Annotated in this window: 56 protein-coding genes and 3 tRNA genes (2 of these 59 running past the window's edge); 43 read left to right on the top strand and 16 right to left on the bottom strand. The window is 56.2% G+C overall.

Features of this window, described 5'->3' with window-relative positions; genetic code table 11:
- A protein-coding gene (gene rlmKL, locus EA797_RS05260; RefSeq protein ID WP_122164089.1) for a bifunctional 23S rRNA (guanine(2069)-N(7))-methyltransferase RlmK/23S rRNA (guanine(2445)-N(2))-methyltransferase RlmL crosses the window boundary here: on the top strand, window positions 1-1,960 show its 3' portion. The gene continues 233 nt to the left of window position 1, outside the view; 1,960 of the gene's 2,193 nt are visible here — the last part of the coding sequence; its start codon lies beyond the left edge, outside the window; its stop codon occupies window positions 1,958-1,960.
- A 92-nt stretch (window positions 1,961-2,052) separates the two neighbouring features.
- On the opposite strand, the gene dacB is transcribed toward rlmKL, so the two are convergent.
- Window positions 2,053-3,480 (bottom strand): D-alanyl-D-alanine carboxypeptidase/D-alanyl-D-alanine endopeptidase, encoded by a 1,428-nt coding sequence (gene dacB, locus EA797_RS05255; RefSeq protein ID WP_305127012.1) that lies wholly within the window; start codon window positions 3,478-3,480, stop codon window positions 2,053-2,055.
- A 309-nt stretch (window positions 3,481-3,789) separates the two neighbouring features.
- Between dacB and EA797_RS05250 the strand changes: the two genes are divergently transcribed.
- Window positions 3,790-4,134: a YggL family protein gene (locus EA797_RS05250; protein ID WP_122164088.1), complete on the top strand. Its 345-nt coding sequence runs from the start codon at window positions 3,790-3,792 to the stop codon at window positions 4,132-4,134.
- Here the strand turns inward: EA797_RS05250 and EA797_RS05245 are convergent.
- The 6 genes from EA797_RS05245 to EA797_RS05220 all read right to left on the bottom strand — a co-directional run bounded on the left by EA797_RS05245 (window position 4,124) and on the right by EA797_RS05220 (window position 9,364).
- On the bottom strand, window positions 4,124-5,218 hold the full coding sequence (locus EA797_RS05245) for an FUSC family protein (protein WP_122164087.1): 1,095 nt from the start codon (window positions 5,216-5,218) through the stop codon (window positions 4,124-4,126). The genes EA797_RS05250 and EA797_RS05245 overlap by 11 nt on opposite strands.
- Before the next feature lie 4 nt (window positions 5,219-5,222).
- Window positions 5,223-6,554, bottom strand: coding sequence for a deoxyguanosinetriphosphate triphosphohydrolase (locus tag EA797_RS05240; RefSeq protein ID WP_122164086.1), 1,332 nt, complete (start codon window positions 6,552-6,554; stop codon window positions 5,223-5,225).
- Window positions 6,555-6,750: 196 nt separating this feature from the next.
- On the bottom strand, window positions 6,751-7,053 hold the full coding sequence (locus EA797_RS21955; RefSeq protein ID WP_122164085.1) for a hypothetical protein: 303 nt from the start codon (window positions 7,051-7,053) through the stop codon (window positions 6,751-6,753).
- On the bottom strand, window positions 7,050-7,430 hold the full coding sequence (locus EA797_RS05230) for a phage holin family protein (RefSeq protein WP_122164698.1): 381 nt from the start codon (window positions 7,428-7,430) through the stop codon (window positions 7,050-7,052). Before EA797_RS05230 ends, EA797_RS21955 begins: the two co-directional genes overlap by 4 nt.
- 17 nt (window positions 7,431-7,447) lie before the next feature.
- Window positions 7,448-7,852 (bottom strand): ElaB/YgaM/YqjD family protein, encoded by a 405-nt coding sequence (locus EA797_RS05225; protein WP_122164084.1) that lies wholly within the window; start codon window positions 7,850-7,852, stop codon window positions 7,448-7,450.
- Between the two features lie 198 nt (window positions 7,853-8,050).
- Window positions 8,051-9,364 carry an OprD family porin gene (locus EA797_RS05220; RefSeq protein WP_122164083.1) on the bottom strand — a complete coding sequence of 438 codons (1,314 nt, stop codon included), beginning with the start codon at window positions 9,362-9,364 and terminating at the stop codon, window positions 8,051-8,053.
- A 402-nt stretch (window positions 9,365-9,766) separates the two neighbouring features.
- Between EA797_RS05220 and EA797_RS05215 the strand changes: the two genes are divergently transcribed.
- Window positions 9,767-10,009, top strand: a complete 243-nt coding sequence (locus EA797_RS05215; protein WP_122164082.1) for a glutaredoxin family protein — start codon at window positions 9,767-9,769, stop codon at window positions 10,007-10,009.
- A gap of 167 nt (window positions 10,010-10,176) precedes the next feature.
- Here EA797_RS05215 and EA797_RS05210 read toward each other — a convergent pair.
- The 3 genes from EA797_RS05210 to mobA all read right to left on the bottom strand — a co-directional run bounded on the left by EA797_RS05210 (window position 10,177) and on the right by mobA (window position 11,229).
- A tRNA-Pro gene (locus EA797_RS05210) sits at window positions 10,177-10,253 on the bottom strand.
- A 105-nt stretch (window positions 10,254-10,358) separates the two neighbouring features.
- Entirely contained in the window at window positions 10,359-10,580 is a 222-nt protein-coding gene (locus tag EA797_RS05205; protein ID WP_122164081.1) for a YgdI/YgdR family lipoprotein, read from the bottom strand.
- Window positions 10,581-10,626: 46 nt separating this feature from the next.
- Entirely contained in the window at window positions 10,627-11,229 is a 603-nt protein-coding gene (gene mobA / locus EA797_RS05200) for a molybdenum cofactor guanylyltransferase MobA (RefSeq protein ID WP_122164080.1), read from the bottom strand.
- Window positions 11,230-11,294: 65 nt separating this feature from the next.
- Between mobA and moaB the strand changes: the two genes are divergently transcribed.
- The 3 genes from moaB (at window position 11,295) to EA797_RS05185 (ending at window position 14,228) form a co-directional block, all read left to right on the top strand.
- Window positions 11,295-11,834, top strand: a complete 540-nt coding sequence (gene moaB, locus EA797_RS05195) for a molybdenum cofactor biosynthesis protein B (protein WP_122164079.1) — start codon at window positions 11,295-11,297, stop codon at window positions 11,832-11,834.
- Window positions 11,831-13,045, top strand: coding sequence for a molybdopterin molybdotransferase MoeA (locus tag EA797_RS05190; RefSeq protein WP_122164078.1), 1,215 nt, complete (start codon window positions 11,831-11,833; stop codon window positions 13,043-13,045). Before moaB ends, EA797_RS05190 begins: the two co-directional genes overlap by 4 nt.
- A gap of 151 nt (window positions 13,046-13,196) precedes the next feature.
- Complete coding sequence (locus EA797_RS05185) at window positions 13,197-14,228, top strand: acyltransferase family protein (RefSeq protein WP_122164077.1); 1,032 nt, start codon at window positions 13,197-13,199, stop codon at window positions 14,226-14,228.
- Window positions 14,229-14,277: 49 nt separating this feature from the next.
- Here EA797_RS05185 and EA797_RS05180 read toward each other — a convergent pair whose 3' ends face one another.
- On the bottom strand, window positions 14,278-14,754 hold the full coding sequence (locus tag EA797_RS05180; protein ID WP_167468767.1) for a VanZ family protein: 477 nt from the start codon (window positions 14,752-14,754) through the stop codon (window positions 14,278-14,280).
- Between the two features lie 105 nt (window positions 14,755-14,859).
- Complete coding sequence (locus EA797_RS05175; RefSeq protein WP_122164075.1) at window positions 14,860-15,168, bottom strand: I78 family peptidase inhibitor; 309 nt, start codon at window positions 15,166-15,168, stop codon at window positions 14,860-14,862.
- Between the two features lie 170 nt (window positions 15,169-15,338).
- On the opposite strand from EA797_RS05175, the gene EA797_RS05170 reads away from it, so the two are divergent.
- Window positions 15,339-15,740 carry a PA2779 family protein gene (locus EA797_RS05170; RefSeq protein ID WP_122164074.1) on the top strand — a complete coding sequence of 134 codons (402 nt, stop codon included), beginning with the start codon at window positions 15,339-15,341 and terminating at the stop codon, window positions 15,738-15,740.
- The gene (locus tag EA797_RS05165; protein WP_122164073.1) at window positions 15,737-16,687 is read left to right on the top strand and encodes a PA2778 family cysteine peptidase; all 951 of its coding nucleotides are present in this window, start codon (window positions 15,737-15,739) and stop codon (window positions 16,685-16,687) included. The genes EA797_RS05170 and EA797_RS05165 overlap by 4 nt, the downstream gene beginning before the upstream one ends.
- Window positions 16,688-16,691: 4 nt before the next feature.
- Here EA797_RS05165 and EA797_RS05160 read toward each other — a convergent pair whose 3' ends face one another.
- Window positions 16,692-17,975, bottom strand: a complete 1,284-nt coding sequence (locus tag EA797_RS05160; RefSeq protein ID WP_122164072.1) for an NAD(P)/FAD-dependent oxidoreductase — start codon at window positions 17,973-17,975, stop codon at window positions 16,692-16,694.
- Between the two features lie 167 nt (window positions 17,976-18,142).
- Between EA797_RS05160 and EA797_RS05155 the strand changes: the two genes are divergently transcribed.
- The 10 genes from EA797_RS05155 (at window position 18,143) to EA797_RS05110 (ending at window position 25,936) form a co-directional block, all read left to right on the top strand.
- Window positions 18,143-18,219: transfer RNA gene (locus EA797_RS05155), tRNA-Val, on the top strand.
- Between the two features lie 224 nt (window positions 18,220-18,443).
- Complete coding sequence (gene thrS, locus EA797_RS05150) at window positions 18,444-20,366, top strand: threonine--tRNA ligase (RefSeq protein ID WP_122164071.1); 1,923 nt, start codon at window positions 18,444-18,446, stop codon at window positions 20,364-20,366.
- Complete coding sequence (gene infC, locus EA797_RS05145) at window positions 20,366-20,917, top strand: translation initiation factor IF-3 (protein WP_181689948.1); 552 nt, start codon at window positions 20,366-20,368, stop codon at window positions 20,915-20,917. Before thrS ends, infC begins: the two co-directional genes overlap by 1 nt.
- 62 nt (window positions 20,918-20,979) lie before the next feature.
- Complete coding sequence (rpmI, locus tag EA797_RS05140) at window positions 20,980-21,174, top strand: 50S ribosomal protein L35 (RefSeq protein ID WP_046162144.1); 195 nt, start codon at window positions 20,980-20,982, stop codon at window positions 21,172-21,174.
- Window positions 21,175-21,201: 27 nt separating this feature from the next.
- Window positions 21,202-21,558, top strand: coding sequence for a 50S ribosomal protein L20 (gene rplT, locus EA797_RS05135; protein WP_019339387.1), 357 nt, complete (start codon window positions 21,202-21,204; stop codon window positions 21,556-21,558).
- A gap of 162 nt (window positions 21,559-21,720) precedes the next feature.
- Complete coding sequence (gene pheS / locus EA797_RS05130) at window positions 21,721-22,725, top strand: phenylalanine--tRNA ligase subunit alpha (protein WP_122164070.1); 1,005 nt, start codon at window positions 21,721-21,723, stop codon at window positions 22,723-22,725.
- A gap of 33 nt (window positions 22,726-22,758) precedes the next feature.
- On the top strand, window positions 22,759-25,137 hold the full coding sequence (pheT, locus tag EA797_RS05125; RefSeq protein WP_122164069.1) for a phenylalanine--tRNA ligase subunit beta: 2,379 nt from the start codon (window positions 22,759-22,761) through the stop codon (window positions 25,135-25,137).
- Window positions 25,138-25,140: 3 nt separating this feature from the next.
- Window positions 25,141-25,443 carry an integration host factor subunit alpha gene (gene ihfA / locus EA797_RS05120; protein ID WP_011913482.1) on the top strand — a complete coding sequence of 101 codons (303 nt, stop codon included), beginning with the start codon at window positions 25,141-25,143 and terminating at the stop codon, window positions 25,441-25,443.
- The gene (locus EA797_RS05115) at window positions 25,424-25,780 is read left to right on the top strand and encodes a MerR family transcriptional regulator (RefSeq protein WP_122164068.1); all 357 of its coding nucleotides are present in this window, start codon (window positions 25,424-25,426) and stop codon (window positions 25,778-25,780) included. Before ihfA ends, EA797_RS05115 begins: the two co-directional genes overlap by 20 nt.
- Before the next feature lie 79 nt (window positions 25,781-25,859).
- A tRNA-Pro gene (locus EA797_RS05110) sits at window positions 25,860-25,936 on the top strand.
- A 385-nt stretch (window positions 25,937-26,321) separates the two neighbouring features.
- Here EA797_RS05110 and gltA read toward each other — a convergent pair.
- The gene (gene gltA / locus EA797_RS05105; protein WP_122164067.1) at window positions 26,322-27,593 is read right to left on the bottom strand and encodes a citrate synthase; all 1,272 of its coding nucleotides are present in this window, start codon (window positions 27,591-27,593) and stop codon (window positions 26,322-26,324) included.
- A 363-nt stretch (window positions 27,594-27,956) separates the two neighbouring features.
- Between gltA and sdhC the strand changes: the two genes are divergently transcribed.
- From sdhC to sstT, 17 genes are all read left to right on the top strand, one after another.
- Window positions 27,957-28,331 (top strand): succinate dehydrogenase, cytochrome b556 subunit, encoded by a 375-nt coding sequence (sdhC, locus tag EA797_RS05100; RefSeq protein WP_122164066.1) that lies wholly within the window; start codon window positions 27,957-27,959, stop codon window positions 28,329-28,331.
- Window positions 28,325-28,693: a succinate dehydrogenase, hydrophobic membrane anchor protein gene (gene sdhD, locus EA797_RS05095; protein ID WP_122164065.1), complete on the top strand. Its 369-nt coding sequence runs from the start codon at window positions 28,325-28,327 to the stop codon at window positions 28,691-28,693. Before sdhC ends, sdhD begins: the two co-directional genes overlap by 7 nt.
- Window positions 28,694-28,696: 3 nt before the next feature.
- Window positions 28,697-30,469, top strand: a complete 1,773-nt coding sequence (gene sdhA, locus EA797_RS05090; RefSeq protein WP_122164064.1) for a succinate dehydrogenase flavoprotein subunit — start codon at window positions 28,697-28,699, stop codon at window positions 30,467-30,469.
- Window positions 30,470-30,479: 10 nt separating this feature from the next.
- Window positions 30,480-31,184, top strand: coding sequence for a succinate dehydrogenase iron-sulfur subunit (locus EA797_RS05085; protein ID WP_122164063.1), 705 nt, complete (start codon window positions 30,480-30,482; stop codon window positions 31,182-31,184).
- 284 nt (window positions 31,185-31,468) lie between these two features.
- Window positions 31,469-34,300: a 2-oxoglutarate dehydrogenase E1 component gene (locus EA797_RS05080; protein WP_122164062.1), complete on the top strand. Its 2,832-nt coding sequence runs from the start codon at window positions 31,469-31,471 to the stop codon at window positions 34,298-34,300.
- A 68-nt stretch (window positions 34,301-34,368) separates the two neighbouring features.
- Window positions 34,369-35,604 carry a 2-oxoglutarate dehydrogenase complex dihydrolipoyllysine-residue succinyltransferase gene (gene odhB, locus EA797_RS05075; RefSeq protein WP_122164061.1) on the top strand — a complete coding sequence of 412 codons (1,236 nt, stop codon included), beginning with the start codon at window positions 34,369-34,371 and terminating at the stop codon, window positions 35,602-35,604.
- Window positions 35,605-35,697: 93 nt separating this feature from the next.
- Entirely contained in the window at window positions 35,698-37,134 is a 1,437-nt protein-coding gene (gene lpdA, locus EA797_RS05070) for a dihydrolipoyl dehydrogenase (RefSeq protein WP_122164060.1), read from the top strand.
- Between the two features lie 175 nt (window positions 37,135-37,309).
- Window positions 37,310-38,476: an ADP-forming succinate--CoA ligase subunit beta gene (gene sucC / locus EA797_RS05065; RefSeq protein WP_122164059.1), complete on the top strand. Its 1,167-nt coding sequence runs from the start codon at window positions 37,310-37,312 to the stop codon at window positions 38,474-38,476.
- Window positions 38,476-39,363: a succinate--CoA ligase subunit alpha gene (sucD, locus tag EA797_RS05060; protein WP_122164058.1), complete on the top strand. Its 888-nt coding sequence runs from the start codon at window positions 38,476-38,478 to the stop codon at window positions 39,361-39,363. Before sucC ends, sucD begins: the two co-directional genes overlap by 1 nt.
- A gap of 251 nt (window positions 39,364-39,614) precedes the next feature.
- On the top strand, window positions 39,615-40,940 hold the full coding sequence (brnQ, locus tag EA797_RS05055; protein WP_122164057.1) for a branched-chain amino acid transport system II carrier protein: 1,326 nt from the start codon (window positions 39,615-39,617) through the stop codon (window positions 40,938-40,940).
- 59 nt (window positions 40,941-40,999) lie between these two features.
- Entirely contained in the window at window positions 41,000-41,725 is a 726-nt protein-coding gene (locus tag EA797_RS05050; RefSeq protein ID WP_122164056.1) for a DUF599 domain-containing protein, read from the top strand.
- Window positions 41,726-41,779: 54 nt separating this feature from the next.
- Complete coding sequence (locus tag EA797_RS05045) at window positions 41,780-42,235, top strand: PaaI family thioesterase (RefSeq protein ID WP_122164055.1); 456 nt, start codon at window positions 41,780-41,782, stop codon at window positions 42,233-42,235.
- On the top strand, window positions 42,232-42,678 hold the full coding sequence (locus EA797_RS05040; protein ID WP_122164054.1) for a PaaI family thioesterase: 447 nt from the start codon (window positions 42,232-42,234) through the stop codon (window positions 42,676-42,678). The genes EA797_RS05045 and EA797_RS05040 overlap by 4 nt, the downstream gene beginning before the upstream one ends.
- A 43-nt stretch (window positions 42,679-42,721) precedes the next feature.
- Window positions 42,722-43,972 carry an MFS transporter gene (locus EA797_RS05035; RefSeq protein WP_122164053.1) on the top strand — a complete coding sequence of 417 codons (1,251 nt, stop codon included), beginning with the start codon at window positions 42,722-42,724 and terminating at the stop codon, window positions 43,970-43,972.
- A gap of 135 nt (window positions 43,973-44,107) precedes the next feature.
- Window positions 44,108-46,015 (top strand): molecular chaperone HtpG, encoded by a 1,908-nt coding sequence (gene htpG / locus EA797_RS05030; protein WP_122164052.1) that lies wholly within the window; start codon window positions 44,108-44,110, stop codon window positions 46,013-46,015.
- Window positions 46,016-46,198: 183 nt separating this feature from the next.
- Window positions 46,199-47,197: an amidohydrolase family protein gene (locus tag EA797_RS05025; protein ID WP_244214062.1), complete on the top strand. Its 999-nt coding sequence runs from the start codon at window positions 46,199-46,201 to the stop codon at window positions 47,195-47,197.
- Window positions 47,198-47,687: 490 nt separating this feature from the next.
- Window positions 47,688-48,935 carry a serine/threonine transporter SstT gene (sstT, locus tag EA797_RS05015; protein WP_122164049.1) on the top strand — a complete coding sequence of 416 codons (1,248 nt, stop codon included), beginning with the start codon at window positions 47,688-47,690 and terminating at the stop codon, window positions 48,933-48,935.
- A 115-nt stretch (window positions 48,936-49,050) separates the two neighbouring features.
- Here the strand turns inward: sstT and fabB are convergent, their stop codons facing one another.
- Both fabB and fabA read right to left on the bottom strand, forming a co-directional pair.
- Window positions 49,051-50,268 (bottom strand): beta-ketoacyl-ACP synthase I, encoded by a 1,218-nt coding sequence (fabB, locus tag EA797_RS05010; RefSeq protein ID WP_122164048.1) that lies wholly within the window; start codon window positions 50,266-50,268, stop codon window positions 49,051-49,053.
- An 11-nt stretch (window positions 50,269-50,279) separates the two neighbouring features.
- Window positions 50,280-50,795, bottom strand: a complete 516-nt coding sequence (fabA, locus tag EA797_RS05005) for a 3-hydroxyacyl-[acyl-carrier-protein] dehydratase FabA (protein WP_045161538.1) — start codon at window positions 50,793-50,795, stop codon at window positions 50,280-50,282.
- 412 nt (window positions 50,796-51,207) lie between these two features.
- Here fabA and EA797_RS05000 point away from each other — a divergent pair, with 412 nt between their 5' ends.
- The 8 genes from EA797_RS05000 to EA797_RS04965 all read left to right on the top strand — a co-directional run.
- Complete coding sequence (locus tag EA797_RS05000) at window positions 51,208-52,230, top strand: NAD(P)H-dependent glycerol-3-phosphate dehydrogenase (RefSeq protein ID WP_122164047.1); 1,023 nt, start codon at window positions 51,208-51,210, stop codon at window positions 52,228-52,230.
- A gap of 17 nt (window positions 52,231-52,247) precedes the next feature.
- Entirely contained in the window at window positions 52,248-52,586 is a 339-nt protein-coding gene (locus EA797_RS04995; RefSeq protein ID WP_122164046.1) for a DUF4389 domain-containing protein, read from the top strand.
- Window positions 52,583-53,041 (top strand): phosphohistidine phosphatase SixA, encoded by a 459-nt coding sequence (sixA, locus tag EA797_RS04990; RefSeq protein WP_122164045.1) that lies wholly within the window; start codon window positions 52,583-52,585, stop codon window positions 53,039-53,041. The genes EA797_RS04995 and sixA overlap by 4 nt, the downstream gene beginning before the upstream one ends.
- A 71-nt stretch (window positions 53,042-53,112) precedes the next feature.
- Window positions 53,113-53,568: a hotdog fold thioesterase gene (locus tag EA797_RS04985; protein WP_122164044.1), complete on the top strand. Its 456-nt coding sequence runs from the start codon at window positions 53,113-53,115 to the stop codon at window positions 53,566-53,568.
- A gap of 104 nt (window positions 53,569-53,672) precedes the next feature.
- Window positions 53,673-54,479: an alpha/beta fold hydrolase gene (locus tag EA797_RS04980; protein WP_122164043.1), complete on the top strand. Its 807-nt coding sequence runs from the start codon at window positions 53,673-53,675 to the stop codon at window positions 54,477-54,479.
- Complete coding sequence (locus tag EA797_RS04975; RefSeq protein WP_122164042.1) at window positions 54,476-55,333, top strand: alpha/beta hydrolase; 858 nt, start codon at window positions 54,476-54,478, stop codon at window positions 55,331-55,333. Before EA797_RS04980 ends, EA797_RS04975 begins: the two co-directional genes overlap by 4 nt.
- 172 nt (window positions 55,334-55,505) lie before the next feature.
- Complete coding sequence (locus EA797_RS04970; protein WP_122164041.1) at window positions 55,506-56,309, top strand: DUF4892 domain-containing protein; 804 nt, start codon at window positions 55,506-55,508, stop codon at window positions 56,307-56,309.
- A gap of 79 nt (window positions 56,310-56,388) precedes the next feature.
- Window positions 56,389-56,661, top strand: the beginning of a protein-coding gene (locus EA797_RS04965) for an AI-2E family transporter (protein WP_122164040.1). 804 nt of this gene lie beyond the right edge of the window; only the first 273 of its 1,077 coding nucleotides appear in the window; the start codon lies at window positions 56,389-56,391; its stop codon lies beyond the right edge, outside the window.

The raw sequence follows: 56,661 nt of genomic DNA, 5'->3' as shown, positions 1-56,661 counted from the left end.
TGTGCATCAGGTGGACTGGTCTGAGCATCTTGAGGCGAACGGCAGCTTGGCAGTGGAATTCAGTGGTCACGGTTCCGGAATCGACAATACCCACTTCGGTGCGCTCAAGGTCAAGGATGCAATTGTCGATAGGCTCAGAACGGCCAGTGGTGAGCGGCCTAGTATCGACAAGCTCAACCCAGACTTGCGCGTGCATCTGCGTCTGGATCGTGGGCAGGCGATCCTCTCCCTGGATCTTTCAGGCCACAGCCTGCATCAGCGCGGATATAGACTGCAGCAGGGCGCTGCACCATTGAAGGAGAACCTCGCAGCCGCAGTGCTCATCCGGGCCGGCTGGCCCCGGATAGCTGCCGCTGGGGGCGCGCTGACCGACCCTATGTGCGGTGTCGGCACCTTTCTCGTCGAGGGTGCCATGATCGCAGCGGATATGGCACCCAATCTGCGCCGTGAGCGCTGGGGGTTCAGCGCCTGGCTTGGACATGTTCCTGCACTATGGAACCGGCTGCATGCCGAAGCACAGGCGCGCGCCGATGCCGGTTTAGCCAAACAACCGCTTTGGATACGCGGTTACGAGGCTGACCCACGGCTGATTCAGCCGGCCAAGAACAATATCGAGCGCGCTGGGCTTGCGAGCTGGATCCGGGTGTACCAGGGTGATGTCGCGACTTTCGAGCCGCGCCCGGACCAGAACCAGAAGGGCCTTGTGATCTGTAATCCTCCTTATGGGGAGCGCCTCGGGGACGAAGCGAGCCTGGTCTATCTCTATCAGAATCTCGGCGAACGGCTGCGGCAGGCCTGCCTCGGCTGGGAAGCGGCAGTCTTGACCTCCGCACCTGACCTAGGCAAGCGCATGGGTATCAGAAGCCATAAGCAGTACGCGTTCTGGAATGGCGCGCTACCGTGCAAGCTACTTCTGATCAAGGTCCAACTCGATCAATTCGTGACCGGCCAACGTTCGCCGTCAACCGAGGTGAAGTCAGATGTGAGCGCGGAAGACAAGCCGGTAGCGGAGTTGGCGCGCTTGAGTGAAGGTGGCCAGATGTTTGCCAACCGCCTGCAGAAGAATCTCAAAGTGCTGGGCAAATGGGCTCGCAAGCAGAACATCCAGTGCTATCGGCTATACGATGCGGACATGCCTGAATATGCGTTGGCAATTGATCTCTATGGCGACTGGGTTCACGTGCAGGAATACGCGCCGCCGCGCTCGATTGATCCGGACAAAGCCCAGGCGCGTTTGTACGACGCCTTGGGGGCTATTCCACAGGCGCTGGGTATCTCTCGAGACCGCGTTGTCGTCAAGCGCCGCGAACGCCAAAGCGGAACCCGCCAGTACGAGCGCCAAGCCAGCCAGGGCGAATTTCTTGAAGTCCGGGAGGGCGACGTCAAGCTGCTGGTGAACCTTACCGACTACCTTGATACCGGGCTTTTTCTCGATCATCGTCCGCTTCGGCTGCGCATTGCACGGGAAGCGTCCGGCAAGCGGTTCCTGAACCTGTATTGCTATACGGCCACTGCGACGGTACACGCGGCTAAGGGCGGCGCTCGCAGCACAACCAGCGTTGATCTGTCGAAGACTTACCTGGATTGGGCGAGACGTAATCTGGCGTTGAATGGGCTGTCAGACCGACAGCGCCTCGAGCAGGCCGATGTGATGAGCTGGCTGGAGGAGGACCGCGGTGAGTACGATCTGATCTTCATCGATCCTCCGACATTCTCCAACTCCAAACGAATGGAAGGCGTGTTCGACGTTCAGCGTGATCACGTCGCTTTGCTAGACCTCGCGATGGCGCGACTAGCCACGGGCGGGACGCTCTATTTTTCCAACAACTTTCGCAAGTTCGTCCTCGAAGCGGACATTGCACAGCGCTATGCCGTTGAGGAAATTTCTGGGGCTACCATGGATGAAGATTTCCGTCGCAACAGCAAAATCCATCGCGCCTGGAAACTCCAGGCACGTTGAAGCAGCGGAGTAGGGCGGTGGGGCGTCCACTTGAAAGCCCCACCACCATGCGCAGCTTCTAGCCTGCTACGAAGTCCGCCATTGGCATCCTGTTAGCGTTGCGCTGTATTTTCGGAGCTTGGGCGGTTGTATAGGCTGACGAGCACCTGGTCGAGTATCGACGAGGCGCCCCATGGTCTCGGGTGGTTGAGTATCGCGACTACCGCCCAAGTCTTGCCTTCACTGTCTCGGCTGAAGCCCGCAATGGCCCGCACGGTATTCAGGGTGCCGGTTTTGAGATGCGCTTTGCCGGCTACGCCCGTATTGCGTAGGCGTTTGCGCATGGTTCCGTCCACTGCTGCGAGCGGCATCGATGAAATGAACTCTGCTGCGTAAGGGCTTTGCCATGCAGCTTGCAGCAGGCTGGCCAACTCACGCGCACTTACGCGTTCCGCACGCGACAGGCCAGAACCGTTCTCGATGACCAGATGCGGTGAGATCAGGCCCTTTTTCGCCAGCCATTGCCGAATCACACGTTGCGCCGCCATGGAGTCGTCACGATCGGCATCGTTGCGAAACTCTGCGCCCAGACTTAAAAACAGCTGTCGCGCCATCGTGTTGTTACTGTATTTGTTTATGTCGCGAATAATCTCGACCAGATCGGGTGAATAGGCACGAGCAATCATGCGTGCATCTTTCGGAACTGCAGATACGCGATCGCCGCCCAGAATGTTGCCTCCAAGTTCCTTCCAGATTGCTCGGACCGCCCCGGCTGCGTAGCGTTGGTGATCCAGCAGCGAGAGATAGGTTTGGCCGCTGCACCCTGCCGGTAGCTTGCCGGTGACCACGACCGTCACACCGTCGGCGTCCTCGATGGGGTTGTAGCGAATGTCCGGCCAACCCGGGCATTTTTCTTTAGGCAGCGCCTGAATGCGATTGTCGATGCGGACCGTTTCGATGGGCGGCTCCACTATTACCTTCACATTGCCGTCGTCATTGCGGGCAATGAAGCGAAGTGCCTTGAGGTTGACCAAGAGGGAATCCGGCCCGACCAGAAAAGGTTTGTTCTTGTCGTTGCCATCATCGTCGAAGACGGGCAGGTTCGGTTGCACGAAATGGCTGCGGTCCAGCACCAGGTCACCCGTTACGGTCTCGACGCCATTTGCCCGCAGGTCGCGTAGCAATAGCCAGAGTTTTTCCATGTTGAGCTTTGGATCACCGCCACCCTTTAGGTAGAGGTTGCCATTGAGCGTGCCGTTTTCGATCGGCCCATCAGCATGGAATTCGGTTTTCCACTGGTGATTGGGCCCTAACAGCTCCAGCGCAGCGTACGTCGTAACCAGCTTCATCGTGGAAGCCGGGTTCACTGATACGTCAGCATTGATGAAGGTAGGCGCCCCCCCGCCGTTTAGCGGCAGCATCACGACCGAAAGCGCGCTGCTTTCAATCTTGTTGGCTTTGAGCGCCTGCGCCACGCGGGGTGGCAAGGTCTGATTGACCGTCTCAGCGAATGTCGGCCCCGCCAAGGGCAGCGTCAGCATAGCGATGGCAACACAGCTTTGAAGTTTGCTAATTGTTCTACCCCGAAGGGAAGACAGACTCGAAATCAACGACATGGAGGTTCCCTACAGCGTTCAGGGAAGAATGAAGGGCCATTATGCCCACGTCCGAGAAGAGACATGCTTCTCATCCGACAAGCGTAGCCGCATGCCAGCAGTGCCCGCAAAAAAGCTTCATAGGCGACATAAGATGAAATGAAGAGCCTTTAGAGTAACCGGCCCGCAATCGCGAAATTGTGGCGTTGCTGTTAGAGTGCGCGCCGTCATCTCGTTAGTAAAAGGACCGATTCAATGGCTACCAATCGCTCGCGTCGCTTGCGCAAGAAACTCTGTGTCGACGAATTCCAGGAGCTGGGTTTCGAGGTCAACCTGACCTATAGCGACGGTCTTGAGGCAAAAGCTGTGGATGATTTCCTCGAGGCCTTCCTCAACGAAGCAATCGAGGCTAATGGCTTAGGCTACATCGGCGGGGAAGATTACGGTTTTGTCTGCCTGGCAACCCGCGGTTCGGTCAACGAAGAACAGCGTGGGCAGGTTGAAGCTTGGCTCAAGGGCCGCAAAGAACTTTCAGACTTCACAGTCAGCCCGTTGATGGACGTGTGGTATCCAGAGAACGAGATCAACGCTAAGGCTTGATCGAGTCGTTGCTGTCTTGATCGGTTTCGGCTGGTCGCCTTGATCTGCGCAATGCAATCCGGGCGACCAATCGACGCAGCGCCACCATCAGTAACGTAGCGCTTAACGCCACGCCCACTCCTATTGCAGCATTGATCAGGCGTAATTGGGGGAGTTCCCAGTCCTGCGCCAATGTTTCAGCTAGCAATACGAAGCTCAGGGTCGTCTGCAGAACAAAAAGCCCATAGTGGTTGGACTGAAACGCGCGGCTCAGCATGACCAGCGGCAGCATGATCATTACCATCATCGGCGGGTCGGCCAGGCTATGGCCCATGTAAATCAACACCGCAGCTGCGCAAAAAATGCCGACTCCTGCTTGCACCGCGCGAACGAGACTGCGCTGCAGATCCAATTGTAGAGTCGTAAATACCGCTAGCGTCAGCCAATAACCCCTCGGTAGATTCGCCATCGTTACGATGAGCCCGCTCGTAGCTGCTGCAAGCATGTAAGTCAATGCGTGCAGGCGCCATTGACGAATGGGTGTGCGCCGGGCCCGTCGGCGCAAGACTTTGAGCATACTGAACAGCCGTGGCATGTAGGGCCACATACGCAATCCATGAATGCCGCGCAGACCAAAGGCGAGCAGCGTGACCCATAGCCCTCCCAGCGCGAACAGCGCGGCAATGGCCTGTGGATTGTTGAAGTCGCCGATACCATATTGGCCCTGTCCGAGGCACAGGCAGATTGCCAGGCCAATGCCCAATTTGCCGGCTTCACTTCCGTAGCGCTGCAGCCAGGCCAGCAGCAGCCCATAGAAGGCAAATAAGCCAAGACTGACCAATGGATGTGTCGCAGACCAGAATCCAAGGCCTGCGCTGCCTGCGCCCAATCCGATCAGAAGCAACATTCGCAACATGCCCAGCCGATGGAGCGGGTTCGCCTTCGCGGCCTGAAATGCGCCGACTGTTGCCCAGAGAAAGCCAGGGTGGCCGCTGAACAGACCGAGCAGCAGAGGTAGTGCGCATCCAAGGCCAGCAACCGCCGCTGCACCCCAGGCGGGTCGGCCGGGCTGCCAGCCAATGAACTTCCAGAAAGACTTCTTCATCTGGTCATGTCGGGCTCGAGCGACCGGTCATCTCACCAGCCATTTCTGTAGCGTAGCTGTCTGTCATTCCGGCGATGAAATCAATCATCCTCACGAAGGACTGGTACAGGGTCCAGTCTGGATTCGGCGCGCTGCTGCCAAGCAGATCAAGTATCCGGCGATTTTTGAAAGAGGGTGTCCGACCACCATGTTGCTCCAAGGCGGCACCGCAAAACGCGTTGAGAAGTATCTCGAGGGTGGTGTACGCGCCAATCTCATGGAGTGTCTTGCGCTTGTCCTGAAAAATCTTTTCGCGGGCCATAGCCTTGGCTTGCAGCACGCACTCCTTGGCAGGGCCGTGCATGTGCTCGACAAGATCTCCCGCCAGACTGCCAGAAAGCAGAGCACTTTGCTGCTCCACAAATGCGTCAGCCGCCGCGTTGGTAAGGTGCTCGATGGCCTTCCCGCGCAGTATTGCCAATTTGCGCCGGCGTGAATCGGCCGGGCCAAGCTGGCGGTAGGTCTCCGGAATATCATCACCAACCAGGTCCAGCAGCAGGCCTTCGACTTCTGGATAGTCCAGCAGATCCATTTCGAGGCCATCTTCCAGGTCAATGAGGCCGTAGCAGATGTCGTCTGCAGCTTCCATCAGGTACACCAATGGATGGCGTGCCCAGCGTTGCTCCTCAATCTGTGGCAGGCCGAGTTTTGCGGCAATCTGCTCAAGGAGGGGCAGCTCGCTCTGATAACAGCCGAATTTATGCTTTTTGTAGCCCAATGCCTCCGCGTGACGGGACGTCCATGGGTACTTGAGGTAAGTTCCCAGCGTTGCGTAGGTGAGGCGGGTGCCGCCGTCGAATTGGTGGTATTCGAGTTGAGTCAGGACTCGAAAGCCTTGAGCATTGCCTTCGAAATTTAGGAAGTCGGTTCGCTCCGCGTCACTCATATCATCGAGCCAGCCGCGACCGGCCGCCTGTTGAAACCAGTGCCGGATAGCATCTTCACCCGAATGGCCGAAAGGCGGGTTGCCGATGTCGTGAGCCAGGCAAGCGGACTGGATGACCATGCCCAGATCGGCTGGACTGCACCACGCCGGCATGTCATCGCGAAGTACTTCGCCCACACGCATGCCAAGCGACCGGCCAACGCAACTCACTTCGAGCGAATGGGTTAGCCTTGTATGGATATGGTCGTTGCTTGATACCGGATGCACCTGGGTTTTGCGCCCAAGTCGGCGGAATGCGCCCGAGAAAATAATTCTGTCATGATCTTTGTGAAAAGGGCTTCGCCCGAGTTCCTCGTCACTGTGAACAGCCTTACCGAGGCGTTCACGGTTCAACAGGGTCTGCCAGTCCAAGAGCAACCTCCTTGATGTCGCCTGTGAGGCAGGTTTGCTAGCGCGGTACTACGCCCGAAACCGGGTGCGAGGACAGATCCAGCTAAAAAGTATTCATGTACTCGGAGCAGACTACAGCACTTACTGACTGCTGGACCATAGCCTAGGCCGGGTCTGGCAGACAGTAGTGCTGCGATCATCTATGGTTCGTCACCGCTTAGGGGCGTAGCCTGCGAATAATGGGATACATAAGCATCCCAACCCGGGCTAGCTTGCCAAATTTACCCAGCCTACGGCCAAAGAGCGTCAAGCCCAATGTTGCAGCGATCATCAGAGGTCCCTTGCCTCCGTTGTGGTCACTACTGCCGCTGCGATGTGTCACCATCCCCTTAATCCGCTGAAATGGGTGTACAAGCGGTTGAGAATGGTAAAGCACCTGTTGGCGGTTCATCTCCATGCGCAATCGAACAAGGTCTTTTCGCATAGCCAAGTCAGTTGAACTGCTAAGTGGAATGCTCATGGCAATAAACGCTCCCGATTACGGGCGAGTTCTTCGACAGTCGCTTGGAAAGGCGAGGCGCTTGCCTTGGCGAGCCTAATCGCGCGGCTGATGCAGATTACCAAGACGATCGCATAGACCGCACAGAGAACGAGTATCGCCGCGATAGGATTGCTATCCCAAAAAGCGATGACAATCGCTGCCGAAAGCCCAACCAAGATCAACAACCCGAGTATCAAGCTGACACTCGCCAGAAGGAACAACTTGAATACCCTGACGCGCTCTTCTTGAAACTCAATTCCGATGAGTTCCAGATGCCCCTGCACAAGGCCAGCTATAGCGCTACCCATCTTTTTGATGGATGGCGCAGGGGCATCGTCAGCGTGTCTGGTTTCCATTGGATCCGTTCCCCACATTAGCGGCGGGTGATCAGGCCGAGCAGAAAACCAACTCCTGCCGCGATGCCGATCGATTGCCAAGGGTGAGTATGAACATACTCTTCGGTGCATTGGATAGCGGCCTGGCCTTGCTCGCGAAGGGTGCCTTCCTGTTCTTTGAGCATTTCACGGGCGCGGCTCAGGTTAGCGTTAATCTTGCCACGCAGTTCTTCGGTTTGGCTTCCGGCAGTATCTTGCGTGTGCTTGAGCAGACGCTCTGTATCACCGATAAGGGTATGGAATTCCTCGATCAATGCGTTCTGCGCAGCCTGAAGGTTGCGGCGATGTGCGGATTTGTCGATCAGAGACGAAGGGTTTGTGCTGGTTGTTCCATCGGGGATTGGCGTGTTGTCGGTGGTGCCGAAAGTCGATTCGGTAGACATCTGCATTTCCTCTTGAGTCTCGCAGGGACGACAGGTCCCGGTGCCTAGAGATTTCGAGCATGCAGTTGAAGCAAGGTTCCCGCTTCGTTTGAAATCGGCGCGCCGCGCTTGAGCAAGGTCAACTTTGGCACTTGAATCTATCGCGTATCAAAAAAGAAAACCCGCCGAAGCGGGTTTTCATTACAACTGCGAGCGCTATTAAAGCAGCGGCAGAGTGTAGCTGACGATCAGACGGTTCTGGTCGATATCGCGGGTGAAGTTGCTACGCATAGTAGCGTTTCTCCAACGTACGCCCAGGTTCTTCAGTGCGCCATCTTGGAACACATAAGCAACATCGGTGTTGCGTTCCCACTCTTTACCTTCCGAAACGCCGGCGCCACGCTCGATATTGTCACCGGTGACGTAACGAGTCATGAAGGTAAGGCCAGGAATACCGACCGATGCGAAGTTGAAGTCATAGCGAGCCTGCCAAGACTTCTCGTCGCGGTTGCCATAGTGACCAACCTGAACGTAGTTAACCAGGAACGGATCGGTACCGCCAACGTAAGCGAAGCCGGTGTCGCCGCTCATTTCCTGGTAGCCCAGCCCGAAGCTGTGGCCGCTCAGAGAATAGGTGGCCATTGCGCCGAACGCTTTGTTGTCGACGTTCGTGCTGCCATCGTCCTTCGAGCGGGCATAACGTACATCAGTCTTCAGGGACTGCTTGTCAGCCAACGGCAGGACATGAACAAGGTTGAAAGAGTGCTGCTTATACATCTCTTCCAGCTTGCTGTAGTAGTACGACGCGGTCAGGTTGTCGATTACCTTGTAGCTGCCGCCCAGATAACGGAAGTCGTCGGTCAGGTTGGAGCGACCGCTATCCATACGGATGCCGCTGACGTTTGATCCGCTAACGTTGCTCAGAATGATGTCTTGGTTGTTAGTGGAGTCGCGGTTGTTGACCCGATTCAGATAACCAGCATCCAGCGTCAGGTTGTCGACTTCCAAAGAAGTGATCTGGCCGCCCTGGAATGTCTGCGGAAGCAGGCGGCTGTCGCTAGAAGCGATCGCCATGTTTTTCAGCTGCAGGTCACCAACTTTAAGCGTGCTCTTGGAGACACGAGCCTTAGCGGCATACGTGATATGCGAATAGTTGTCCTGCGATCCTGCCTTGCCTTGTGCGGCATTTACGCTTGAAAGGTCCGCCGGCAACAGGCCAGTTCCACCTGAGCCACCGCCGCCGTCAAGCTTGACTCCCAGCAGGCCCATGGCATCGAGACCAAACCCTACGGTACCTTCGGTAAAGCCAGACTCGTAGCGCAACAAGAAACCTTGAGCCCACTCTTCTTGCTTGCTCTGACCGTTCACAGTTGAGCTTACAGGATCGCGCAGGTCGTTGTTGTAGTAAAAGTTGCGGAGTTCCAAGTTGGCTTTGCTGTCTTTAATGAACTCTGCTTGAGCCATCGAAGGAATAGCCAGTGTTGCTCCCAGAGTGGCTAGGGCCACGCCCCGGGCGATTGGGGTCTTGAGCATTTCTTATTTCTCCTCGTTGGATGATGCTCTGAAGTCGCTCTTACGGCGCCGTGTAATTAAACACTACCTCAGTAGTTGGGCCTTTAGACATTGGTCTCGAAGGCTTAAGCATGGAGGCATCGACTAACTTCATCAGCAGAAAAGCCAGGCAACAAGTGGTGCCAAAAGCCGCTACCGATACTCACGTATACCCCCGGCCCTGTAGCTCTGTGGCCGCTTGGGCTGCCGCATCCTAGCCGTTTGTCGCTCTCCCGTCGATTGCGAAAATCAAACCGTCGTTTGAGTGGGTTCGAAGTCACACTTTCGCGCCATCCATTAGGCCGAAAGAATGACATCCTCGGGGTGTCAGTCGAGTTGGATTGAACTGCTAGAATTATGGTGTTATCTGACTGAGCTCAGTTTATGTATCTTCCCGAATGCCAACTATTTGGAACGCTGGGTTGTCACCTGTGCGAACAGGCCGAGGCAGTGGTTCTGCCTTTGGTCGAGCATGGGTTACTGGTCGAGTTGCTGGATATTGTCGAGCGGCCTGAATGGGTCGACGACTACAGCTTGCGTATTCCCGTATTGCGACGAGTTGACACGGGGGCTGAGTTAGATTGGCCGTTCGAGATGGACCAGGTCGTTAGGTTTCTGCAACGCTGAAGCCGCTACGTTTGTTGCTATGCACCCGAACGAACAAAGACCCGAGTCTAGAGGAGAGCCATTAAACATTTATGACAGCTTAGGGGATTTATCCCCTAAATGAAAAAACCGGCCATTGGCCGGTTTCTATGCATCTCGCTAACATTATAGAGAAAGATGCCGGGTCTTGGTCGGAGCGACTGGATTCGAACCAGCGACCTTCTCGTCCCGAACGAGACGCGCTACCAAGCTGCGCTACGCTCCGAAGATGGCCGGCATTTTACCTAAAAAGATTTGCTTCACAAGGGTTTAGCAAAGGCTTTTTTTGTTGCTAGGAGCTGCCTTTTGTTGCGTCGCAGAGCTCTAATATTTAGAGCTCCTTGACGGTTCGAACCTGGTCCTTGTTGACGCGCCCTGGCTTACCGTCAAGGCCTTCGAACTCATAGAAGCCAGCATCATCATCATATTCCGGCTGGTCGAGTGTTTGAATTTCACGGCCATCGTTGAGCGTAATAACGCTAGGGTTCGAGCAGCCCGCCAAAAAAGTCAGCCCTGCCATGAGTGCGAGAGTAGGTACATTTATCAAGCGCATGATGATTCTCCTTCAATGGTTGGGTCTGTGACGATGGACGGCTTCGCTAAGTTCCCAGTGGGGGTGGCTGAGCGGAGAGCAAATCTGGTGAGTTCAGGTTGGCGAGACGGGGGTCGTTGGGATCTAAATCGAGGGGGCGTGCACCATGAGAAGTTAGTACCCTTCGATTGCTACGTTCTCCATCTTTCCAGGCGGCTTCGATAGCGGGACATAGAGCGGTTGGAATGATGCAAAACAATGGTTCCCATTGAACTCCGCGTCGCACCATGAGCGGAACGCTGGGCGCTTGCCTAGCGGCGAGGTAGAGTTGCCTGAGCAGTGAGTCGTCTATCAGTGGGGCGTCACAGGGCAAAACCATCAAGAGCGGGTGCCTAGCTACTGCAAGCCCTGCTCGTATTCCCGCGAGCGGACCCGCGAAATCACTCCAATCATCCTCTACCAGCTTGTCGGCGAAGGGCGCATAGAGCGAGTGATTACGATTGCAGGAAATTAGCAGGTCATCAGTAAGTGATCGGGCAACTCGATGCGACCATGCGATCAGAGGCTTGCCGTGCCACTCGACCAAGCCCTTGTCTCTACCACCCATTCGTCGACCCTGACCGCCAGCAAGCAGCAGTATCGAGCAATCCATGAGCATGCTGTTTTGCATCAAGTGCTCCGCCAAAAGCCTGTGATATAACACCTCGCCATTGATTCCACCAATCGGGAAGCCTCATGAGCCACCTCGCTAATCAAGCCTTTGTTCCACTGAATATCGCGGTCCTGACGGTAAGCGACACTCGTTCGCTGGAAACCGACACGTCAGGGCAATTGTTGGTCGATCGTCTATTGGCGGCAGGGCATCGGCTCGCTTCGAGAGTGTTGCTAAAAGACGATCTGTACAAGATACGTGCGCAAGTCGCGACTTGGATAGCCGAGGATGTCGTCCAGGTCGTGCTGATTACGGGTGGCACCGGCTTTACCGCGCGCGACAGCACACCAGAAGCGGTCGGATGTCTGCTTGATAAGCAAGTGGACGGTTTTGGCGAGCTGTTTCGCCAGATTTCGGTTTCTGATATCGGCAGTTCTACTGTGCAATCGCGGGCCCTGGCTGGGTTGGCAAACTCGACGTTGGTCTGTTGCCTTCCCGGTTCAACCAATGCTTGCCGCACCGCCTGGGATGGCATTCTCGGTGAGCAGCTCGATGCGCGTCACCGGCCATGCAACTTTGTTCCTCATCTCAAGCAGGCGGAGCCTTGCGAGACCCGCTCATGACGGGCGGAATTCCTTCGGCTTTGATGCCAGTCGAGCAGGCTCTCGAAGCGCTGTTGAAGATGGCTGAGGGCGCACTGATTCATGATGTGGAAAGTGTTCCGCTCGACAAGGCGGGGGCGCGCGTGCTGGCGGAGCCTCTAGTCGCGACTCTAGACCTGCCGCCTTGGCCGAACAGTGCCATGGACGGATATGCCCTCCGCCATGAGGATCTTCGCGGGGAGCCGTTGAAGGTCAGCCAGAAGATTTTTGCCGGCGCTGAGCCGGCGCCTCTCGAATCTGGGACTTGCGCGAGGATATTTACCGGCGCGCCAATGCCGGAAAACGCAGATAGCGTTGAAATGCAGGAGCATGTTGAGATCCTGGCCGATGGTCGCGTACGGTTTCTTGAGCCTGTGAGAGAGGGCCAGCATGTACGTCCTCGGGGCGGCGAGGCTCAAACAGGTGATGAAGTGCTGGCAGCTGGTGTTCGCCTTGGACCGATTGAGCTGGGGCTTGCCGCGTCGCTGGGGTTGCCTCACTTGAAGGTAGTCCGAAAGATCAAGGTCGCTCTACTGTCGACCGGTGACGAGCTGGTCGATCCGGGTCAAGCGCTCAACCCAGGGCAAATCTTCAACAGCAACCGGGTATTGCTGAGCCACTGGCTGGAGCGTTTGGGGTGCGAGGTTATCGATGCCGGTATCGTGCCTGATGATTTGACACAGGTCCGAGCCTGTTTGATGGGGCTTGGTCATGCTGATCTGATCCTCTCCACTGGAGGGGTTTCGGTTGGTGAAGCCGATTTTCTTGGCCAGGTGTTACGTGAGGACGGCGATCTCACATTCTGGAAGCTCGCGATCAAGCCGGGCAAGCCACTAACTTGTGGCAGCTACCGTGGAATCGCTGTGATTGGGCTGCCAGGGAACCCAGCGTCAACGCTGGTGACATTCGGGCTACTGGCTCGCGCATACCTGTTGCGGCGCATGGGTGTCGCGGCGGTTGAGCCGTTATGCTGTGAGGTTCCAGCAGGCTTCAGTTGGTCCCGGGCCGGTTCTCGCCGTGAATATCTCAGGGCCCGCCTTGAGGGCGGTCGGGCTGTTTTGTATTACAACCAGAGTTCTTCGATTCTGCGTAGCGCTGCCTGGGCTGACGGTCTGGTGGAGATACCGGAACACGCCTGTCTGGAGGAGGGGGAGCTTGTGCGCTTTATTCCGTTCGCAGAACTGCTTGGTTGAGCTGCATCACGTATTACCTGATGAGTATGACTATGCACTACGTCGGAGAATTGAAGGCCATAATAAACTGATTGCATTTCTCACGGTCTATTTCACCGGTCCGCTGAGCGCAATGCTCAACGCGTCCGGTTACCATACAAGGAGAAATGTGATGCAGGAGAGAAATGCCTGGGTCGACTATGCCAAGGCCATTGGGATCATTCTGGTCGTGTACGGGCATGTCGCACGTGGAGTCTTCAATGCTGGCCTGCCCATGGACGAGGATAGTTATCTTCTGGTCGACAGCATCATCTATAGCTTCCACATGCCTCTGTTCTTCTTTCTCTCGGGTTTGTTTTTCTACGACTCTCTGATCAAGCGTGGCAAGACGGGGCTTATCGTCAACAAGGTCGATACGATCGTCTACCCTTTTATAGTGTGGTCACTGTTGCAAGGTTTGGTTGAGGTTGTGCTTTCAAACTATACGAACGGAGAGGTCACCTTGGGGCAGGTGTTCTCACTGCTCTGGTCTCCGCGTGCTCAGTTCTGGTTTTTGTACGCGCTATTCCTGGTCTTTGTCGTATGTTCCTTCGTTTACGCCAAGGCCGACCGCCGCTATTTTCTGCCGATACTTTTAGGCTTCGGTGCGTTCTATGTCTTGAAGCAAAACGTCGATATGGGCCGGATTGGAAACTTCATTTTCGGTAATGCCGTGTTCTTTGCGTTGGGCGTCTGGTTCAATGAGATCAAGGCGTATTTCCTGGCCCGCTATGCTTCATTGACAGTTATTTTCGGTGCGCTGTTCATCGTCGGTCAGTACCTGTTTCACATCACGTTTGGCCTGAACTGGGAGGTTGGCGGGCTTCCGGTTTTAACGCTGGCGACCATCTCGATACTCTTCATGGTCACGTTATCGATGTGGCTGGGCAACGTTCGCATCGAGTGGTTGCTGTTCATCGGCGCTTCTTCGATGACTATCTATTTGATGCATATCCTAGCGGGCAGCGGAATACGGGTCATCTTGAGCAGTTTCATGGGTGTCGATTCAATCCCGGTCCACCTGATCGCTGGAACGATCGTCGGATTGGCTGCTCCGCTAGTAGCGCAGCTCATCGTCAAACGATACGACCTGTCATTCCTGTTCACGCCGCCAAAATCAATTTCTGCGACGGCCTTGCGAACCCGCCGAACCGTTGCGCAGTAATGCTGACATCTGACATCCCTGCCACTGTGTTGTGGCCTCTGACTCAGGGTCAGGGGTGTTGCACTTTTGCAATCTCGTTAGATCTGGTGCCGCTCCGTCGCTTGATGCCGCGTGAGCGCCTGCTCTCTGACGAACGCCGGTCAGCCTGCCGGGTCAGTTGAGTAGCGCCAAGCCCGGTCATGATGCCGACAATGTTGACTGTCATGTCGGCCAATGACGGACTGCGGGAAGGGGTGAGCGCTTGGAGGAGCTCGATTGAAGCTGCGCCAACGATTATCCAGACGAACAGTGATCCGAGTTTCGCTTTTGGGAAGGCCAGATAGGCCAAGTGGGCCAGCACGGTGAAGCCGGCCCAGTGGTAGAGCTTGTCGGATCCTTGGTAAAGCTGGGTGTTCGGAGTGTCCTTCAACGCCATGAATCCGATTACCAATACGGCGACTCCAAATACCGCCAGTCTGCGTGCTTGTTGATACTGCATTTTAAAGTCGCTCATCGGTCGTGTATCCGCTGCAGCGGAATTGCGCATGAGTGGTGTCATGGCAAATTGCCGCTACAGCGTACGCGCCGTCTCGCTTGCAGTTCAAGCCTGAGGGCACCTCGGGGAAGTTAAAACGACAGATGGTGATGTCGATTAGCCGCAATTCACTCGCTTGACTCTCAGCGTTTCGTCGGTAGAGATCGTCAAGCGCTGTGCGTTGTACTCCAGGGTGACGATATCGCCGGGCCGAAGGACTCGAGCGATGGCGGCTCCGCTTTTGATTCTTGCCTGATCCTGGATCTCAGGGCTCACTTGTATCCCGATAAGGTCTTCAACGTATTCGACATTGCACAGTCCTGAGCTCGGCTGGGGGCTTCGGCCAGTGTCAGATGTAGGGGACTGACAGCCAATAAGAGCGCCGGCACAGAAGGTGAGCAGGGCTATTGAATGAATGGTTTGCATATCAGGCTTCCTGAGTTGATTACTACGATAGAAGGCGTCATTGAAGTCAGTGGCGCAGCGTGGAAAACAAACCTTCTCCAAGGAACTAGCGGAACAGACAAGTCCTCTTATGTCTGACGGTCCACCGCAGGTTGTGTGGGCTACCGAATAAAAAGACTAGGAGTTCCGCCATGTTCAAGTCATCGATGATGAAGCGCGTCGCCACCCTGCTGGCTGCGATGCATTTCATGTTGTTTGCACAAATCCCTATGGCTCAGGCGACGATGATTGGTACTCCGGAGATTATCTCCGAGCATCAGCAGCAGGTCGATCGGCAGCAATTGCTGACAATGCTAGAAGATGACGAGGTTCAGAAGAAATTGGTGTCGCTGGGTGTGGAGCGCGATCAGGTGGAGCAGCGTATCAATAGCCTGACGCCGGCGGAGCTCGCACAGTTCAATCAGCAGTTGGATCAGGCGCCAGCGGGTGCAGGTGTTGTAGGGATCATTGTTCTCTTCCTGGTGATTTTCATCATTACCGACCTCCTTTGTGCGACTAACATCTTCAACTTCGTCAACTGCATCAATCGCTGATGCCGCGACTGGTTCTGCTCTTGGCGATAGCGCTGCTCGGGGCATGTGCGCGGGTCCCAATCGTACCGATTGGGACCTTGGGCATACCGGAGCAGGCTGAACTTACTGAAGTCCCTTTCTTTCCGCAGGCTGAATATCAATGTGGCCCCGCAGCGTTGGCAACAATGCTCACGCAACGCGGAATAGGCACGTCCCCTGAGCAGTTGGTTGATCGAGTTTATCTGCCTGGGCGCAAAGGTAGCCTACAGGTAGAAATGATCGCTGCTGCAAGGGCTCATGACCTGCTTGTCTATCCGTTGGAACCCCGCCTTGAGGCGATCCTGGCCGAGGTTGCGGCTGGGAATCCGGTCCTGGTGCTTCAAAACCTGGCGTTTGATCGATGGCCTCAATGGCATTTCGCGGTCGTCGTGGGCTATGACTTGAATTCCCAGACCCTCGTGCTTCGCTCGGGCACAACTCGGCGCTGGACTGGCAGCTTCCGCCAGTTCGAGCGAAGTTGGGCTAAAGGTAAACGCTGGGCTGTAGTTACGACCGAGCCAGGCAAACTTCCTGGTACCGCTAGGGAAACCATATGGCTTAAGGCTGCCAGCGACCTGGAGCAGACAGGTCGACAAGAGGCTGCGTTGCAGGCATATGAGACGGCAACTGAACGTTGGTCGACAGGTCTGTCTTGGTTTGCGCTAGGCAATGCCAACTACTCATACGGCGACAAGCGGGCAGCGGAGCGAGCGCTGAGGAAGAGCGTCCAGCATGATTCGTCGTTCGCACCTGGGTGGTTCAATCTTTCGCAAGTCTTATCTGAAAAGGGATGTGCAAGGCACGCGTCACAGGCGCGTGCTTGCGCAGTCAAGTTAGAACCAGACGACGACCGATTCAAACAGACCCTCACCACAGAGGCCGGCAACGGTGCGGTTTGCGAGAGGTTGCCGATCTGCGGTGCCCAGTAATCCGTCAGAAGCCAATCCGATCACGCAAACTATAGTACAGCGCTCCAAGGGCGCTCAGCGGAGCGCTAAACCTTTGCCCACCGGGAAACGGGTAATGCGGCAAGCCGGCGAATGCGTCGAAACGCTCAGCTTGCCCTCGCAATGCCTCGGCGATGACTTTCCCTGCGATGTGGGTATAGGTGACACCATGTCCACTGCAACCCTGTGAGTAATAAAGGTTGCCGTCTAGACGCCCAACTTGTGGCAAGCGAGACAATGTCATCAAGAAGTTGCCGGTCCAGGCAAAGTCTATTTTGATATCGCACAGTTGGGGAAACGTCTTCAGCATCTTTGGGCGGATGATCGACTCGATATCTGCTGGATCCCTCGCGCCGTATACGACTCCACCACCATATATCAGGCGTTTGTCCGCTGACAGACGGAAATAGTCGAGCAAGTAGTTACAGTCTTCGACGCAATAATCCTGAGGCAGCAAGGCCGCTGCAAGTTCGGCGGTAAGGGGTTCGGTCGCCACGACCTGCGTGCCGCAAGGCATGGATTTAGCGGCAAGCTCTGGAACGAGGTTTCCCAGGTAAGCATTCCCGGCAACGACTACAAATTTCGCCCTTACTTCACCATGCTTTGTATGAACCCGCGGATTGGCCCCCCGATCAATCCTGATGGCGGGGCTCTGTTCATAGATGATGCCGCCTAACGATTCGACTGCAGCGGCTTCGCCTAGGGCCAGATTGAGTGGATGGATATGCCCACCGCCTTGATCGAGCATTCCGCCTATGTAGCGTTCGCAGGCGACCACATCTCTGATATCGCTTTGATCGAGCATTTGTAGCTGTCTATAACCGTAACGCTCCCACAATATTTTCTGAGCTTCCAAGTGCCGCATCTGCTTGGAATTCATTGCAGCAAAAACGCCACCATTCTTCAGGTCGCAGTTGATGTCGTACTGTTTAACGCGTTCGCGGATGATCTGCCCGCCCTCGAACGCCATGGCGCCAATCAATCTTGCCGCGTCGCTTCCAGCGCTGCGCTCGACCGTATCAAGGTCGCGGCTGTAACTATTAACGATCTGCCCACCGTTGCGTCCAGAGGCACCAAAGCCAACCTTGGCGGCTTCGAGCACCACAACTCGGAAGCCGTGCTCAAGTAGAAACAATGCTGTTGATAAGCCGGTGTAGCCCGCGCCAATCACACAGACATCAGTTTCGACGTTACTGCTTAATGCGTGGCGAAGCGGTGCGGCGTTTGCGGTCGCAGCATAGAAGGAGGAGGGGTAAGGGGTGTGCGACATAAGGCAAAGGCCTGTTTCGAATAATTGACGCCGATGCTATCTCGGCTGGCACACCTATACCATAGGGCCCAGGAACTCGCTTCCATGTCAAAAATTAAAAATATCAGTACGTTAGGTTAAAACTGCTTGACTCCTTCATTGGGGTCTCTACAATGCGCGTCCATCGGAGGCACATAGCTCAGTTGGTTAGAGCACCACCTTGACATGGTGGGGGTCGTTGGTTCGAATCCAATTGTGCCTACCAATTCCGAGAAGAGGGCCGCGCTAGCGGCCCTTTTTTTATGCATCACTTGTCAGTCGGGTTGCTTTCTGAAAGCATCCGTCCTTATTTTTCCAGAGACTTCGGTTCGTCTGAATCAGCCTTCGGGTTCCTGCCACTGTGCGGCGGGTCTTTCAGCGGGTCGCTTTCCTGGCTCATCCCAACCCACGTGGCCTTTGGTAGGGGTCACCACTAGGAGAGGAGGCGCCATGCCCACCATTACTCTTCCCGACGGTAGTCAGCGTTCATTCGATCACCCGGTATCCGTAGCCGACGTGGCGCAGTCCATTGGTGCAGGTCTTGCGAAGGCGACCCTTGCAGGTAAGGTCAACGGACGCCTGGTCGATGCGTGTGATGTGATCGAGAGCGACGCTAGCTTGCAGATCATCACGCCAAAGGATGAAGAAGGGCTGGAAATTATCCGTCACTCTTGCGCGCATCTGGTGGGGCACGCCGTCAAACAGCTCTATCCATCCGCGAAAATGGTTATCGGCCCAGTCATCGCCGAAGGCTTCTATTACGATATCGCCTTTGAACGTCCGTTTACCCCTGATGATATGGCTGCTATCGAACAACGAATGAAGCAGCTGATAGACACTGAATACGACGTGGTCAAGAAGGTTACGCCGCGCGCTGAGGTTATCGAAGTGTTCCGGTCGCGCGGCGAGGATTACAAGCTGCGGCTGGTTGATGACATGCCTGACGAGCAGGCGATGGGGCTGTATTACCACGAAGAATACGTCGATATGTGCCGAGGGCCACATGTGCCCAACACCCGGTTTCTCAAGTCCTTCAAGCTGACCAAGCTGTCTGGTGCCTACTGGCGTGGCGATGCCAAGAACGAACAGCTGCAGCGCGTCTACGGCACTGCTTGGGCGGACAAGAAGCAGCTCGCGGCCTATATTCAGCGAATCGAAGAGGCGGAGAAGCGCGACCATCGTAAGATCGGCAAGCGTCTCGACCTGTTCCATACTCAGGAAGAAGCTCCTGGGATGGTCTTCTGGCATCCGAATGGCTGGACGCTATATCAGGTACTTGAGCAGTACATGCGCGTTGTTCAGCGCGAGAATGGCTACCAGGAGATCCGGACACCTCAGGTTGTGGATCGCAGTCTTTGGGAAAAATCCGGGCACTGGGCAAACTACGCTGAAAACATGTTCACCACAGAGTCGGAAAGTCGCGATTACGCGATTAAGCCGATGAATTGCCCGTGTCATGTGCAGGTGTATAACCAGGGGCTTAAAAGCTATCGCGAGCTGCCGTTGCGTCTCGCTGAATTTGGCGCATGCCATCGCAACGAGCCCTCAGGCGCATTGCACGGGATCATGCGGGTCCGTGGCTTCACTCAAGATGATGCGCATATCTTTTGCACCGAAGAGCAAATGCAGTCAGAGTCTGCTGCGTTCATCAAGCTGACGCAGGCAGTTTATGCTGATTTCGGTTTCGATAATATTGAACTGAAATTGTCGACAAGACCGGAAAAGCGCGTTGGTTCGGATGATCTTTGGGATCGCGCTGAAGCCGCGCTCGCTGCAGCGCTGGACAGTGCAGGATTGCCATACGATTTGCAGCCGGGCGAGGGTGCTTTTTATGGGCCGAAGATAGAATTCTCCCTAAGGGACTGTCTGGGGCGTGTCTGGCAATGCGGCACACTTCAATTGGATTTCAATCTGCCAATCCGTCTGGGTGCCGAATACGTCAGCGAGAACAATGATCGCCAACATCCAGTCATGCTGCACCGCGCGATTCTCGGATCGTTCGAGCGGTTCATCGGTATTCTGATTGAGCACTACGAAGGCGCGTTCCCTGCTTGGCTTGCGCCTACTCAGGCTGTGGTGATGAATATCACTGACAAGCAGGCAGATTTCGCTGCAGAAGTGGAAAAAACACTCAACCAAAGCGGCTTCCGTGCCAAGTGCGACTTGAGAAACGAAAAGATCGGCTTTAAAATCCGCGAGCATACCTTGCTCAAGGTTCCCTATCTTCTGGTTATCGGAGATCGGGAAGTCGAGACACGAGCCGTTGCTGTGCGCACCCGTGAAGGCGTTGATTTGGGCTCCATGCCCCTTGATGACTTCGCCAGGTTGCTGACACAAGCGGTTTCCCGGCGTGGTCGCCAAGAATTGGAGTAATAACTATTAAGCGTGAAATGAGACAGGATAAACGAGCTGCACCCAAGGCCCCGATCAACGAGAATATCTCGGCTCGTGAGGTCCGTTTGATTGGTGCTGATGGCGAGCAGGTTGGCATCGTCTCGATTGATGAAGCGCTTCGTATAGCTGAAGAAGCGAAGTTGGATCTGGTGGAAATCTCCGCCGATGCGGTTCCTCCTGTATGCCGGATCATGGATTACGGCAAGCATCTGTTCGAAAAGAAGAAGCAGGTTGCTGCAGCGAAGAAGAACCAGAAGCAGATTCAGGTTAAAGAAATTAAGTTTCGTCCAGGGACGGAAGAAGGGGACTACCAGGTCAAGCTCCGCAACCTGGTGCGTTTCCTAAGTGAAGGGGACAGGGCCAAGGTATCGTTGAGATTCCGCGGTCGTGAGATGGCGCATCAGGAGCTGGGGATGGAACTGTTGAAGCGGGTCGAGGCTGATCTGGTGGAGTACGGTTCGGTCGAACAGCATCCAAAGATGGAAGGACGCCAGCTGATCATGGTCATCGCTCCCAAGAAGAAAAAGTAACCACCAGGGCACTGGCAGGCCTTGCGGTTATTTGAAATCACCCACAATGTGGAGTACCGAACATGCCAAAGATGAAGACTAAAAGTGGCGCTGCGAAGCGCTTCAAAAAGACGGCAAATGGCTACAAGCACAAACACGCTTTCAAGAGCCACATCCTGACCAAAATGTCTACCAAGCGTAAGCGTCAGCTGCGTGGTACATCTCTGATGCACCCGTCTGATAAAGCAAAAGTAGAGCGGATGCTGCGCGTTCGTTAATTCGGTCAAGACTCAGAGGAATAACTCATGGCTCGTGTTAAGCGTGGCGTCGTCGCTCGTCGCCGTCACAAGAAAATTCTCAAACTCGCTAAAGGCTACTACGGCGCTCGTTCGCGCGTGTTCCGTGTTGCCAAGCAGGCGGTAATCAAGGCTGGCCAATATGCCTACCGTGACCGCCGTCAGCGGAAGCGTCAGTTCCGCGCTCTGTGGATTGCTCGTATCAACGCCGGTGCTCGTGTAAATGGTCTGTCCTACAGCCGTTTCATTGCTGGTCTGAAAAAAGCAGCCATCGAGATCGACCGCAAGGTCCTTGCCGAATTGGCAGTGAATGAAAAAGCAGCCTTTGCTGCAATTGTCGAAAAAGCCAAAGCTTCTCTGGCCTAAGCCCATCGACAGTCGAATCTTCGGATTCGTAGCGTTACCGATAGGGGAAGAGCCTAGTGCTCTTCCCCTATTTCGTATCTGAAGGGGCATTTGCAAAAATGCAGCCGGCCGTAGGCTCAACTATGCCGGGTGCGGTTCTGCAAGAACCTCTGGAGGTTGTACATGGAAAACCTGGATGCATTGGTCTCGCAAGCGCTCGAGGCAGTGCAACATAGTCAAGATATCAATGCCCTGGAGCATATCCGTGTCCAGTATCTGGGTAAAAAGGGCGAGCTAACGCTTCTTATGCAGACACTTGGGAAGCTCTCTGCTGAAGAGCGACCTAAAGCTGGCGCTTTGATTAACGCAGCCAAAGGCCAGGTTCAAGAAGCGTTGAGTTTCAAGAAGTCTGGTCTGGAGAAGGCCGCATTGACCGCCAAACTAGCGGCTGAGCGGATCGATATAACTCTGCCTGGGCGTGGCGAGGCTTCGGGTGGTCTGCATCCTCTTACCCGCACATTGGAACGCATTGAGCAAATCTTCTCGCATATCGGTTATACCGTCGCCGAAGGCCCTGAAGTCGAAGACGACTATCACAACTTCGAAGCACTCAACATCCCCGGCCACCACCCCGCTCGGGCGATGCATGATACGTTCTACTTCAATGCCAACATGTTGCTTCGCACCCACACTTCGCCAGTGCAGGTGCGCACGATGGAATCAACTCAACCGCCCATTCGTATCATTTGCCCCGGGCGTGTTTATCGCTGCGACTCGGATCAGACCCATTCGCCAATGTTTCATCAGGTAGAAGGGTTATTGATCGACGAAGGAATCAGCTTCGCCGACCTCAAGGGTACGATCGAACAGTTCCTGCGTGCCTTTTTTGAAGCGGATCTCGAGGTGCGCTTCCGTCCCTCGTTCTTCCCGTTCACCGAGCCGTCCGCCGAGGTCGACATTCGCCGTGTGGTTCGTAAGGGCGATCAGGAGTCTCAGTCCTGGCTCGAAGTTTTAGGCTGTGGAATGGTTCATCCGGATGTGTTGCGAATGTCAGGTATTGACCCCGAACGCTATCAGGGGTTTGCGTTTGGTATGGGGGCCGAACGACTGACAATGCTGCGTTACGGGGTCAATGACCTGCGCATCTTCTTCGATAACGACCTGCGCTTTCTTGAGCAGTTTCGCTAACCGCAGATCGCCAAACACGTTTAGGAGAGCAGGATGAAATTCAGTGAACAGTGGCTGCGGACCTGGGTCAATCCGCAGGTATCCCATGCCGAGCTGGTTGCTCGGCTTTCGATGGTCGGCCTCGAAGTAGATGGTGTAGAGGCGGTTGCCGGGCAGTTCAGCGGTGTCGTGGTAGGAGAAGTGCTCAGCACCGAGCAACACCCTGATGCCGATAAACTGCGTGTTTGCCAGGTCAGCAATGGCAGTGAGACATTTCAGGTGGTCTGCGGCGCGCCAAATGTGCGTCCCGGCTTGAAGATTCCCTTCGCCATGATTGGGGCAGTGCTGCCTGGCGATTTCAAGATCAAAAAGGCGAAGCTGCGCGGAGTCGAGTCAAACGGAATGCTCTGCTCTGCTTCGGAGCTGCAAATATCTGAAGACAATAGCGGGCTAATGGAACTCGCAGCCGAGACTTTGGTTGGCGCCGATATCCGCGCTGCATTGAATCTCGACGATGCCAGCATCGAAATTGGTCTCACCCCCAATCGGGGCGATTGCCTATCAATTGCTGGGCTCGCTCGCGAGGTGGGTGCAATCTATGGCGCTCCGGTTACGCCGGTTGAGGTTGTGTCAGTTGATATTGTCCATCAGTACACCTTGCCCGTAGAGGTGCTCGCGCAGGCGGCGTGCCCCCGTTATCTGGGCCGCGTCATTCGTAATGTCGATCCATCCCGGTCAGCTCCGACATGGATGGTAGAACGTCTTCGCCGGTCTGGCATTCGCTCAATCGATGCCATCGTAGATATCACCAACTACGTAATGCTCGAGCTTGGCCAACCATTGCATGCTTTCGATCTCGCTGAGATCAATACCGGTATCAGGGTCCGCATGGCCGAAGAGGGCGAGTCCCTGGTTTTGCTAGATGGCCAAACTGTCAAGCTGCGTCCCGACACGCTGGTCATTGCTGATCATCAGCGAGCGCTGGCAATTGCAGGTGTGATGGGCGGTGAGCACAGCGGTGTCAGTGCCGATACCCGGGATATCTTTCTCGAATGTGCATATTTCGACAGCGTCGCTCTGGCCGGAAAGGCGCGTTCATATGGCCTGCACACCGATGCTTCGCATCGTTATGAGCGTGGTGTGGATCCTGACCTGACCCGTAAAGCCATGGAGCGGGCTACGTCGCTGTTGCTTGAAATCGTTGGCGGTGAGGCGGGCCCAATCAGCGAAGTTTTAGATAAGCAGTCATTGCCGCTGGCTGTCCCGATAATATTGCGTAGTGAGCGGATCAATCAGATGCTTGGCCTCGAACTCGCCAGTGAGCAAGTTGAGAAAATGCTGAGCCCGTTGGGTTTGAACCTTGTTGCAGAGGGCGAGGGCGTATGGCGTGTCGATGTTCCAAGCCACCGTTTCGATATTTCGATAGAGGTTGACCTAATCGAAGAGATCGGGCGTCTTTATGGCTACGATCGTTTACCCGTTCGCTACCCGCAGGCTCGCCTTGCACCGGTGGCTACGCCTGAAGGGCGGGTCACCATTCCCGCTCTTCGTCGGTTGCTGGTGTCTCGTGGCTACCAGGAGGCGATCACCTACAGCTTTATTGATCCAAAACTATTTGAGCTTTTCACTCCTGATACAAAGCCACTGATGCTCGCTAATCCAATCTCGGTAGAAATGAGTGCGATGCGCGCTACATTGTGGCCTGGGCTTGTAACGGCGCTGCAGTACAACCTGAACCGCCAGCAAGCACGCGTTCGTCTGTTTGAGAGTGGTCTGCGGTTCGTCGGACAGCTCGACGACCTCAAACAAGAAGCCATGTTGGCCGGCGTTGTTACTGGCGCTCGCTTCGGCGAAGCCTGGAGTAACGGCCGGGACGCGGTGGATTTTTATGACGTGAAAGCCGACGTGGAAGCATTGCTGAACACATCAGGTGGTGAGCAGTCGTTCAGCTTTGTCAGTGGTGAGCACAGCGCCCTGCATCCAGGACAATGCGCACGCATTGAGCGAGAAGGGCGCCTGGTTGGTTATGTTGGAAGCCTGCATCCGCAACTCGCTGCCAGCCTTGGCATCGACCAGTCGGTGTATCTCTTCGAGCTTTTGCTCTCCGAGATCACTGAAGGGCGATTGCCACGCTTCGTTGACTTGTCGCGATTCCCCGAGGTACGCCGAGACCTGGCGATACTGGTTTCTAAAGACGTTCCAGCTGCCGCACTACTTGCAAGCATTCGAGAAGCTGCAGGCGATAATCTGACAGACCTCAAGCTATTTGATGTATATGAGGGTAAAGGCATTGATCCGCTTAGCAAAAGTGTGGCAGTCGGCTTGACCTGGCAACACCCTTCGCGCACTCTAAATGACGATGAGGTGAGTGATGCGATGCAGGCAGTCCTTATCTCCCTGGAAGAAAGGTTCAACGCCACGTTAAGGAAATAGCGTATGGGGGCTCTGACGAAAGCTGAAATGGCCGAACGTCTTTATGAAGAGCTAGGCTTGAATAAGCGTGAGGCCAAAGAACTGGTCGAGCTGTTTTTCGAGGAAATACGCCAAGCGCTCGAGCATAACGAACAGGTGAAGTTGTCAGGTTTTGGCAACTTCGATCTGCGCGATAAGCGTCAGCGTCCTGGACGAAATCCGAAAACCGGTGAGGAAATCCCGATTACAGCGCGTCGCGTCGTGACTTTCCGGCCAGGGCAAAAACTGAAAGCCAGAGTCGAAGCATATGCTGGAACCAAGCCATAACGATGAGTTGCCGACAATACCTGGTAAGCGCTATTTCACGATCGGTGAAGTGAGCGAGCTTTGCGCAGTCAAACCTCACGTGCTGCGCTATTGGGAGCAGGAATTTCCGCAGTTGAATCCAGTGAAGCGTCGTGGAAATCGACGTTACTATCAGCGCCAGGATGTGCTGATGATTCGGCAGATTCGCTCGCTGCTGTATGAGCAGGGATTTACTATCGGCGGTGCTCGTCAGCGCATGTCCGGAGATGAGGCGCGAGACGATACTACTCAATACAAGCAACTTATCAGGCAGATGATTACCGAGCTTGAAGATGTACTCCATGTACTCAAAAATTGAGATGGATAAATAAAAATCTTCCATATATCAGTCGCTTATTGTATGATTCTCTCGCTTTCAGCAATGCTGAAGGTTGTGTCGGGGCGTAGCGCAGCCTGGTAGCGCACTTGCATGGGGTGCAAGGGGTCGAGTGTTCGAATCACTCCGTCCCGACCAATTTTTACGGAGGGCCGCAGCGAAAGCTGCGGCCTTTTTCGTTTCGCGAAAGAATTGTGTTCTTGAGTTTGTTTAGCCGATCGTCGAGCGTGATTTCGTTTATTCATAGGCGATACTAGGCGTTTTCTTGTTTACGCTGCGGCGCTTGTGCGGCTGTCGTCGGAAAAAATTCGAGCTTGCCTAATTTTGGGTGTCGTTTTTTTGAGCTGAGAGTTCGGCCGGTTACTTGCATTCGGTGAGCCGGAAGGCGGTGCTATGTCATTGGCCTTCGGGGTGGGGCTTTTTCACGCTGATAGCGTGAGGGTCTGCGTTTCAATCGGTGAAGGCTGCAATAAAAAAGGCTGCGCAACGGCAGCCTTTCTTGTTTTGCTTGGTACTACATTCCTCAGCGATTGAGGTCGCGCTGCGGGTGGCCGGTGTAGAGCTGGCGTGGACGACCAATCTTCTGGCCCATCGCGATCATTTCCTTCCAGTGGGAAATCCAGCCTACTGTACGAGCCAGTGCGAATATCACAGTGAACATGCTCGTCGGGATTCCAATAGCTTTAAGGATGATCCCAGAATAGAAGTCGACGTTGGGGTAGAGGTTGCGTTCAGCAAAGTAGGGATCGTTTAGCGCGATCTCTTCAAGCTTCATTGCCAATTCCAGTTGTGGGTCATTGATGCCCAGCTCACCCAGTACTTCGTCGCAGGTCTGTTTCATGACCTTAGCTCGCGGGTCGAAGTTTTTGTAAACGCGGTGACCGAAGCCCATCAGTTTGAACGGATCGTTCTTGTCCTTGGCTTTTTCCAAGAACTTCTCGATGTTCGACACGTCCCCGATTTCGTCGAGCATGGTCAGCACCGCTTCGTTGGCGCCCCCGTGGGCGGGGCCCCAAAGTGCGGCAATGCCGGCAGCAATACAGGCAAAGGGATTGGCACCCGTCGAGCCGGCGAGGCGGACGGTCGAAGTAGAGGCGTTCTGTTCGTGGTCCGCATGCAGGATGAAGATGCGGTCCATTGCCTTGGCAAGAACTGGGCTGATCGGCTTAACCTCACATGGTGTGTTGAACATCATGTGAAGGAAGTTTTCGGCGTAGTTCAGGTCGTTGCGCGGATACATCATCGGCTGACCCATGGAGTACTTGTACACCATCGCTGCCAGGGTTGGCATCTTCGCGACCAGGCGAACTGCCGAGATTTCGCGGTGATGCGGATCGTTGATGTCCAGTGAGTCGTGATAGAACGCCGAAAGGGCTCCAACCACGCCGCACATGATCGCCATCGGATGCGCGTCGCGGCGGAATCCGTTCAAAAATGACTTAAGCTGCTCGTGAACCATCGTGTGGTTCTTTACGGTACTGATGAACTTTGCCTTTTCCTCAGCAGTTGGCAGCTCACCGTTCAATAGCAGATAGCAGGTTTCCAGATAGTCAGCTTTTTCGGCTAGCTGTTCGATCGGGTAGCCGCGATGCAGCAGAATACCTTTGTCACCATCGATGTAGGTGATCTTGGACTCGCAAGAGGCGGTGGACATGAAACCGGGATCGAAGGTGAAGCGACCCGTGGAGGTCAAACCTCGTACGTCAATTACGTCGGGCCCTACGGTGCCGGATAGAACGGGCAGTTCGATGGCGTCTGCGCCTTCGATGATCAACTGCGCTTTGTTGTCAGCCATGTATGGCCTCCTGTTTTATGCTTGGAATCATCATGGCCCCCCACGCAGGGCCCGCATCACTATAGTGAGATAAATCACAAAGTCAATTTGAGCGAGCCGCCAGTCGTAGAGGGGGTTTTGGGGTGAATTAGCAACACAGAAGCGTCTATTTACGCCAATTGGAAAACGTGGCGCCATCCGCCTTTAGTGGCACTTCACCACATTGTCATTAGCGACCTAACTGTTTATACTCGGCGACCGACCGGCAGGGGCCTTACAGGCAGTTTCCTGTGGGTTGTCACTCGTGGGTGGCGGGTACCGCTGCGTGCTCATCCCAACAACTTTGCCCTGCGTTTTGGGGGCTCTCAAGTGTGATAGAAAGCCGTGAAAAGCCAACGACCTGTAAACCTAGATCTTAGGACAATAAAACTTCCAATCACCGCTTACACCTCAATCCTTCATCGCATTTCCGGGGTGATTCTGTTTGTGGGTGTGGCCATTCTGCTGCTTGCGCTTGATAAGTCGCTGTCTTCTGCTGAGGGTTTCGACGAGGTCAGGGCATACATCGGCAGTCCATTGGCGAAGCTTGTGATCTGGGGGCTGCTGTCTGCGCTGCTGTATCACCTCGTGGCCGGTGTGCGTCACCTGGTCATGGACACTGGGCATGGCGAGACGCTGGAAGGCGGTAAGCTTGGCTCGAAAATCGTTCTGGCCTTGTCGGTCGTGCTGATCGTTCTGGCGGGAGTATGGATATGGTAACCAACGTCACCAACTTTTCCCGCTCGGGTCTTTATGACTGGATGGCGCAGCGTGTGTCGGCTGTGGTGCTTGCGGCCTATTTCCTGTTCTTGATCGGATACCTGATTGCTAATCCGGGCCTTGATTATGCTCAGTGGCACGGGCTGTTCTCGACCAACTGGATGCGCATCTTCAGTTTGCTGGCGCTCGTTGCGCTCAGTGTTCATGCATGGGTTGGTATGTGGACAATATCCACTGACTACCTGACCAACATGGCCATTGGTAAGTGGGCGACCGGCGTGCGTTTTTTGTTCCAGGCAGTGTGTGGCATCGCCATGTTCACTTTCTTCGTCTGGGGCGTGCAGATTCTTTGGGGTATCTGATCCATGGCTAGCATTCGTACTCTTTCTTATGACGCCATCATCATCGGTGGCGGCGGCGCGGGCATGCGCGCTGCACTGCAGTTGGCCCAGGGTGGGCATAAAACTGCGGTAGTGACCAAGGTTTTCCCGACTCGCTCCCATACAGTATCTGCCCAGGGTGGTATCACCTGCGCTATCGCGTCAGCGGACCCTAATGATGATTGGCGCTGGCACATGTACGACACCGTCAAGGGCTCCGACTACATTGGCGATCAGGATGCCATCGAGTACATGTGCTCCGTAGGTCCGGAAGCTGTATTCGAGCTGGAGCATATGGGGCTTCCGTTCTCTCGTACCGAGCAGGGTCGTATCTACCAGCGTCCCTTCGGTGGTCAGTCGAAGGATTACGGCAAGGGTGGGCAGGCGGCTCGCACATGTGCCGCTGCTGACCGCACTGGGCACGCGCTGCTGCATACGCTTTATCAGGCCAATCTGAAGGCCGGTACCTCCTTTCTGAACGAGTGGTACGGTGTTGATCTGGTAAAGAATCAGGATGGCGTCATCGTTGGCATCATCGCCATCTGCATCGAGAACGGCGAAACCGTATACATCCGCTCCAAAGCTGTTGTGTTGGCAACCGGTGGCGCTGGCCGCATTTACGCTTCGACTACCAACGCGCTGATCAACACCGGCGACGGCATTGGCATGGCACTTCGTGCTGGCGTTCCTGTGCAAGACATTGAAATGTGGCAGTTCCACCCGACCGGTATCGCCGGCGCTGGCGTGCTGGTGACCGAAGGTTGTCGCGGCGAAGGTGGCTACCTGATCAACAAGCATGGTGAGCGCTTCATGGAGCGCTACGCTCCCAACGCGAAGGATCTGGCCGGGCGTGACGTTGTTGCACGGTCAATGGTCAAGGAAATCCTGGCGGGCAACGGTTGTGGTCCAGATGGCGATCACGTAATGCTCAAGCTTGATCACCTTGGCGAAGAAGTGCTGCATAGCCGTCTGCCAGGTATCTGTGAGCTGTCGAAGACCTTCGCGCACGTTGACCCGGTTACCGCTCCTGTTCCTGTCGTACCGACTTGCCACTACATGATGGGTGGTATCGCTACCAATATTCATGGTCAGGCAATGACCCAGGACGCTAACGGTAACGACCAGATCATCGAAGGGCTGTTCGCAGTCGGTGAAGTTGCATGCGTTTCAGTGCATGGCGCTAACCGTCTCGGCGGTAACTCTCTGCTCGATCTGGTGGTGTTCGGTCGTGCTGCTGGGCTGCACCTGGAGAAGGCTCTTAAGGAAGGCATCGAGCACCGTGGTGCTACCGAAGCTGATCTGGACGTTGCGTTGGGTCGCCTGGCTAGCCTGAATGAGCGCACTACCGGTGAAGATGTCGCTTCGCTGCGTAAAGAATTGCAAAGCTGCATGCAGAACTACTTTGGTGTATTCCGTACTGGTGAATACATGCAGAAGGGTATCGCTCAGCTGGCCGATTTGCGTCAGCGCATCGCGAACGTCAATATTTCCGACAAGAGTCAGGCGTTCAACACTGCCCGTATCGAAGCATTGGAGCTTCAGAATCTGCTCGAGGTGGCTGAAGCGACTGCAATCGCTGCCGAGAACCGCAAAGAGTCCCGCGGTGCCCATGCCCGCGAAGACTTCGAAGAGCGCGATGATGAAAACTGGTTGTGCCACACCCTGTATTTCCCAGGTGAGAAGCGCGTTGCCAAGCGTGCAGTGAACTTCTCTCCGAAGACAGTTCCGACTTTCGAACCCAAGGTCCGGACTTACTGAGGTCGTCGATATGTTGCAAGTGAGTGTTTATCGCTACAACCCGGATAAAGACGAAAAGCCCTACATGCAGGACTTTCAGGTCAACACCGACGGTAAAGATCTGATGGTGCTGGACGTTCTCGCTCTGATCAAGGAGCAGGACGAAGGCTTCTCCTATCGTCGCTCTTGCCGTGAAGGGGTTTGTGGCTCCGACGGCATGAATCTGAACGGTAAGAATGGTCTGGCTTGCATTACGCCGCTATCGTCGGTCGTTACTGGGAACAAGCTGGTGGTGCGTCCGCTGCCGGGTCTTCCAGTGATTCGTGACTTGGCAGTGGATATGAGCATCTTCTACAAGCAGTACGAGAAGGTTCGCCCTTATCTGATGAACGATACGCCTGCTCCGGCTATCGAACGTCTACAAAGCCCGGAAGACCGCGAGAAGCTTGATGGTCTGTATGAGTGCATTCTCTGCGCCTGCTGCTCGACTAGCTGCCCGTCCTTCTGGTGGAACCCTGACAAGTTTCTCGGTCCCGCTGCGTTGCTTCAGGCCTACCGCTTCCTGGCCGACAGCCGCGATACTGAGACTGAGAACCGTCTGTCTGCGCTGGATGACCCATTTAGCGTATTCCGCTGCCGCGGGATCATGAACTGCGTGAGTGTTTGCCCGAAAGGGTTGAATCCGACCAAGGCGATTGGTCACGTGCGGAACATGCTGCTGCAAAGCGCAACTTGATGTACATGGGGGCTGGTGGTCGTTACCTGACCCCGGCCCTTAAAGTTTCACCGCAACACCTGCGGCGCTGGGTTTGACCCAGCGCCGTAGTCTTAGTAGGAATCTCGGCTTACAAGGCTTGGATTCACTCTGAAATTTTGAAGACCAGCAGGAGCATCCGGGGTGGTTCTCGGAAACTATCTGCGCGGTCCGTGGTGGCTTTACCTGGGTCGCTGCTTCAGAACTTGGGAAGTCATGCTGCGGTCTCCACGCTGGTGGTGTCTCCTTATCGAAGGTGACCAGACATGCAAGAAAGCGTAATGCAGCGCATGTGGGACAGTGCCCACCTATCCGGTGGTAACGCTGCCTATGTGGAAGAGCTTTATGAGCTCTACCTGCACGATCCCAACGCTGTGCCCGAAGAGTGGCGCACCTACTTCCAGAAGTTGCCAGTCAGCGGCAGTTCTGCGGCCGATGTTTCGCACTCAACCATTCGTGATCACTTTGTGTTGCTGGCGAAAAACCAGCGCCGTGCTCAGCCTGTTTCCGCGGGTAGCGTCAGCAGCGAGCACGAGAAGAAGCAGGTCGAAGTTCTGCGTCTGATCCAGGCTTACCGGATGCGCGGCCATCAAGCCGCTCAGCTCGACCCTCTTGGTTTGCAGCAGCGTCCCGCCCCGGCTGATCTGTCGATCAACAACTATGGCTTGACCAACGCAGACCTGGATACGGTTTTCCGTACTGGCGACCTTGCGATGGGCAAGGACCAAGCTACGTTGCGGGAAATCCACGAAGCGCTACAAGAGACCTACTGCCGCACCATCGGGGCAGAGTTCACGCACATCGTGGATTCGGATCAGCGAAACTGGTTTATCCAGCGGCTGGAAAGCGTACGGGGACGCCCTGCATTTTCTCAGGAAATCAAAAGCCACCTCCTTGAGCGCCTCACTGCTGCAGAGGGCCTCGAGAAGTACCTGGGCACCAAATACCCTGGCACCAAGCGCTTTGGACTTGAAGGCGGCGAGAGCCTGATTCCTTTGCTGGACGAAATCATTCAGCGCTCTGGCTCTTACGGCACCAAGGAAATTGTTATCGGCATGGCCCACCGTGGCCGTCTCAACGTGCTGGTCAACACTTTCGGAAAGAACCCACGCGATCTTTTCGACGAGTTCGAAGGCAAGAAAGTCGAAGGGCTCAGCTCCGGTGACGTGAAGTATCACCAAGGCTTTTCGTCGAACGTGATGACTCCAGGCGGTGAGATCCACTTGGCGATGGCGTTCAATCCGTCTCACCTCGAAATCGTTTCCCCTGTTGTCGAAGGCTCGGTTCGGGCTCGCCAGGATCGCCGTTCCGATGCTGTCGGCGACAAGGTACTACCGGTCACCATCCATGGTGATGCGGCCGTAGCGGGTCAGGGTGTGGTCATGGAAACCTTCCAGATGTCCCAGACTCGTGCCTATCGCACAGGTGGCACTATCCGGATCGTGATCAACAACCAGGTCGGCTTCACTACCAACAAGCAGGAAGATGCGCGCTCTACTGAATACGCAACCGACGTTGCAAAAATGATTCAGGCGCCAATCTTCCATGTGAACGCGGACGATCCTGAAGCCGTTCTGTTCGTTACCCAGCTGGCTGTCGATTACCGCATGCAGTTCAAGCGCGATATCGTGATTGACCTGATCTGCTACCGCCGTCGCGGTCACAACGAGGCGGACGAGCCAAGCGGCACTCAGCCGTTGATGTATCAGAAAATCGCGAAGCAGCGCACGACTCGCGAGCTTTACGCTGACGCCTTGACTCAATCCAGCGTGCTGGATAATGACAGTGTCCAGGCCAAGGTCGACGAGTACCGTACGGCGTTGGACAATGGTCTGCACGTTGTAAAGAGCTTGGTTAAGGAGCCCAACAAAGAACTGTTCGTTGATTGGCGTCCATACCTGGGTCACGCCTGGACAGCTCGCTACGACACCCGCTTCGATCTCAAGGCCCTGCAAGAGCTTTCCAACAAAATGTTGGTTGTTCCAGAGGGTTTTGTCGTTCAGCGTCAGGTCGCCAAGATTCTTGAAGACCGCCAGAAGATGGGAGCGGGCGCACTCGCTATCAATTGGGGTTACGCAGAAACGCTAGCCTATGCAACGTTGCTGTTTGAAGGTCATCCGGTACGCATCAGTGGTCAGGATGTTGGCCGAGGCACTTTCTCGCACCGTCACGCCGCGCTGCACAACCAGAAAGATGGCAGTACGTATATCCCGCTGCAGCACCTGTACGAAGGCCAACCCCGCTTCGACCTTTACGATTCCTTCCTTTCCGAGGAAGCCGTGCTCGCGTTCGAGTATGGCTATGCCACGACCATGCCGAATGCATTGGTTGTCTGGGAGGCTCAGTTCGGTGACTTCGCCAACGGCGCTCAGGTGGTGATCGACCAGTTCATCACCAGTGGTGAGCATAAGTGGGGCCGCTTGTGCGGTCTGACGATGTTGCTCCCCCATGGCTATGAAGGACAGGGGCCGGAGCATTCGTCAGCGCGGTTGGAGCGCTACCTGCAGCTTTGCGCAGAGCACAACATCCAAGTCTGCGTACCGACCACGCCTGCTCAGGTCTACCACATGCTGCGCCGCCAGGCGATTCGCCCATTGCGCAAGCCGCTGGTAGCCCTTACGCCGAAGTCGTTGCTGCGTCACAAGTTGGCCACGTCCACGCTTGAAGAGCTGACCCAGGGCTCGTTCCTGACAGTGATTCCGGAAATTGATCAGATCGAACCGAGCAAGGTCGAACGCGTGATCATGTGCAGCGGCAAGGTCTATTACGATCTGCTGGACAAGCGTCGTAACGAAGGTCGTGAGGATATTGCAATCGTGCGTCTGGAACAGCTGTATCCGTTCCCGGAAGACGATCTTGCTGAGGTGCTCGCGCCTTACCAGAACCTCAAGAGTATCGTCTGGTGTCAGGAAGAACCGATGAACCAAGGCGCTTGGTACTGCAGCCAGCATCACATGCGTCGCGTTGCTGTTGCGCATAAGAAGGAGCTCTTCCTGCAATACGCGGGTCGTGAAGCCTCTGCTGCACCGGCGGTTGGTTACGCCTCTATGCATGCTGAACAGCAGGAAAAACTCCTGCACGACGCCTTCACCGTTTAATCATTCTTGCAAGAGGCCGCGATTACCGCGGCCTCGATGTAAAACCCGAATCAATAGGACCCCAGCTAATGGCTATCGAGATCAAAGCCCCCCAATTTCCGGAATCGGTTGCTGACGGCACCGTTGCCACTTGGCACAAGCAGCCAGGCGATGCGGTCAAGCGTGATGAACTGATTGTCGACATCGAAACCGACAAAGTTGTGATGGAAGTACTGGCCGAGGCCGACGGTGTACTGACCGAAATCGCCAAGAACGAAGGCGACACCGTTCTCAGTGGTGAGCTGCTTGGCAAGCTAGATGCGGGCGCTACTGCATCTGCCGCTCCCGCTCCTGCTGCTGCTGCTCCTGCAGAGTCTGCGGCGCCCGCTGCTGCGCCTGCTTCTGCTACCACCGCTGGCGGAGACGACGCTATTCTCGCTCCGGCTGCTCGCAAGCTGGCCGAAGAGAATGGCATCGACCCAAATAGCGTCAAGGGTACCGGCAAAGACGGGCGTGTAACCAAGGAAGATCTGGTTGCTGCCATCGAAGCCAAGAAGTCCGCTCCTGCAGCCGCCAAGCCTGCCGCCAGCGCTGCATCGGCTCCTGTTTCCGCTGCCGGTGATCGCACCGAGAAGCGCGTTCCGATGACCCGTCTGCGGGCCAAGGTTGCCGAGCGCCTTGTTGAAGCACAGTCGAACATGGCCATGCTGACTACCTTCAACGAGGTGGACATGACCGAGGTCATGGCACTTCGTTCGAAGTACAAGGATCTGTTCGAAAAAACTCACAATGGCGTGCGCCTGGGCTTCATGTCGTTCTTCGTCAAGGCCTCGGTCGAAGCGCTGAAGCGGTTCCCAGCGGTCAACGCATCGATCGATGGTACCGACATCGTCTACCACGGTTACCAGGACATCGGCGTTGCGGTTTCAAGTGACCGTGGTCTGGTCGTGCCGGTACTTCGTAATGCCGAGCTGATGAGCCTCGCAGAAGTCGAGAACGGTATCGCCACCTTTGGCAAAAAAGCTCGCGACGGCAAGCTGTCCATCGACGAGATGACTGGCGGTACGTTCACCATCACTAACGGTGGTACGTTCGGTTCGATGATGTCCACGCCTATCGTCAACCCGCCGCAAGCCGCCATTCTCGGCATGCACAACATTCTGCAGCGTCCAATGGCCGTTAATGGGCAGGTCGTCATCCGTCCGATGATGTACCTCGCATTGTCTTACGATCATCGTCTGATCGACGGTAAGGAAGCAGTGAGCTTCCTGGTGACCATCAAGAACCTGCTGGAAGATCCGGCTCGTCTGCTGCTGGACATCTAACAAGCATCACGGGCTGCAGTTGGCAGGCTAGGCAATCGCTGGGCCTGCTGCCTGTGGCCTTTGATTTTTAAGCTGCACTCAAGAGGATTCGTTATGAGCCAGAAATTCGACGTTGTCGTGATTGGCGCCGGCCCCGGCGGCTATGTTGCAGCTATTCGCGCTGCGCAACTGGGGCTGAAGACTGCCTGTATCGAGAAATATCAGGGCAAAGAAGGTAAGACCGCACTCGGCGGTACCTGCCTGAACGTCGGGTGCATTCCCTCCAAGGCGCTGTTGGACAGCTCTTACAAGTTCCATGAAGCCCACGAGAGCTTCAAGGTTCACGGAATTAGCACTGGCGAAGTGGCCATGGACGTTCCGACCATGGTGGCCCGTAAGGACCAGATCGTTAAGAATCTCACTGGTGGCGTTGCCGGCCTGATGAAGGCCAATGGTGTGACCATTTTCGAAGGCCACGGCAAGCTGCTGAGCGGCAAGCAGGTCGAAGTCACCGGTCTGGACGGCAACACTCAGGTGCTCGGTGCTGAAAATGTGATTCTGGCCTCCGGATCCAAGCCGGTCGACATTCCACCTGCGCCGGTTGACCAGAACATCATCGTTGACTCCACTGGCGCTCTGGAATTCCAGAGTGTTCCAGCCAAGTTGGGCGTCATCGGTGCCGGCGTCATTGGTCTGGAGCTCGGTTCGGTATGGGCACGTCTCGGTGCCGAGGTGACCGTTCTCGAAGCCATGGACAAATTCCTGCCAGCCGCTGATGAGCAGATTTCCAAGGAAGCTTTCAAGGTCCTGAGCAAGCAGGGCCTAAAGATTCTTCTGGGCGCGCGGGTGACTGGCTCTCAGGTCAATGGTGACCAGGTTACCGTCAACTTCACTAACGCCGAAGGTGAGCAGCAGCAGACGTTCGACAAGCTGATCGTTGCGGTCGGGCGTCGCCCCGTTACTACCGATCTGCTGGCCGCCGACGCCGGGGTAGACATGGATGAGCGTGGTTTCATCTTCGTCGATGACTACTGCGCGACGAGTGTCCCGGGTGTATACGCCATTGGCGACGTGGTACGTGGAGCAATGCTTGCGCACAAAGCCTCGGAAGAGGGCGTTATGGTCGCCGAGCGCATTGCCGGTCACAAGTCGCAGATGAACTACGACCTGGTGCCTTCGGTCATCTACACCCATCCGGAAATCGCGTGGGTTGGTAAGACCGAGCAGGCTTTGAAAGGCGAGGGCGTCGAGATCAACGTCGGTACCTTCCCCTTTGCGGCCAGTGGTCGCGCCATGGCTGCGAACGACACAGCGGGTCTGGTCAAAGTAATCGCTGATGCCAAGACTGACCGTGTACTGGGTGTTCACGTAATGGGGCCGGCCGCTGCGGAGCTGGTTCAGCAAGGAGCGATCGGGATGGAGTTCGGGACCAGCGCTGAAGACCTCGGCATGATGGTCTTCTCGCATCCAACCATGTCTGAGGCGCTGCATGAAGCTGCCTTGGCTGTAAATGGCCACGCCATTCACATCGCCAACCGCAAAAAGCGCTGATAGCGCGGTAGCGAGCGGCGGCTTGCCCCGGCCCTTAGCGGACCGGGACAAGCCGCCGAATACCTTCTAGCAAGGTATGACAGGTCTCTGAAAGGTATTTTCGATAGTTTTCAGCGACTTGAGGTGACGCCGCAGTTGCGGCGTCTGATGCACATCAAACCGAACGGTAGCTAAGATGAATCTTCACGAATATCAGGGTAAGCAACTGTTTGCCGAGTACGGATTGCCGGTTTCCAAAGGCTATGCCGTCGATAGCCCTAAAGAAGCAGCAGAAGCCTGCGACCGAATTGGTGGCACCGAGTGGGTGGTCAAGGCCCAGGTGCATGCTGGCGGGCGCGGCAAGGCAGGCGGCGTCAAGCTGGTACGCAGCAAAGACGAAGCCCGCGCGTTCGCTGAGCAGTGGCTGGACAAGCGTCTGGTGACTTACCAGACCGATGCCAACGGCCAGCCGGTAAGCCGGATCCTCGTTGAAGCCTGCACGGACATCGAGAAAGAGCTTTACCTGGGCGCTGTGGTGGATCGTGCGACGCGTCGAGTGGTGTTCATGGCGTCCACCGAGGGTGGCGTAGACATCGAAAAAGTTGCGCATGACACTCCTGAAAAAATCCTCAAAGCGACAATCGACCCATTGGTGGGCGCTCAGCCGTTCCAAGGGCGCGAGCTTGCCTTCAAACTTGGCCTCAAGGGTGATCAGGTCAAGCAGTTCGTCCATATCTTCGTCGGTTTGGCCAAGCTGTTCGTCGATTACGATCTGGCCCTGCTCGAAGTCAATCCGCTTGTCATCAAAAAAGACGGCAATCTTCATTGCCTGGATGCCAAGTTGAACATCGACAGCAACGCAATCTATCGTCAGCCCAAGCTGCGCGGAATGCAGGACCCGTCTCAGGACGATCCACGCGAAGCGCACGCTGCCAAGTGGGAACTCAACTACGTTGCGCTCGACGGCAACATCGGTTGCATGGTGAATGGTGCAGGCCTGGCCATGGGCACGATGGACATCGTCAATCTGCACGGCGGCAAGCCGGCCAACTTCCTCGACGTAGGTGGTGGCGCGACTGAAGAGCGTGTGACCGAAGCGTTCAAGATCATCCTCTCGGATGAGAACGTGGCTGCCGTTCTGGTTAATATCTTCGGCGGCATCGTCCGTTGCGACATGATTGCCGAAGGCATCATAGGCGCGGTGAAGGAAGTAGGCGTAAAGGTCCCGGTAGTCGTTCGCCTTGAAGGTAACAATGCCGAGCTCGGCGCGAAGATGCTGGGTGAAAGTGGTCTGAACATCATCGGTGCGACCAGCCTGACCGATGCGGCCATTCAAGTCGTCAAAGCCGCGGAGGGCAAGTAATGAGCGTCCTGATCAACAAAGACACTAAAGTCATCTGCCAGGGCTTCACCGGCTCGCAAGGCACATTCCACTCCGAACAGGCCATCGAGTACGGCACCAAGATGGTTGGTGGCGTCACCCCAGGTAAGGGCGGCACCACTCACCTTGGCCTGCCGGTATTCAACACGGTCAAGGAAGCTGTCGAAGCGACAGGTGCTGACGCCTCTGTGATCTACGTTCCAGCGCCATTCTGCAAGGACTCCATCCTCGAGGCGGTATTCGGCGGCATCAAGCTGATCGTATGCATCACCGAAGGCATTCCCACCCTCGATATGCTGGAAGTGAAGATCAAGTGTGATGAGATGGGCGTCCGCCTGATCGGGCCTAACTGCCCGGGTGTAATCACGCCCGGCGAGTGCAAGATCGGCATTCAGCCTGGCCACATCCACATGCCTGGCAAGGTTGGCATCGTATCCCGTTCGGGTACATTGACCTATGAAGCGGTCAAGCAGACCACGGATGCGGGTTTCGGACAGTCCACCTGTGTCGGCATTGGCGGCGATCCCATTCCAGGCTCGACTTTCATCGATATCCTCAAGCTGTTCCAGGAAGATCCCCAGACCGAAGCGATCGTCATGATTGGTGAGATCGGCGGATCTGCTGAGGAAGAAGCCGCGGCGTACATCAAGGCGAACGTCACTAAGCCGGTGGTCTCCTATATCGCGGGCGTGACTGCTCCGGCTGGTAAGCGCATGGGCCATGCTGGAGCGATCATCTCCGGTGGCAAGGGTACTGCTGATGAGAAGTTTGCGGCACTGCAGGACGCTGGCGTAAAAACCGTGCGTTCCCTGGCTGATATCGGCAAAGCACTCGCCGAAGTGACGGGCTGGGCACCTAAGCAGGGCTGATCCGCTCCTGCTACACCCGATGCCAGTCAGGTTCCTGACTGGCATTTTTGTTTGTGGCCGCTTCCTGAACTGAACAGCCTGTATATTTCGGTCTGTTTTGCCCGCATTCGCCACGCGCTCGCTCTAGAGCGCGATTTCCATTAAGGTGCGTGGCTTTTCTCATCCGGCCGATGCCTGTGGTTTCGGCTGTTTGCAGATACACACCTGGGTGCGTTCGTCGTACCAGAACCCTCCTGTAGTGGTGATAACCGATGACACGATTGAAAGGCCTCGATCTGCTGGCCCTGGGATTCATGACATTCGCGCTTTTTCTGGGCGCTGGAAACATCATCTTTCCGCCTAGTGCTGGTATGGCTGCGGGGCAGTCCATCTGGTTCGCTGCAGCCGGATTTCTGTTAACGGGTGTCGGGCTGCCGTTATTGACCGTAGTGGCATTGGCCCGTGTTGGCGGTGGCATGGATCGGTTGACCGCACCGTTGGGCCGTGTCGCCGGTACTGCGTTGGCTGTAGCTGTTTACCTTGCGATAGGTCCACTATTCGCTACACCCAGGACCGCAGTCGTCTCGTTCGAAATGGGCGTAGCCCCGTTCACGGGCAATTCCGACGTTCCGCTATTCGTCTACACCGTGGTCTTTTTTGCAGCGACCTTGTTCCTGGTATTGAATCCTGGACAACTGGTTAATCGGGTCGGCAAGTTCATTACGCCAGTGCTTTTGGCAGCCTTGCTGGTACTGGGAGGCGCAGCGATTTTTGCCCCGGCAGGCGAGATCGGAGTTACCGCGGTCAGCTATCGCAACGGACCTCTGCTCAAAGGCTTTCTGGAGGGCTACCTGACGATGGATACGCTCGGGGCGCTGGTCTTCGGTATCGTCATCGCCACCGCCATCCGTGATCGTGGCGTTTCAGAGCCGGCGCTGGTGACCCGTTATTCAATGATTGCAGGTGCCATTGCCGCTGCTGGGCTCTCGCTCGTTTATCTGGCGCTTTTCTACCTGGGTGCCACCAGCCAGGGAATTGCGGGAGACGCGCAGAACGGTGTACAGATTCTGACCACTTACGTGCAGCATACTTTCGGCACCACCGGTAGCCTGCTGCTTGCCGTCGTGATCACGCTTGCATGTCTTACGACGGCGGTAGGCCTGACGACCGCCTGTGGGGAGTTCTTCAGTGGTTTGCTTCCCATCAGCTATCGCACGGTGGTCATGGTTTTCACGCTGTTCAGCCTCGCAGTCGCCAATCAGGGGCTAACCCAGCTGATCAGCGTTTCGGTACCAGTGCTGGTCGGCTTGTATCCCTTGGCGATCATGCTTGTTGCATTGAGCCTGCTTGACCGGTTCTGGGTTTCGCCAAGTCGCGTATTCATCCCGGTGATGGCCGTCACGCTGGTATTTGGCATCGCGGATGGTCTCTCCGCAGCCGGTCTGACTGAGTGGGTTCCGGCACTGTTCACTGCGCTTCCGCTCGCTGCAGAAAGTATGGGCTGGTTGGTCCCGGTTCTTGTGACATTGGCGGTCGCCGTAATTCTCGATCGGCTCCTCGGCAATGCTCATGCGGAAAAATCCTCGAGCGCCTCTTGACCAGAGCGATGCGCTCAAGCCAACTCGCATAGTCACGCGACAGTGTTCAGGAGTGCTTCATGTCCGTCCCGAGTCATCTGCTACCGCACCTGATTGCCGTTGTCTGGTTCATCCTGTGCTGGGTTGGATACACCCGATATGCTGGATGGCGCGGTAGGGATACCGCGTGCCTGGCAAGTGTTCTGCATCTTTATCGGCAGGATTGGATGCGCCGCATGTTGTTGCGTGATAACCGTATCGCCGATGCCAACGTGATTGGGAATCTGGAGCGCAATGCGGCTTTTTTCGCGTCCAGCACACTGATCATCCTGGCTGGCATTCTGACCGCGCTGGGTGCTTCGGATCGTGCGGTTTCGTTGCTAGCTGACCTGCCATTTGCACAGCCGGTCAGTCGCGGACTCTCGGAGATCAAGCTGCTCGCGTTGGGTGTGGTCTTCGTCTACGCATTCTTTACATTCAGTTGGTGCATGCGACAGTACAACTTTGCAGCGGTCCTGGTTGCCTCCGCTCCAATGGCCGGGGAGCGCAACGTCAATGATCAGGAGCGCAAATCGTTCGCTGAACGGGCGGCGCGTGTCATTTCAATGGCCGCAAACCAGTTCAATTTCGGCTTGCGTGCCTACTACTTCGGTATGGCAACCCTGGCCTGGTTCATACACCCCTATTTCTTTATGGGGGTTACAACCTTGGTGGTGCTGATCCTGTACCGTCGAGAGTTTCATTCCGATGTGCTTGAAGTGATGGTGTTTACGCCAACTTTGCCCGTCGAAACTCCGAAGGAGTAGGGTGCAGAGGCCGCTCCGTTTAAACTGCCCGGCTTGTTCGATCCGAGAATTCGCATGAGCGATAGTCTGATACTGGAACGCACCCAGCGCTTCCTTTCACTTCTCCGTCACTGCCAGGTGCTTGGCATGAGCGTCGAGCGCGCAAACTCCCAGGGGCTGACCTTGCGTCTCCCGTATAGCGAGATGATTGTCAGCGATCGCGAAAGCGGTTTGGTGCATGGTGGCGCGATAACGACGTTGATGGACACCACCTGCGGTATCTCCACAGCCTGTGCGCTGCCCGAGCTCGAGATCTGCCCGACGTTGGACCTGCGCATCGATTACATGCACTCGGCTGAGCCGAATCACGATGTGTTCGGCTTTGCTGAATGCTACCGGGTCACGCCCACAGTGATCTTCACGCGCGGTGTGGCGTACCAGCGCGACATCAATGAGCCGATCGCCCACGTGGTCGGCGCCTTCATGCGAATGGGCAAGAGCTCTGCCGCGAAAGCACCGGAGCGCCCATGAGCACATTGGATCTGGACGCACTGGTCAAAGAAGCGCACGTCAGCAACGACTACGATGCGCTTCTGCAGACGGTGCCGTACGCCAGGCTCATCGGCATAGAGTGTCTACGGCTCGGCGATGACATGGTGTTCAGGTTGCCGAAGAATCAGGACAACATCGGCAATCCCACACTGCCTGCTCTTCACGGAGGTGTAATTGCCGGCTTCATGGAGCACGCCGCAATGCTCCACCTGCTGATGTTCATGGGTGCGCCACATTTGCCCAAAATCATCGACTTCTCGATAGATTATCTCCGGGCAGGTCTCTATCGTGACACCTTTGCTGCCTGCCAGGTCTGGCGCCAAGGGCGTCGTGTAGCCAACGTTTCGGTTACGGCCTGGCAAACGAATCAGGCCGAGCCCATCGCGACTGCCCGTTGCCACTTCAAGGTCAACGAGCCCTGATACGTCTGGCGGCAGCCACTTGTAGCTGTCTCGAAGGTGTTGAATGGATGCGTTGCTGATACTGGGCGGGCTGCTTTTAATCGTAGCGGGCCTCGTCTGGTTGATCGTTCTGGCGTTTGGAACGAGCTTGTTGTGGGGTGTGGGGAGTCTGCTGCCGCCAGTCGCCGTGGTTTACGCCGTACGTCACTGGGGTGTAGCCCGTAAAGCGATTGGTCTGTCCGCATTGGGATTCATTCCGCTGGTGGTTGGGGTCACCTTGCTCGCCAGCCATGATCCTTCGCGTGTCGAAGCAATCGCCAGCCTGGATTGGTTGAAAAGCGACAGCCAAGTGCATACCAGTCGCTTGGCTATCCGCCTGAACGGGCAGCTTGATGGCCGGCCGTTCAGTCCACAGATCGGTAAGCTCACCGATGGCATGCTCAGATTAAGTGATGGAGACGAGCTTTTCGCACAGCAAGCCGTAAGTATTCGATTTGGGCCTATATCGCCTGGCGGCGTGCAAATCGACGTTCTTCCCCAGGACCCCGATCCTGTGCCGGAAGTCGAGATAAGTTGGATGCAGCCGGAACAGCACCTTCCTGAAGCACGCCTGATCCAGAGTGGCTACACGTTACATCTCAATCTTAAACCGGTGCCGCCAAACAAGTTGGCCGGTGACTTCCATCTGGTTCTGCCTGCCCATTACAACACCAGCCTGAGTGGCCACATCGAGGTGTTCACAGATGATCTGCGCTACCGCGCCGGCCAAGTGGACTTGACCCACGAGTCTGCAGACACGCTCAGGTATCTGGCTCGTGATCACCTGCAACGGCGCTTTCAGACGCAGGCGGTTGAGGTAACCTCGCTGTCGCCGGTCAACTTCTCCAAGCCCATAAAGTCATTGTCAGTAAAAGCGATGGTCAAGGGCGTTCCTGACCAGTACGAGTTGGCAATCGCCAAGGATCATAAGGGTTGGGCGGTAGATGATGACATGTACCCGCCGTTGCCAATTGAGCACGAGGTAATACCGCAGATTGCTGCTTCACAGGCCGAGCCCAATCCAGTCAGCGCCTCTTCGCCCCGCATCGACCGTCGTCAGCGTTTTTCCATCGATCGCCTGCAACGCAACCCGTCTCACTACGATCATCTGTTGATGCGCGCGCATACCGAGCGTGGCGGCGTCGCAGAAGGGCGGTTCGTTGGTATTGATCGAGATGGGAATGTAGCGATTCGACAAGTGCTCAAAGGGCCAGGCGAGGCTATCTATAATCTGGCACCGAACGATATCGTCTTGCTGGAGCTGCTTGAGCCCTAACAAGACGCCAGTTCAGTGCTTTGGAAGAGCGCTTCGTACCGTCGGGCGCACTTGAATTTCGAAGCCAAGCCCCCATCTGCTTGTCATCACCGCAATCGCGGTCCGTGCCATTGACGATGTGGAGTTTGCAAGAAGATGAGTGTGGAGACTCAAAACAAAGAAACCCTGGGCTTCCAGACCGAAGTGAAGCAGCTGCTTCACCTGATGATCCATTCCTTGTACTCGAACAAGGAGATCTTCCTCCGTGAGCTGATTTCCAACGCATCCGACGCTGCCGATAAGCTTCGTTTTGAAGCCCTCGCCAAGCCTGACCTGCTCGAAGGCGGCGCCGATCTGAAGATCCGAGTCAGCTTCGACAAGGAAGCAAAGACGGTAACGCTCGAAGACAACGGCATCGGGATGAACCGTGAGGATGTCATCGCTCATCTGGGGACCATCGCCAAATCCGGTACTGCGGATTTCATGAAGCACCTCACTGGTGACCAGAAAAAGGATTCACACCTGATCGGTCAGTTCGGCGTTGGCTTCTATTCGGCCTTCATCGTTGCGGACCAGGTTGAGGTATTCAGTCGCCGTGCGGGGACCTCCGCCGAAGAGGGCGTCTACTGGTCGTCGAAGGGCGAGGGCGAATTCGAGGTCGCCAACGTAGATAAGCCGGACCGCGGCACGCGCATCGTCCTTCACCTGAAGTCAGGCGAGGATGAATTCGCTGATGGCTGGCGTCTGCGGAACATCATCAAGAAATACTCCGACCATATCGCTCTTCCGATCGAACTACCGAAAGAGTTTCATGGCGAGGAAAAAGACAAGCCGGCCGAGCCTGAGTGGGAAACTGTCAACCGTGCCAGCGCACTCTGGACCCGGCCGCGTACCGAGGTCAAAGACGAGGAGTATCAGGAGTTCTACAAGCACGTCGGCCACGACTTCGAAAACCCATTGGCCTGGAGCCATAACAAGGTCGAGGGCAAGCTTGAGTACACGTCGCTTCTCTTCGTACCCGGCCGTGCACCATTCGACCTGTACCAGCGCGAGGCGCCCAAAGGCCTGAAGCTCTACGTCCAGCGTGTATTCATCATGGATCAGGCAGATGAGTTCCTGCCGCTGTACCTGCGTTTCATCAAAGGTGTCATCGACTCCAATGATCTTTCGCTGAACGTTTCCCGCGAGATCCTGCAGAAGGATCCGGTTATCGATTCAATGAAGTCGGCACTCACCAAGCGCGTGCTGGATATGCTCGACAAGTTGGCAAAGGACAAGCCGGAAGATTACAAGAACTTCTGGAAGCAGTTCGGCCAAGTTCTCAAGGAAGGTCCTGCGGAGGACTTTGCCAATAAAGAGAAAATCGCGGGCTTGCTGCGTTTCTCCTCGACCCATGATGCATCAGGCGAGCAGAGCGTATCTCTGGTCGACTACATGAGCCGCGTCAAGGAAGGACAGGACAAGATTTACTTCCTGACCGGCGAGTCCTACGCTCAGGTCAAGAACAGCCCTCATCTCGAGGTGTTCCGCAAGAAAGGCATCGAAGTACTCTTGTTGACCGACCGTATCGATGAGTGGCTGATGAGCTATCTCACCGAGTTCGATGGCAAGCAGTTCATCGACGTGGCTCGCGGTGACCTTGATCTCGGCAAGCTGGACTCGGAAGAGGATAAGAAGGCTCAGGAAGAAATTGCCAAGGCCAAGGAAGGTCTGGTGGAGCGGCTCAAGACGGCGCTGGGCGATGAAGTTGCAGAGGTGCGTGTATCGCATCGTCTGACCGATTCCCCGGCAATCCTGGCCATCGGCGAGCAGGACCTTGGCTTGCAGATGCGCCAGATTCTCGAAGCCAGCGGGCAAAAAGTGCCTGAGTCCAAGCCGATATTCGAAATCAATCCAGCACACCCGCTGATCGAGAAGCTCGATGGGGAGCCGGATGAGGATCGTTTCGCTGATCTGTCGCACATCCTCTTCGACCAAGCCGCACTGGCAGCCGGGGACAGCCTGAAAGACCCTGCAGCTTATGTGCAACGCCTTAACAAGCTGCTGGTAGAGCTGTCGGCATAAGATATAGCGACACGAAAAAAGCCCGTCGATGACGGGCTTTTTTTTTGCACCATTCGGTCCAGTCCGCGAGTGAATGTGAGGGTGCGTTCTGCAGAGTAGGCGGCCGAATGAACCGCGTTGTGGTGCAGCGGTCTACCCGCTTGGCTGTTAGGAGGTCATCGGTTGTTTAACTTAAGAAAATGCTTGGCGGCAGTTTGTCTTGTCGCTTCAATTGCGCCCGTTCACGCACGCGACTACCACTACAGCGATGCCCATCTGCATTACGTTGATTTCTTTCAGGAAAGCGATGGGATGAAGAGGCTGCTCAAGGCCATGGACGCCGGGAATATTGATCACGTCATGATCAGTGGGATTCCAGTCGCCAAGAAATGGCACGAGAACGAGCCCAAGCGGCCGCGCTATTACGCGGGGGACGACGCTCCGGTGTATTGGTACAGCGCGACCGATGTGGTCGTCGCTGCTGCATTAAAGAAGCTGGACGAGCAACATCGACACAGATTTCATCCGTTTCTCTCCGGCTTCAACCCTAACGACAAGAATGCCGACGCGCATATCCGCCGCATGCTGGAGCTCGACCCAGGCCTATGGCAGGGGCTTGGCGAGATTTTCACGCGTCACGATGACGTCACTGCGTTGACCGAGGGCGACACTCCGCGAGCGAACAATGAAGCGCTGACACGCGTCTACCATCTCGCCGCTGAATACGATCTGCCGGTAATGCTGCATTCCAATATCACGTCCAAACGTGAGCGCAACCCGCTCTATTTGAGCGAGCTTGAGGACGCCTTACGAAACCATCCGCATACGCGCTTCATATGGGCGCACGCAGGCACGAGCATGGAGCTGCATCGCCACCAGGAGAAGCTCGAGTTCCTGCTGCCCACCGTCCAGCGTCTATTGGATGACTATCCTAACCTCTACATCGATCTGTCCTGGACGATGCTTCGTCCCTATCTTCTGGATGAGTCAGACACGCCTGTTCAAGACTGGGTGTCGCTGGTCGAAAAACACCCGACGCGGTTCATGATTGGCTCTGATGTAGTCGGGCGTTTCGAGGGGCTTGGGGATGGCATGCGGGCTTTCGACCCGTTCCTGGATGCGCTCCCCGAAGCGGTAGCTAAGAAGGTGGCGCGAGACAATTTCCTTGCGGTCTTGCCGAAAAAGAAGGCTGAAAAGAATTAGCGGCTATTGGCGGCTTTTCTTGCTGATCTATTTGGCAAAAGCGCCCTCTGCCGAAAACTCTACAGCTCGCTCTTTTCCTGCCATCGTGTTGCTGCCCTGACTACTGGACAGCTTGCGCTGATGGTCACCCCCAGCAATGTGCGGCCGTAGCTCAGGACAAGCGCGGAGTCGTTCAAACTCTGGTCAACATCTGTGATCCATCACTGCGATCCTCCGCTGGTGCCAATCAGACCAGTGCCGCCAGCCAGGAGCTGGCGGCACTGGTCATGGACCTCAACGAGCTGGTCGCGAGATCCGCATTTGATTTTGCTCGCGATTCCACCTGGTGGGCATCGTTGGTCTGGTATCTGCTCAGCCTGGTCGCGAGTGGCTATGCGCCAATGCTGGGCAGATTGGGCAGAGATGCGTACCATTCGGCGTTTTTGCAGGCACCGTATCGTCGCTTCAGCGGCGACGGTCCCGTTTTCGCATCCCACGCCGAGACCTCAGCATGTCCAATCTCTCAACCCAACTCTTCCGCGCTTACAATCGCGTCGGCCTGGTGACACAGATAGTGATCGGCCTCGTTGCGGGCTGTCTGCTGGCTCTGCTGTGGCCGCAGGCTGCCCAATCGGTGAGCTTGCTGGGTGATCTGTTCGTTGCTGGGCTGAAGGCGGTTGCACCCATTCTGGTATTTGTCCTGGTCACGTCCTCGCTTGCCAATCACAAGCGAGGACAACCAACCCATATCCGGCCCATTCTGCTGCTGTATGCATTGGGCACGGTCACTGCTGCCGCGGTTGCGGTCATCGCAAGTTTTGTATTCCCAACCAGCCTCACGCTGGTCAGTCAGGCCAGCGATGTGGTTCCGCCCGAGGGCGTAGGTGCAGTGTTGAAAACCCTGCTGTTCAGCATCGTGGACAATCCCGTTCGTGCTCTGCTTCAAGGTAACTTCATCGGAATTCTGGCCTGGGCTATCGGCCTTGGGTTTGCCTTCCGCCACGCGCGTGAAAGTACGCGTGATCTGATTGCTGACGTGTCCGACGGCGTTACGCTGATCGTCAAGGTTGTTATCCGGTTTGCGCCGCTGGGCATCTTCGGATTGGTTGCTGGGACGCTGGCTGAGTCAGGCTTCGGTGCCCTTGCTGGCTATTTTCAGCTTCTGTTGGTGCTGGTCGGCAGCATGCTGTTCATGGCGCTGGTAGTGAACCCGCTCATTGTCTTCTGGCAAATCCGGCGCAACCCTTATCCGCTGGTTCTGACGTGCTTGCGCGAAAGCGGCATCACTGCGTTTTTCACCCGAAGCTCAGCCGCAAATATCCCGGTCAACATGCAGCTCTGCGAGCGGCTTGGACTGCACAAGGACACCTATTCGGTATCGATTCCTTTAGGAGCGACCATCAACATGGGTGGTGCCGCCATTACCATCACTGTATTGACGCTGGCGGCGGTCAATACGCTGGGTATCGTGGTGGATATCCCGACTGCGATTTTGCTAAGCCTGCTCGCGGCCATATGTGCCTGCGGGGCGTCCGGGGTTGCGGGTGGTTCGCTGCTGCTGATCCCGCTCGCCTGCAGTCTGTTCGGTATCTCCAATGATCTGGCGATGCAGGTTGTGGCGGTTGGGTTCATCATTGGCGTTGTGCAGGACTCTGCGGAAACCGCCTTGAACTCGTCTACCGACGCCCTGTTTACTGCCGCTTCCTGTATCGCTCATGGGGATGTGGCGGTTGAGCGGGGAGAGGGCGCCCAGCACTGACGGTCCGATGAGCTGATATGTGCGGCTTACCGCTCTGGCAATCGCGATGGTAGAGAAGTGAAATACTGAAACGAAAACGGCGCCCTAGGGCGCCGTTTTCGTTTTCGCTTACAGATCAGCCTTTCCAGCGCTTGAGCACTAGCGTGGCATTGGTGCCACCGAAGCCAAAGCTGTTGCTCATGATGGTGTCGATCTTTGCGTTCTCGCGGGTTTCCAGAACGATTGGCAGATCGGCTACTTCCGGATCCAACTCCTCGATATTGGCCGAGCCTGCAATGAAATTGCCTTCCATCATAAGCATCGAGTAGATCGCCTCATGAACCCCAGCAGCGCCCAGCGAATGCCCGGACAGGCTCTTGGTCGAGCTGATGGCCGGGATCTTGTCGCCGAACATGTTGCGTACAGCCTTGGCCTCGGCAACGTCACCGACCGGAGTGGAAGTGCCGTGGGTATTGAGGTAATCGATGTCGCCTTCGACGGTTGCCATGGCCTGCTGCATGCAGCGCAGCGCGCCTTCACCACTTGGGGCAACCATATCGTAGCCGTCGGAAGTGGCGCCGTAACCGACGATTTCGGCATAGATCTTCGCGCCGCGCTTGAGCGCGTGCTCCAGCTCCTCGACCACCACCATGCCGCCACCACCGGCGATAACGAATCCGTCACGCTTGGCATCATAGGCGCGAGATGCTTTCTCGGGCGTCTCGTTGTATTGGCTGGAAAGGGCGCCCATGGCATCGAACAGGCAGCTCTGGCTCCAATGCTCTTCTTCACCGCCACCGGCGAAAACGACGTCCTGCTTGCCCATCTGAATCTGTTCCATCGCATGACCAATGCAATGAGCGCTGGTGGCGCATGCGGATGCGATGGAGTAGTTGATGCCCTTGATGCGGAACGGTGTAGCCAGGCAGGCGGACACCGTGCTGCTCATGGTACGCGGTACGCGATACGGGCCGATGCGCTTGACGCCTTTGTCGCGAAGGATATCGATGGCTTCCATCTGATTGATGGTTGAGGCGCCACCCGAACCTGCGATCAGGCCGATGCGTGGGTTCGAAATATCATCAGCGCTGAGGCCTGAATCCTCCAGTGCCTGCTGCATGGCCAGGTACGCATAAGCCGCAGCATCGCCCATGAAGCGCAGAACCTTGCGGTCAATCAGCTCTTCGAGATTCAGGTCAACTGAGCCGGAGACCTGACTGCGCAGACCCATGTCCGCATAGGCTTGATTGAAGCGAATGCCAGGGCGACTAGCGCGCAGGTTGGCGGAAACGGTGTCTTTGTCATTGCCGAGGCAGGAAACGATACCCAGGCCGGTGATCACGACGCGACGCATGCGGAAATCCTTCAGAAGCTATCGGTAGATGTAAACAGGCCGACACGCAAACCTTCGGCACTGTAGATCTCGCGGCCATCGACGCTCACGGTGCCATCGGCGATGCCGAGGATCAGAGAACGGCTGATGGTGCGTTTGATATGAATGTTGTAGGTGACCTTCTTGGCGGTCGGCAGGACCTGGCCAAAGAACTTCACTTCCCCGGAACCCAGCGCACGACCACGGCCCGGATTGCCTTGCCAGCCAAGATAGAAGCCGACCAGCTGCCACATGGCATCGAGGCCAAGGCAACCGGGCATGACCGGATCACCTTCGAAATGGCAGGCGAAGAACCAGAGATCAGGATTGATATCCAGCTCGGCAACCAACTCGCCCTTGCCATACTTGCCGCCCACTTCGCTGATATGAACGATGCGATCGACCATCAGCATGTTTGGAGCGGGCAGTTGCGCATTACCGGGTCCGAAAAGCTCGCCGCGGCTGCAACGTAGCAAATCTTCCCGAGTAAAGGCCTGTTGTTTGGTCATGCGTATTCCTCAATGGTCCCTTTATGGAGGGCTTGCTGCTTTATCCGACTCGAAACTCGAGAGTCCGATCATAAAGACTAGTCATAGACTGCAACCTTGCGCTGAAAGTCACAGCACAGAAGTTATGGATATTGCTCGTTCCGACCAACTACTGAATGGCCATGGCTGAAACGGGCCGATACTTTAACACTCCTTAACCACGACAACGAACCTGCGACGACCTGACCTCCTATAGACCATTGGGCTATGGGTTCTGCTCGGTAGGCGATGTTGGTGGAGGAAAGATATCTAAATCGGGTTTATCGGACTGTAACTTGATGATTCCATAGAGGGCGGGCTTCGCACTGGTTGTGAGCGAAGCGCTACGTATAATGCCCGCCACTGCCACTCTGTGGTTTACAACGGATTCACCATGACTGAACAGCAACCCATAGCAGTGCTTGGCGGCGGTAGCTTCGGAACCGCCATCGCAAACCTGCTGGCTGAGAACGGCCATAGCGTCCGGCTGTGGATGCGGGATGCCGCCCAGGCGGAATGCATCCGTACGCAACGTCAAAATCCCCGTTACCTCAAGGGCGTGACGGTGCTGCCAGCAGTCGAGCCTGTCACCGACCTCGGGCAGACGCTGGCTGATTGCGACTTGGCATTCGTGGCGCTGCCATCCAGCGCACTTCGACAGGCCTTGTCGCCCTTTGCGACGAAGCTGGCCGGCAAGATGCTCGTCAGTACCACCAAGGGCATCGAAGCCGAGGGTTTTATGCTGATGAGCCAGATCCTGGAGGAGATCGCTCCTGAGGCGAGGATCGGAGTGATATCAGGTCCGAATCTGGCACGGGAGGTAGCGGAACATGCGTTGACCGCTACCGTGGTGGCAAGCAACGACGAAGCGCTATGCCGCTGCGTACAGCAGGCTCTGCACGGTCGAACCTTCCGCGTTTACGCCAGCTCTGACCGCTTTGGCGTGGAGCTTGGTGGTGCTTTGAAGAACGTCTACGCCATCATGGCTGGCATGGCGGCTGCCCTTGGAATGGGGGAGAACACGCGCAGCATGTTGATCACCCGTGCGTTGGCCGAGATGACCCGATTCGCGGTCAAGCTCGGCGCAAATCCCATGACGTTTCTGGGGCTGGCGGGCGTGGGCGACCTGATCGTTACCTGCACGTCTTCCAAGAGTCGCAATTTCCAGGTCGGTTATGCGCTAGGAGAGGGGTTGAGCCTCGAAGAGGCCGTTTCGCGTCTTGGCGAAGTGGCGGAGGGCGTGAATACCATCAAAGTCTTGAAGACCAAAGCAGAGGAGTTGCAGGTCTACATGCCACTGGTCGCGGGCCTGCATGCCATTCTGTTTGAGGGGCGTACGCTGGAACAGGTCATCGCGGTGTTGATGCGCGGCGAGCCGAAGACCGACGTAGATTTCATTTCCACCGACGGTTTCTGAGACGAACGGAGCGATCAATGAATACATCACAACGCAGCGCTGAGCGGGAGTCGCTGATTCTGCGCGCAGTCTGGATGCTGGTTTTCTTTTTTGTCTGGCAGTTGGCTGAACTGGCGCTGCTTGTGGTCGTGGCAACGCAGTTGATCATGCAGGCCGTCAACGGCAAACCGAACGAAGCGCTGCTAGGGCTGGGCGATAGTCTGAGCCAGTATGTAGCCCAGATCGGACGGTTTGGTACCTTCAATACTGACCGTAAACCCTGGCCCATGTCTGATTGGCCGAAGCCTCGCCCGGCCGATAGAGAGACTGTTGCTCCTGTCGCCCCAACCCCCGCCGAGCAGGAGCCACAGCCATGAAGTTGTGGCTGTTGCGGCATGGCGAGGCCGAACCCAAGGCGAGAACCGACGCGGAGCGTAACCTGACTGAAAACGGGCGCATGGAAGTCCAGAGCGCGGCCGCCCACCTGCAGGATCAACCTTTGCAGGCCATCCTGGTCAGCCCTTATCAACGAGCCCAGCAGACGGCTGAAATCGTCCGGCAAGTGCTAGGATTTTCCGGCCCGGTAGAGACCGTACCCTGGCTGACGCCCGAATCTGATCCGGGTGATGCGATGCTCTACCTCGACCGCCGTAGTGAGCAGCGCCTCCTGCTCGTTACGCACCAGCCATTTGTTGGTGTGCTTGGCGGCTGGCTGGTCAATGGTCATCGCGATACTCCAATACCCATGGCCACTGCGAGTCTGGCCGAGCTGGAGGGAGAGTACATCGCGACAGGCCTGATGCGCCTGACTGCCCTACGGCACCCATCCTGAACGCGGCACGTGCCTTGGCACTGCTAATCAACAGCGATCGTAGAAAAATAAACAATAATGGAGAGCCGCACTTGAGCATTTGGCAACGACCCCCGGATCTGCAACAACTCAACGAAAACCGCAAGAACACCATCGTAGAGCTGCTCGATATCCGTTTCGAAGCGTTCGATGAGGATTCAATCACAGCGAGCATGGTCGTCGATTCCCGCACTCACCAGCCCTACGGCCTGTTGCACGGCGGCGCTTCGGTTGTGCTGGCGGAAACTGCCGGCTCGATGGCCAGCTACCTTTGTATCGATCCTGAGCAGTTCTATTGTGTCGGGCTTGAAGTTAACGCAAACCATCTTCGTGCATTGCGCAGCGGCCGCGTGACCGCTGTATGTCGCCCGGTTCATCTCGGCCGTTCCAGCCATGTCTGGGACATCCGCCTGAGTGGCGATGATGGCAAGCTCAGCTGTATATCGCGCTTGACCGTAGCGGTTGTTCCTTTGGGAGACACCAGCCCAAGGCGGTTGGAGGCGTCGTAGACGCCTCGTTTGGCAGGACTGCCTTGCGTTCTGCCGTTCCGGCCGATTGCCGTAAGCGGAAGGGGGCCAGACAATGACCCACTTCCTCAAGTCGCATCGAACTCATGACGCAACGCATCTTTTTCGCCCATGCCAACGGCTTTCCATCAGCTACCTATCGCAAGTTGTTCGAGGCACTGACGCCTGAGTACGTCGTCACTCATCTCGACCAGCACGGGCACGACCCGCGCTTCCCGGTGGATGACAACTGGCAGAACCTGGTGCAGGAGCTGCTCGAGCGGCTTGCCGCGCTGGAAGAGCCAGTCTGGGGGGTAGGGCACTCGCTAGGTGGCATGTTGCACTATCACGCTGCCTTGCAGCGGCCGGAACTTTATCGCGGCGTAGTCATGCTCGATTCGCCAATGCCCACCTGGCTGGACCAGACGCTGATCTGGGCGGCCAAGCGCTTCGGCTTCATCGATCACCTGACGCCGGCAGGGCGAACGTTGGGGCGTCGCGAACAGTTCAGCTGCGAAGAAGAGGCGCGGCGATATTTCAATAGCAAGCCTTTATTCCGCGCGTTCGACCCTGACTGTCTCGACGCTTACGTGGAGCATGGGCTGGAGCCCACGGCTCAGGGGCTACGGCTTCGCTTCGACCCTGAGACCGAAATTCGTATCTATCGAAGCGTGCCCCATATTACGCCGGGATGGCCCCATGCACTGAAGATACCTCTGGCCGTTGTGCGGGGGCGTCAAAGCCGAGTGGTGCTGCCTCACCATGCCTACTTGCTACGGTTGGTCTCCCAAGGCGAATCCCACACTCTGCCTGGCGGCCACATGTTTCCACTTGAACGGCCGCATGAAACGGCAATCCTGCTCAAACAGGTATTCAGTCGCTGGAGCGAGCTGGATAGACGAGGTGCTGCATGAGTGTTCCGTTCGAAGAAATCCGCTTGAGCTTGCCGCACATAGAAGTCGCGGCGCATTTGTATGGTCCCGAGCGAGGCCAGCCGGTGATTGCTCTTCACGGGTGGTTGGACAATGCCGCCACATTCTCGCGATTGGCACCGCTTCTCGATGGCGTGCGTATCGTTGCGCTTGATCTCCCCGGGCACGGGCATTCCGATCACCGCCCGCCAGGCGCGGCGTACAACATCTGGGATTACGCCCACGACGTGCTGCAGACAGCCGAGCAGTTCGGCTGGAAACGCTTTTCCCTCCTTGGCCATTCAATGGGCGCTATTGTTTCCGTACTGCTCGCTGGAGCCATGCCGGATCGAATCGAGCGTCTTGCATTGATCGATGGTGCGATTCCCTATACGGGCGAAGCCGACACGGCACCACAGAAGCTTGGCGAATCCCTTCAAGCGCTGCTCGAAGTCGATGACAAACGTAAGCCGGTATATGACAGTTTCGAGCAAGCCATAGCAGCACGGATGAAAGGCGTCGGCGCAGTCAGCCACGAAGCGGCCGAGTCGCTCGCCCTGAGGGGGCTGATGCCGGTTCCCGGCGGTTATACCTGGCGTACCGATGCCCGTCTGATGCTGCCATCGCCAATGCGGCTGACTCGTGCACACGCCTTGGCATTCGTACATCGCGTGGCATGCCCTGCAAGCCTGGTCCTGGCAGAGCAGGGGCTGATGACCCAGCCCGCTATGCTCGAACTGATCGAGACCTTTCCATTTGCTCGGAACCGTCTTCCAGGTGGCCATCACCTGCACCTGGATGACCAGCCCGGCGCCGAAGCGGTAGCAGCCATTTTCAACCCGTTCTTCGCAGCCTGATTCGAGGCCGGTTGCGTTTACGCAAGAATCTGTCGCAAAGCCTTGCTTGACTTGCTTTTCCCAACTGGCGAGGCTGGGCCATCGCTTTAGCAGGGACCACCTCGATGATCGACCTCATTACCTCTTCCATGCCCCAGATCGCGCCGTCGCTGGTGATCCGTTGAGGTGCCGCATGCGAGCCATTGGACTGACCGCATTGATGGTGGCCTCAGCAGCTGTCAGCGCTGCTGACGTGCCGGGCAGCCGGGATTTCGACTCGCTTTCGCGATACCCGCAATCCGAGATCGTGGCATTCAAGGAAGGGCCGGTTCTGGAGCGGACCTATCCGCTGGACTCGATTCGGCGGATCAGTGGCCAGGTACGCACCAGCGATCAGATCAGCGCTAGCGGTCAGCTGACCGCTGTTACTTACCAGCTACCGGCCGTCCATACGGGTATCGAGGCGTTCGAGCGGACGCGGAACAGCCTATTGGAAGAAGGTGCAGAGCTACTTTTCTGGTGTGAGGGGCGCGAATGCGGGTCCAGTAGTCTCTGGGCCAACGACGTGTTTCAGCGCTCGTCACTGTACGGCCCTGAGGCCAGGCAGGCTTATCTGCTGGCGCGGCTGCCCGGCGAGTCGGAGCGCTTCTTGGCGCTGTACGGCATCACGCGAGGCAACGGGCGTTCATATCTGCAAGTGGAGGCGTTTGCGCCGGATGAGCCGCTGGGAATCATCCTGCCGAACCCGGCCACGCTACTGCGCCAACTGAAGAGCACAGGTGAGCTCTGGTTGCCGCGTTTGCCACAAGAACCCACAGCAGAGTGGGGCGCATTGCTGGCCAACGTCTTGCGTCTCGACAGTACCGTGCGAGTTTCCTTGGAAGGCAAAGGCGCTGCCGGCTGGTATGAGGCTTTGACACAAGAGCGTGTCAAGGCGCGGCGGATGGAGGCAGAGGCATCCGATGAGGATGGCCTGCGCATCAAACTATTGCGCTAAGTGTGCGCTTCAGACTGCAATAGGCTTCCTCCCGGTGCGCTTGTTCTATGGCGCACCTTGTCCATCCATAGGTAACACCATGCTCAACAACGATCGTCTGCTGGTGCAGATTCTGCTCCTGGTGCTGCTCGGCGCCTGCGTGTGGGTGCTCGCACCCTTCGTCTCTGCGCTGTTCTGGGCAGCAGTATTGGCGTTCGCCAGTTGGCCGGTCATGCGGGTGCTGACCCGTTGGCTCAACGGCAACTCGACGTTGGCAGCGACGCTGCTGACGGTCGGCTGGATGGTGTTGGTTGCCGTTCCCCTGGTCTGCCTGGGCTTCAACATCGCCGATCACATCCGCGAGGTGAACGTG

Source organism: Stutzerimonas zhaodongensis, assembly GCF_003696365.1.
Taxonomy (GTDB): Bacteria; Pseudomonadota; Gammaproteobacteria; order Pseudomonadales; family Pseudomonadaceae; genus Stutzerimonas; species Stutzerimonas zhaodongensis.
The sequence above is the reverse complement of the archived record's forward strand: the minus strand, read 5'-3'. Positions and strand labels throughout refer to the sequence as shown.

Coding starts and splice junctions, on each gene's coding strand:
- dacB (WP_305127012.1), bottom strand. CDS start 3,480: ATGCTGACGCTGCCCTTGGCGGGGCCGACATTCGCTGAGACGGTCAAT.
- EA797_RS05250 (WP_122164088.1), top strand. CDS start 3,790: ATGGCTACCAATCGCTCGCGTCGCTTGCGCAAGAAACTCTGTGTCGAC.
- EA797_RS05245 (WP_122164087.1), bottom strand. CDS start 5,218: ATGAAGAAGTCTTTCTGGAAGTTCATTGGCTGGCAGCCCGGCCGACCC.
- EA797_RS21955 (WP_122164085.1), bottom strand. CDS start 7,053: ATGAGCATTCCACTTAGCAGTTCAACTGACTTGGCTATGCGAAAAGAC.
- EA797_RS05230 (WP_122164698.1), bottom strand. CDS start 7,430: ATGGAAACCAGACACGCTGACGATGCCCCTGCGCCATCCATCAAAAAG.
- EA797_RS05225 (WP_122164084.1), bottom strand. CDS start 7,852: ATGTCTACCGAATCGACTTTCGGCACCACCGACAACACGCCAATCCCC.
- EA797_RS05220 (WP_122164083.1), bottom strand. CDS start 9,364: ATGCTCAAGACCCCAATCGCCCGGGGCGTGGCCCTAGCCACTCTGGGA.
- EA797_RS05215 (WP_122164082.1), top strand. CDS start 9,767: ATGTATCTTCCCGAATGCCAACTATTTGGAACGCTGGGTTGTCACCTG.
- EA797_RS05205 (WP_122164081.1), bottom strand. CDS start 10,580: ATGCGCTTGATAAATGTACCTACTCTCGCACTCATGGCAGGGCTGACT.
- mobA (WP_122164080.1), bottom strand. CDS start 11,229: ATGCAAAACAGCATGCTCATGGATTGCTCGATACTGCTGCTTGCTGGC.
- moaB (WP_122164079.1), top strand. CDS start 11,295: ATGAGCCACCTCGCTAATCAAGCCTTTGTTCCACTGAATATCGCGGTC.
- EA797_RS05190 (WP_122164078.1), top strand. CDS start 11,831: ATGACGGGCGGAATTCCTTCGGCTTTGATGCCAGTCGAGCAGGCTCTC.
- EA797_RS05185 (WP_122164077.1), top strand. CDS start 13,197: ATGCAGGAGAGAAATGCCTGGGTCGACTATGCCAAGGCCATTGGGATC.
- EA797_RS05180 (WP_167468767.1), bottom strand. CDS start 14,754: ATGCGCAATTCCGCTGCAGCGGATACACGACCGATGAGCGACTTTAAA.
- EA797_RS05175 (WP_122164075.1), bottom strand. CDS start 15,168: ATGCAAACCATTCATTCAATAGCCCTGCTCACCTTCTGTGCCGGCGCT.
- EA797_RS05170 (WP_122164074.1), top strand. CDS start 15,339: ATGTTCAAGTCATCGATGATGAAGCGCGTCGCCACCCTGCTGGCTGCG.
- EA797_RS05160 (WP_122164072.1), bottom strand. CDS start 17,975: ATGTCGCACACCCCTTACCCCTCCTCCTTCTATGCTGCGACCGCAAAC.
- thrS (WP_122164071.1), top strand. CDS start 18,444: ATGCCCACCATTACTCTTCCCGACGGTAGTCAGCGTTCATTCGATCAC.
- rpmI (WP_046162144.1), top strand. CDS start 20,980: ATGCCAAAGATGAAGACTAAAAGTGGCGCTGCGAAGCGCTTCAAAAAG.
- rplT (WP_019339387.1), top strand. CDS start 21,202: ATGGCTCGTGTTAAGCGTGGCGTCGTCGCTCGTCGCCGTCACAAGAAA.
- pheS (WP_122164070.1), top strand. CDS start 21,721: ATGGAAAACCTGGATGCATTGGTCTCGCAAGCGCTCGAGGCAGTGCAA.
- pheT (WP_122164069.1), top strand. CDS start 22,759: ATGAAATTCAGTGAACAGTGGCTGCGGACCTGGGTCAATCCGCAGGTA.
- ihfA (WP_011913482.1), top strand. CDS start 25,141: ATGGGGGCTCTGACGAAAGCTGAAATGGCCGAACGTCTTTATGAAGAG.
- EA797_RS05115 (WP_122164068.1), top strand. CDS start 25,424: ATGCTGGAACCAAGCCATAACGATGAGTTGCCGACAATACCTGGTAAG.
- gltA (WP_122164067.1), bottom strand. CDS start 27,593: ATGGCTGACAACAAAGCGCAGTTGATCATCGAAGGCGCAGACGCCATC.
- sdhD (WP_122164065.1), top strand. CDS start 28,325: ATGGTAACCAACGTCACCAACTTTTCCCGCTCGGGTCTTTATGACTGG.
- sdhA (WP_122164064.1), top strand. CDS start 28,697: ATGGCTAGCATTCGTACTCTTTCTTATGACGCCATCATCATCGGTGGC.
- EA797_RS05085 (WP_122164063.1), top strand. CDS start 30,480: ATGTTGCAAGTGAGTGTTTATCGCTACAACCCGGATAAAGACGAAAAG.
- EA797_RS05080 (WP_122164062.1), top strand. CDS start 31,469: ATGCAAGAAAGCGTAATGCAGCGCATGTGGGACAGTGCCCACCTATCC.
- odhB (WP_122164061.1), top strand. CDS start 34,369: ATGGCTATCGAGATCAAAGCCCCCCAATTTCCGGAATCGGTTGCTGAC.
- lpdA (WP_122164060.1), top strand. CDS start 35,698: ATGAGCCAGAAATTCGACGTTGTCGTGATTGGCGCCGGCCCCGGCGGC.
- sucC (WP_122164059.1), top strand. CDS start 37,310: ATGAATCTTCACGAATATCAGGGTAAGCAACTGTTTGCCGAGTACGGA.
- sucD (WP_122164058.1), top strand. CDS start 38,476: ATGAGCGTCCTGATCAACAAAGACACTAAAGTCATCTGCCAGGGCTTC.
- brnQ (WP_122164057.1), top strand. CDS start 39,615: ATGACACGATTGAAAGGCCTCGATCTGCTGGCCCTGGGATTCATGACA.
- EA797_RS05050 (WP_122164056.1), top strand. CDS start 41,000: ATGTCCGTCCCGAGTCATCTGCTACCGCACCTGATTGCCGTTGTCTGG.
- EA797_RS05045 (WP_122164055.1), top strand. CDS start 41,780: ATGAGCGATAGTCTGATACTGGAACGCACCCAGCGCTTCCTTTCACTT.
- EA797_RS05040 (WP_122164054.1), top strand. CDS start 42,232: ATGAGCACATTGGATCTGGACGCACTGGTCAAAGAAGCGCACGTCAGC.
- EA797_RS05035 (WP_122164053.1), top strand. CDS start 42,722: ATGGATGCGTTGCTGATACTGGGCGGGCTGCTTTTAATCGTAGCGGGC.
- htpG (WP_122164052.1), top strand. CDS start 44,108: ATGAGTGTGGAGACTCAAAACAAAGAAACCCTGGGCTTCCAGACCGAA.
- sstT (WP_122164049.1), top strand. CDS start 47,688: ATGTCCAATCTCTCAACCCAACTCTTCCGCGCTTACAATCGCGTCGGC.
- fabB (WP_122164048.1), bottom strand. CDS start 50,268: ATGCGTCGCGTCGTGATCACCGGCCTGGGTATCGTTTCCTGCCTCGGC.
- fabA (WP_045161538.1), bottom strand. CDS start 50,795: ATGACCAAACAACAGGCCTTTACTCGGGAAGATTTGCTACGTTGCAGC.
- EA797_RS05000 (WP_122164047.1), top strand. CDS start 51,208: ATGACTGAACAGCAACCCATAGCAGTGCTTGGCGGCGGTAGCTTCGGA.
- EA797_RS04995 (WP_122164046.1), top strand. CDS start 52,248: ATGAATACATCACAACGCAGCGCTGAGCGGGAGTCGCTGATTCTGCGC.
- sixA (WP_122164045.1), top strand. CDS start 52,583: ATGAAGTTGTGGCTGTTGCGGCATGGCGAGGCCGAACCCAAGGCGAGA.
- EA797_RS04980 (WP_122164043.1), top strand. CDS start 53,673: ATGACGCAACGCATCTTTTTCGCCCATGCCAACGGCTTTCCATCAGCT.
- EA797_RS04975 (WP_122164042.1), top strand. CDS start 54,476: ATGAGTGTTCCGTTCGAAGAAATCCGCTTGAGCTTGCCGCACATAGAA.
- EA797_RS04970 (WP_122164041.1), top strand. CDS start 55,506: ATGCGAGCCATTGGACTGACCGCATTGATGGTGGCCTCAGCAGCTGTC.